Below are 57,671 nucleotides of genomic sequence, written 5' to 3' on the forward strand. Positions count from 1 at the left end.
GCCTGGAAATCGCCGAAATACTTCGTGATCGCCGCCGTCAGCGTCGTCTTGCCATGGTCAACATGCCCAATCGTCCCAATGTTAACGTGCGGCTTGTTGCGCTCAAACTTTTCCTTAGCCATCTGGCCTCTCCTCTTGTCTTTCTAACGGTGCGTGCAAGCACGCACCCTACCGGGGTGTAGGATGCGTGGTCGCCCACGCACCGCGTGCTATGCGTATTTCGCCTGGATCTCGTCGCTGATATTCTGCGGAACCGGGTCATAATGGTCGAACTGCATCGTAAACTGCGCGCGACCAGAGGACATGGAGCGCAGGGTATTGATGTAGCCGAACATATTAGCCAGCGGCACGAAGGCGTCGATCGCGATGGCGTTGCCGCGGGTATCCTGGCCCTGCACCTGCCCACGACGGGAGGTCAGATCACCAATGATGCCACCGGTATACTCGTCAGGCGTCACCACCTCGACCTTCATGATCGGTTCCAGCAGCTTGGCACCAGCTTTCTTCATCGCTTCCCGCATCCAGGCACGTGCGGCAATCTCAAATGCCAGAACGCTCGAGTCCACATCGTGGAACTTGCCATCGATCAGCGCGACCTTGAAGTCGATCACAGGAAAGCCAGCCAGAGGGCCACTATCCATGACCGATTTCACGCCCTTTTCGACACCGGGAATATATTCCTTGGGCACGGCACCACCAACGATGCGGCTCTCGAAGCTGAACCCTTCGCCCGCCTCGGTCGGAGTGATGATCATCTTGACCTCGGCGAACTGACCGGAGCCACCCGACTGCTTCTTGTGCGTGTAGGAATGCTCAGCCTCGCGAGAAATAGTCTCGCGATAGGCCACCTGAGGCGCACCGATGTTTGCCTCAACCTTGAATTCACGCTTCAGACGATCAACCAAGATGTCGAGGTGAAGTTCGCCCATCCCTTTCATGATCGTCTGACCAGACTCCAGATCGGTTTCAACGCGAAAGGACGGATCCTCGGCCGCCAAACGCTGCAGACCGGTGGACATCTTCTCCTGGTCGGCCTTCGTCTTGGGTTCAACCGCAATCTCGATCACCGGATCGGGGAAAGTCATCGTTTCCAGAACGACTGGGTCGTTGACCGCGCACAACGTGTCACCGGTCGTCGTGTCCTTCAGACCCGCAAGTGCGATGATGTCACCAGCAAACGCTTCGGCAATCTCTTCGCGGTTATTCGAGTGCATCATCATCATGCGGCCCACACGCTCTTTCTTCCCCTTGGTAGAGTTGAGCATCGTTTCACCCTTGGTCATGGTACCCGAATAGATCCGGGTAAAGGTCAAGGAGCCTACAAAGGGGTCGTTCATGATTTTGAACGCAAGGCCAGAGAATGCCATGTCGTCGTCCGCACGACGTGGGATGTCACGGGTTTCCGTCTCGTCGCCCGGCTTAAAGCCCATGTAATCCACCACATCCAGCGGGCTGGGCAGGTAGTCGACAACAGCGTTCAGTAGCGGCTGCACACCTTTGTTCTTGAAAGCCGATCCAGCCAGGATGGGAATGAAAGACATCTCAAGTGTACCGGCGCGGATCAAACGGCGTAGGGTCGGCACATCAGGCTCCGTACCTTCGAGATAGGCCTCCATGGCGTCGTCATCCATTTCGACGGCCATTTCGATCATCTCATTGCGCATCTCATTGGCTTTGTCCGATAGTTCGGCACGGACCGGACGCAACTCCCATGAGGCACCCAGATCTTCGCCAGCCCACACCCATTCCTGCATGGTGACGAGGTCGATGATGCCTTCCAGTTCGGTCTCAGCGCCGATCGGCAATTGAACCGGGCACGGACGCGCTCCAGTACGATCCGCGATCATCTCAACACAGTTGAAAAAATCGGCGCCAATCTTGTCCATTTTATTGACAAAGACGATGCGCGGCACTTTGTACCGGTCGGCTTGACGCCACACGGTTTCTGTTTGTGGCTCAACACCAGCATTGGCGTCTAGCACGGCGACCGCGCCATCAAGAACAGCCAGCGAACGCTCCACCTCAATGGTAAAGTCCACGTGGCCCGGCGTATCGATAATATTCAAGCGATGCTTTTCGGTATCCGGTGTCTGGCCATCCTCGGTCCGCTCCCAGAACGTGGTGGTCGCAGCGGATGTGATCGTGATGCCACGCTCCTGTTCCTGCTCCATCCAGTCCATGGTGGCCGCACCGTCATGCACCTCACCGATGTTATGCGACTTCCCTGTGTAGTACAGGATCCGCTCCGAGCAGGTAGTCTTGCCTGCATCGATATGGGCCATGATCCCAAAGTTGCGGTAGCGTTCGAGGGGGTATTCGCGTGCCATTGGCTCGGTCCTCAGGGGGTATGGAGTGGGTTACCAGCGGTAATGACTGAATGCTTTGTTCGCATCGGCCATTTTGTGGGTATCTTCGCGTTTTTTCACAGCTGTACCGCGCGAGTTGACGGCATCGACCAGTTCACCGGCCAGGCGCTCTTCCATCGTGTTCTCGTTGCGCTTGCGAGCGGCGATGATCAACCAGCGGATGGCCAGAGCCTCGCGGCGCTCCGGACGCACATCAACCGGCACCTGATACGTGGCACCACCCACGCGGCGCGAGCGGACCTCGACCGACGGTTTGATATTTTCCAGCGCTTCAGTGAAGACCTCAATAGGCGAGCGCTTTAGTTTCCCTTCAACGCGATCGAACGCGTTGTAAACAATGCGCTCGGCGGCAGATTTCTTACCGTCGACCATCAGGTTGTTCATGAATTTGGTCAAAACCTTATCGCCAAATTTGGCGTCAGGCAGGACTTCGCGTTTCTCGGCGGCGTGACGACGTGACATCCGGCTTTCCTCTTACTTGGGGCGCTTGGCGCCATATTTCGACCGGCGCTGCTTACGATCTTTGACACCTTGGGTATCCAAAACACCGCGCAAAATATGGTAGCGCACACCAGGAAGGTCTTTCACCCGACCACCGCGGATCAACACAACCGAATGTTCCTGCAGGTTGTGGCTTTCACCGGGGATGTAGCTGATCACCTCAAACCCGTTGGTCAAACGCACCTTTGCCACTTTCCGCATGGCCGAGTTCGGCTTTTTCGGTGTGGTTGTGTAGACACGCGTGCAAACACCGCGTTTCTGCGGGCAGGATTCCAAGTGCTGCGACTTGGACCGTTTAATTTTTGGCTGTCGCGGTTTGCGGATCAGCTGTTGGATCGTCGGCATTCAGGTGTCGTCCCCGTTTGGCTCATACATATTTGGCGCACGTACTGCGCCCGGTTCGAGTGTCGATCGCGTGTCGCGCGTCCGCAAAACGCAAAAACCGCGGGCGGCCCCATGATCGCAGGACCGGCGCGGTGGAATTCCAGAGGATCGAGGCGTAGTGCCCGGATCTTGACCACTTTAGTTCTGTAAACTGGCCGCACCCATGAGATACCCCGGGCGGCTAAGTGGGCGTCCTATACGGAGAGTCGCATGGGCTGTCAACAGCACTTAACGGATCCTTCCCCAAAGCATTTGGGCGCAGACACGTCCTGCTATCTTGCGTGCATTTAGCTACGCGCCAAAGTCCTTTCCCTGAAAAAGGCAAAAAGCCCGGTCCCTACGACGATAGACGCCCCGATCAGCGTTAGGGGATCAGGCCAATCACCAAAGACAACAAGGCCAAGACCAAGCGCCCAAACCAACCCGGTATAGCGGAATGGCGCCACAAATCCGATATCACCCACTCTCATGACCATCACGCTAAAGAGATACGCAAAAACCACCGATACCGTTGATCCGGCCAGCAGCCAGCCAGCCTGCATGGTAACCGGTCTCCAAGACTCCGGTGACACCGAGCTGGCCAACGCCGCTGCCACCGTGACCCCGGCCGAACCAACAACAGCCATCGTCAGCGATGGCACCGTCGCTCCAACCTTGCGTGTGGCGATATCGCGGGCCGTGACGCATACAACAGCGATCAATGCATAGATCGCAAAAATATCGAAACCGTCCGTCCCGGGTCGCACGATCAATAGGACGCCGATCAGACCGATCAGAATGGCGCTCAACCGACGCCACCCTATAGCCTCTTTGAAGAACACGGCCCCTGCCAGCGTGATAACCAACGGCGCTGACTGCAGGATGGCCGTCGCATTGGCGAGCGGAACATTGAACAGCGCAGTGAGAAAGAAGTAGGCAGCGGCAACCTCGCTGACCGTCCGGAGGGCGATGAACCGCCAATCCCGCGCGCTCTGTTGCAACGTCAAGCTGCCCAAGGCTATGGCAATGCCGGTCAGACACAGGGTCGACGCGACCCCTCGCAAGGTCAGGATTTGTGACAAAGGCAGCTGTGCTGACAGCACCTTAATAAATGCGTCGTTCAACGTAAAAGCTGCCATCGTTGCGGTCATAAGGACGGCGCCGCGCGTATTGTCTGCCAGTGTTGTCACGCCGAAATACCAGGTTGCCGTCACGGAAACGGAATTTATTTACCATTTGTGCCTTATTGTCACCACATGATCGACGCAACAGCTCGAAAAACATTGAGTGAGTATTTTACGCGATTCCTCGCGTAACAGCGTAGGACGAGTGCATGGTGCAAAGATCCGCCAGCCTTTGGCGTATTTGCCTGCTGTTTATTGCCTAGTCTGAAATCATCACAGCTGTGTTGCTTGCAATGCAGTATCGAAACACGGCCCATGACGCGACAAATTTTGCTTTGCGAGATGTAAGGTCTCAAAAACGCGGCCCGAACCGAAGAGGACCCAAAGAATGAAGCTTGTTGGCACCCGTGAATTCGCTCAAGGATCCATCCCGGTGGAAGTGAAGGGTAGCAGCTACAACTCATCCACGAAAACATGGGTCGTGCGTGACAACGAAGGGTTGTTTAATGCTCTGCGGTATTCCAACGGCGGCGAAGAAATCAAGCTGGCTCAAAGCGATGAACCCTACAAGCTTCATATCGTTAAGAAATTCTTTCCAGACGGCATTGTCACGCTGTCCTCACTCAATTCCAATAAGCCCGCTGTATTTGGCGCAATCCGGCTAGACCAAGTCAACAATTTACATTTTGATAATGTTAAATTTGAGTCGCATCACAATGGAAAGCAAGCCGGGTATCACCAAATTTTCATAAAAGATACCAAGAATGTTGTAATAAAAAATTCCGACTTCGACGGTGCTGCCAAAGGTATTGTAGGCAGTGGTGACCCAAATATCGTTAAGGGCATTCGGCTGGCTGACATTCGTCATTCAGAGGATTTCCAGTTTACCGGGAATACCGTAACGGGATACAATCACGGGCTGTATTTTCGGGACGCAAAAGATGCGATCGTAAAGAATAACGACATCTCGAAATTGCAAGGCGACGGCATTCGGATGGTCGATATCAATAACATGCTGATTGAGGGCAATCACATCCATGACTTTATCGGGTCAACTTACAACGTAACGCATCTGGATATGATCCAATTGTGGTCAACCGGAGCGAAAACCGCCTCCAAAAACATCTTCATCCGGGACAATATCTTGGACTCCGGATCAGGCGCCGGCACCCAGACAATCCATATGCGCAACGAGTCTGTCGATTTGGGGCGAGAAGGTCGTGATTTTTACTACCAGAACATCGTGATCGAGGACAATACGATCAAGAATGGTCATATCCACGGCATCCATATCGGGGAAGTTGACGGTCTTAAGATCAAGAACAACGACTTGAGCGTGAACGCGGACACGCCCGTGATTGGCCGGGCAACGGCAGACGGATATGAATTGGCCAAGATACACACGCCCAAGATCACGATCAGTAAGAAAGCCAAGAACGTTGAACTGGTAAACCAGAGCGACGACATCCGCCGCATTCCTGACAAGGCCAAAGTCACGGAAAACACAAATGATCAAAAGGCCGAATACAATCCGCCCAAGCCTTCCGCAAAGACTGATCCGGACCCAGCGCCCGCGGGCGACAGAAACGACAAGCTGTTTGCTGAGAAAAACGGTAGCCGTTTGGATGGCGGCGGCGGAAATGACCAACTGATCGGATATGGTGGTGATGACTACCTCCGCGGTGGCGATGGTCGCGACAGCATTCGAGGCGGTGGTGGCGATGATACGCTGGTCATCGATACACAGGACCGCTGGCTCCAGGGCGGGCGCGGTAAGGATCAGGCGAAACTGGATGATGAAGGTACCTTCGATCTGAGCAAGGCCTTTTTCCATTCCATTGAACAATTCGATATGCGCAATGGCGAAGACAACGAGCTTGTATTGGATTTCGGCGACCTGCGATCAACGGGCGAATTGTTCGTTGTTGGCGACAAGGGCGACCTCGTCACAATCGATACCAGTTTTGGGAGGGTGCAAAACCACTTCAGGACTGAGGAGGTCGAGATCGGCGGGCAAGACTTCACCCATTACCACGCCAAAAAGGGGACCTGGCTGGATGTGGACCTCTATGTCGCAAGCAATTTAGACGTCGAAATCATCTAAGTCACTGTGAGTTTTTTGCCGCTCGCAGCGGCACAGTAAGCCGCATCTTTAATGAGCACTCACATGCGCGAAGTGAAAGCGCGTCCATTCGCGCTTTCAGCTCAACTCGAGTGATACGTTATCTGAACTCAGGACCTAAGCAACCGCCGCCCCAATCGACGCACATGAACGGCGGGGGCACGGCCCCATACGGGCCCGGCTCCGCCGCCCTGGCCCAACGGATCTGCACAGCGGCTTGCCCGCGTCGGCAAATCGGGCGGGAGCTCCCTTCCCTCGGAAATACATTTCCAGAAACGAAAAAACCCCGGCTTTGACCGGGGTTCTTTGTAACGCAGATCTCGCCAGCTTTATTCGCGGGCCTCCGGCGTATCAACCATCAAGTTGTCAAATGCATCGCCACCGACGACGTCACCTTCCGCAGGCGCCATAAGCGCAGCAGCGGCTTGCGCCTCTTCCTTGCGCTGTTCGATCACCTTGCTGTCCCGCTCGGTTGCGATGCGGCGCACGCGTTGCGTGGCCCCGCCCGTACCCGCTGGAATCAGGCGCCCAACAATCACATTCTCTTTGAGGCCGACCAGTTTGTCGCGCTTGCCCTGGACCGAGGCTTCGGTCAGAACCCGCGTGGTCTCCTGGAACGACGCCGCCGAGATGAACGATCGGGTCTGCAACGATGCTTTGGTGATGCCCAGCAGGATCGGCTCGCCCGAGGCCGGACGGCGACCATCAGCCAGCGCCTTGTCATTGGCCGCGTCGAACTCTGCCTTGTCGACATGTTCCCCCTTCAGCAGCGTGGTCTCACCGCTGTCCAGGATCTCCCACTTCTGCAGCATCTGGCGCACGATCACTTCGATATGCTTATCGTTGATCTTCACGCCCTGCAGCCGGTAGACGTCCTGCACCTCGTTGATCATGTAATCGGCTAGGGCCTCAACCCCCATGATCGACAGGATATCGTGCGGCGCGGGGTTACCATCCATGATGTAATCGCCCTTTTGCACGAAGTCGCCTTCCTGCACCGGGATGTGCTTACCCTTGGGCACCATGTATTCCACCGGTTCCATCGTCTCGTCCGAGGGCTCAATGCTGATCCGGCGCTTGTTCTTGTAGTCGCGTCCGAATTTCACGTAGCCGTCGATCTCGGCGATGATAGCGTGGTCTTTGGGCCGGCGTGCCTCGAAAAGTTCGGCCACACGCGGCAGACCACCGGTGATGTCCTTGGTCTTGGCGCCTTCCCGCGGGATCCGGGCGACAACGTCACCGGCCCGCACATCAACCCCATCCTCAACCGACAGAATGGCATCCACCGACATCGGATAGGTGACCGGATTGCCCTGATCATTTCGTACCGGCTCGCCATCGCGGTCCAGCAGGATAATCTCGGGCTTCAGGTCATTACCCTTGGGGGCCGCTCGCCAATCTGTCACGATCTTCTGTGTCATGCCGGTGGCATCGTCAGTTTCTTCTCGCACAGCGATACCGCTGACCAGATCCACGAACTTCACCATACCCGCCTTCTCCGCGATGATCGGCAGCGTGTAGGGATCCCATTCGAACAACTTATCACCACGGGTAACGGCCTGATTGTCGGTCACAAAGACCTTGGAGCCATAGCTGATCTTGTGGCTGGCCCGCTCCGTCCCGTTCTCATCGATGATTGCGAGTTGCATGTTGCGGCCCATCACGACCTGTTCGCCTGCGGCATTCGCCAACAGGTTCGCATTGCGGAACTCGATCTTACCATCCTGGCTGCTTTCCTGGAACGACTGCTGACCACCCTGGGCCACGCCGCCGATGTGAAATGTCCGCATCGTCAGCTGCGTGCCAGGTTCACCGATGGATTGGGCCGCGATGATACCGACGGCTTCACCGATGTTGACCTGAGTACCACGCGCCAGGTCACGGCCATAGCAGGTGGCACAGATGCCATCGTCAATTTCGCAGGTCAGCGGCGACCGGATCAGCATCGAAGCAACATCTGCTGCCTCGATCATGTCGGCCTTACGCTCATCGATCAGTTCATTGCGGCTGACCAGCACCTCATCAGTGCCCGGACGCAAGACATCCTCTGCCGCAACCCGGCCCAGAATGCGCTCGGACAAGGACGAGACGACTTCACCGTCGCTCACCGCTGCCTCGGCCGTGATCGACTTGTCGGTGCCGCAATCCTGAACACGCACGATGCAATCCTGCGCCACGTCCACCAGACGTCGGGTCAAATAACCCGAATTCGCCGTCTTCAACGCTGTATCCGACAGACCCTTCCGGGCGCCGTGGGTCGAGTTGAAGTATTCAAGGACGGTCAGACCTTCCTTAAAGTTCGAGATGATGGGCGTCTCGATAATCTCACCCGATGGTTTGGCCATCAGGCCGCGCATCCCGCCCAGCTGCTTCATCTGCGTGACAGAACCACGGGCACCGGAATGCGCCATCATGTAGACCGAGTTCGGCTCCATTTCGGCACCGCTCTCGTCCTTCCGCTTGGCCGAGATGGTATCCATCATGGCATCGGTGACCTTGTCGTTACATTTCGACCAGGCATCGACGACCTTGTTGTACTTCTCACCCTGGGTGATCAGGCCATCCATATACTGCTGTTCGAAATCCTTTACCTGGTCGCGGGTTTCATCCACGATGGGCCACTTGGTTTCAGGGATAACCATGTCGTCCTTACCGAACGAGATGCCGGCCTTGAACGCCTCCCGGAACCCGATCGTCATGATCTGATCGCAGAAAATGACGCTCTCTTTCTGGCCACAATAGCGATAGACGGTGTCGATGACGCGCTGGACGTCCTTCTTCCTCAACAGGCTGTTGACCAGATCGAACGGCGCTTTGGCATTGAGCGGCAGCAGCGCCCCAAGACGAGCACGGCCTGGCGTGGTCTCGAACCGCTTGGGATATTCGTTGCCTTCCGCATCGATCTGCGGGATGCGGCATTGAATCTTGGCGTGCAGATGCACTTCGCCAGCATTCAGTGCATGCTCCACCTCTTCGACCGAACCAAAGATCATACCTTCGCCTGGCATGCCGTCCCGTTCCATCGAGATATAGTAGAGGCCCAGGATCATATCCTGCGATGGCACGATGATCGGTGCGCCGTTGGCGGGCGACAGAACGTTGTTCGTCGACATCATCAGGACGCGTGCTTCAAGCTGCGCTTCCAATGACAGCGGCACGTGAACGGCCATCTGATCTCCGTCGAAATCGGCGTTAAAGGCCGAGCAGACCAGCGGGTGAAGCTGGATTGCCTTGCCTTCGATCAGCACGGGCTCAAACGCTTGGATGCCAAGGCGGTGCAAAGTCGGCGCCCGGTTCAGCATCACCGGGTGTTCGCGGATCACCTCGTCAAGGATATCCCAAACTTCGGGACGTTCCTTCTCCACCAGCTTTTTGGCCTGCTTCACGGTCGAAGACAGTCCCTTCGCCTCAAGCCGGGAATAGATGAACGGTTTGAACAGCTCTAGCGCCATCTTCTTGGGCAAACCGCATTGGTGCAGCTTCAGTTCCGGCCCGGTCACGATGACCGAACGGCCCGAGAAGTCGACCCGCTTCCCCAAAAGGTTCTGACGGAAGCGACCCTGCTTACCTTTCAGCATATCGCTGAGCGATTTCAGCGGACGCTTGTTCGCGCCGGTGATGACCCGACCACGCCGACCGTTATCGAACAGTGCATCAACGGATTCCTGCAACATCCGCTTTTCATTGCGGACGATGATATCCGGTGCGCGCAATTCGATCAGGCGCTTCAGACGGTTGTTCCGGTTGATCACCCGGCGATACAGATCGTTCAGATCCGACGTCGCGAAACGACCACCGTCAAGCGGCACCAGCGGGCGCAGTTCTGGCGGGATAACGGGCACGACCGTCATAACCATCCATTCCGGGCGGTTGCCGGACTCCAGGAAGTTTTCGACGATTTTCAGGCGTTTGATGATCTTCTTGGGCTTCAGCTCACCCGTTGCGACCTTCAGCTCTTCGCGCAGGGTTTCGGCCTCGGACTCGAGGTCGATCTGGCTGAGCATTTCGCGGATCGCCTCGGCGCCGATATTCGCGGTGAACGCATCCGTGCCATAGGTGTCCTGGGCATCCATGAACTCTTCTTCGGACATCAGCTGCCCGTAGTTGAGGTCGGTAAGGCCCGGTTCGATCACCACATAGTTTTCGAAATAGAGGATCCGCTCAAGATCGCGCAACGTCATGTCCAGCATCAGGCCGATGCGGCTCGGCAACGACTTGAGGAACCAGATATGCGCCACGGGGGCGGCCAGCTCGATATGGCCCATCCGCTCGCGACGGACCTTTTGCAGCGTGACTTCCACACCACATTTCTCACAGACAACGCCGCGATACTTCATGCGCTTATATTTGCCGCACAGGCATTCATAGTCTTTGATCGGGCCAAAGATCCGCGCGCAGAACAGGCCGTCACGCTCGGGCTTGAACGTGCGGTAGTTAATCGTCTCGGGCTTTTTGATCTCACCGTAAGACCACGACAGGATCCGCTCCGGCGAGGCCAACGAGACCTTGATCTCGTCAAACACCTTGGGCGGCGTGAGCGGGTTAAACGGGTTGTTGGTCAGTTCCTGGTTCATCGGGCGTCCTTTCCAGGCTCTTTGCATTCATAGAAGGTGGCACGGCGATAAGAGCGCCACCTCATGGGAATTTCTGGTGTGCCTTGCAATCTCCAGACTTGCCGGATGTTGCGGTGCTTCGGCGGCGTTGTGGCCTTTCGACCAATGTGCAAACCCGCGGGGCAAATTGGTTCGTTTAAATTTGCCCAAGTTTCTTCTGTAAATACGAAGAAACGTTGGCTTTGTTGATCGTACACAGTGCCTCCAGCGATCTTTTGAAACCCGGCCAAGGATGCCGTGGCTACAAGAGCCACGGCCAACCTCACTCATCCACCTCCGCATCGAGGAGTTCCATGTTGAGGCCGAGGCCGCGCACTTCCTTGACGAGGACGTTGAACGATTCCGGCACGCCGGCCTCGAAATTGTCCTCACCCTTGACGATGCTTTCATAGACCTTGGTGCGGCCCGCAACGTCGTCGGATTTGACCGTCAGCATCTCCTGCAGGGTGTAGGCGGCACCGTAGGCTTCGAGGGCCCAGACCTCCATCTCACCAAAGCGCTGACCACCGAACTGTGCCTTACCGCCAAGCGGCTGCTGAGTAACAAGGCTGTAGGGCCCGGTCGAGCGCGCGTGGATCTTGTCATCCACCAGGTGATGCAGCTTCAGCAGGTACTTGACGCCGACGGTGACCTGACGGGCGAATTTCTCACCCGAACGGCCATCGAACAGATCCGATTGGCCCGACGTGTCAAAGCCCGCACGGGTCAGCGCGTCATTGACATCAACCTCCTTGGCGCCGTCAAAAACCGGCGTTGCGATCGGCACACCGCGCGTGACATTGCCGGCGGCCTCAAGCAACTGATCCTCGGACATGTCGCCGATCGCCTCGTCATAGACGTCGTCGCCATAGGCGATCCGCATCGCATCACGCACCGGGGTCATGTCGCCAGACCGGCGATATTCACCCAACGCATCGTCGATCTTGATCCCCAGACCGCGCGCGGCCCAACCCATATGGGTTTCCAGGATCTGCCCGACATTCATACGTGACGGCACACCTAGCGGGTTCAGCACAAAATCAACGGGCGTCCCGTCCCCGAGGAAAGGCATATCCTCCATCGGCACGACCTTGGAGATGACACCCTTGTTGCCGTGACGACCGGCCATCTTGTCACCGGGCTGCAGCTTACGCTTCACCGCGATGAACACCTTGACCATCTTCATCACACCGGGTGGCAGATCGTCACCACGGCGGACCTTCTCGACCTTATCCTCGAACCGCGCTTCAAGGGCACGTTTCTGCGCCTCATACTGCTCGTTGAGAGCCTCGACGATCTGAGCATCGGATTCTTCAGCAAGCGCCAACTGCCACCATTGCCCTTTGGACAGCGACGCCAGCAGATCTTCGGAAATCTCGGAGCCGGATTTGATACCTTTCGGCCCTTTGACCGCCGTTTTGCCCAAGATCAGAGTCTTGAGACGCGCGTAGATGTTGCGATCCAGAATGCCTAGCTCGTCATCCCGGTCACGGGCGAGGCGCTCGACCTCTTCCCGCTCGATCTGCAAGGCACGTTCATCCTTTTCCACACCATGGCGGTTAAAGACGCGGACCTCAACCACTGTACCAAAATCACCCGGTGGCAGACGCAAGGACGTGTCACGCACATCGCTGGCCTTTTCGCCAAAGATAGCGCGCAGCAGTTTCTCTTCCGGGGTCATGGGGCTTTCGCCTTTGGGGGTGATCTTGCCCACAAGGATGTCTGCCGGGCCGACCTCAGCGCCGATATAGACGATGCCCGCTTCGTCGAGGTTGCGCAAAGCTTCCTCACCGACATTCGGGATATCGCGCGTGATCTCCTCAGGGCCCAGCTTGGTGTCCCGTGCGGCTACTTCGAATTCTTCGATATGAACGCTTGTGAACACGTCATCGCGCGCCACCCGTTCCGAGATCAGGATCGAGTCCTCGTAGTTGTAGCCATTCCACGGCATGAACGCGACAACCACGTTCTTACCCAAGGCTAATTCGCCAAGATCCGTGGAGGGACCGTCCGCGATAACCTCGTTCTTGGTCACCGTGTCGCCCACCTTCACCAGCGGACGCTGGTTGATACAGGTGTTCTGGTTCGATCGCTGGAATTTGCGCAAACGATAGATATCAACGCCGGGATCACCTGGTTCCATATCCGCCGTTGCGCGTACAACGATCCGCTGGGCATCGACCTGGTCGATGATGCCCGCACGTTTGGCCATGATCGCAGCACCACTATCCTGGGCCACAATGCCTTCGATACCGGTGCCCACAAAGGGCGCATCGGCCTGCAAAAGCGGCACAGCCTGACGCTGCATGTTCGAGCCCATCAAGGCGCGGTTGGCGTCATCATTTTCCAGGAACGGGATCAAAGATGCCGCGACCGAGACAAGCTGCTTGGGCGACACGTCGATCAGGTCAACAGTGTCGGGATTTTGCAACATGTATTCGCCCGACTGCCGGGTGGAGACCAGATCGTTGATGAACTTGCCATCATCGTCCAGCTTGGCGTTCGCCTGGGCCACTGTATGCCGCATCTCTTCGGTTGCGGACATGTATTGGACTTCATCCGTCACCTTGCCCTCGATCACCTTGCGGTAAGGCGTTTCGATAAAGCCATATTTGTTTACGCGCGCAAAGGTTGCGAGACTGTTGATCAGACCAATGTTTGGTCCTTCTGGCGTTTCAATCGGGCACATCCGACCATAATGGGTCGGGTGCACGTCGCGTACTTCAAAGCCCGCGCGCTCGCGTGTCAGACCTCCTGGCCCAAGCGCAGAGAGACGGCGTTTGTGGGTCACCTCTGACAATGGGTTGGTCTGGTCCATGAACTGCGACAGCTGCGAAGAGCCGAAGAATTCACGCACAGCCGCGGCAGCAGGTTTGGCGTTGATCAGATCCTGCGGCATCACGGTGTCAATCTCGACACTGCTCATCCGTTCCTTGATCGCACGTTCCATCCGCAACAGGCCGACACGGTACTGGTTCTCCATCAATTCCCCGACCGAGCGAACACGACGATTGCCAAGATGGTCGATATCATCGATGTCGCCGCGGCCGTCACGCAGTTCCACCAACGCCTTGATGCAAGAAATGATGTCTTCCTTACGCAGCGTCCGCTGGGTGTCTTCGGCATCCAGATCCAGACGCATGTTCATCTTGACCCGGCCCACGGCGGACAGATCATAGCGCTCGCCATCGAAGAACAGCGTATTGAACAACGTGCTGGCTGCCTCGACGGTGGGCGGCTCGCCCGGGCGCATGACGCGGTAGATATCCATGAGCGCAGTGTCGCGGTTCATGTTTTTATCGTTCGCCATCGTGTTGCGCATGTATGCGCCGACGGTCACGTTATCGATATCAAGCACCGGAATGTCGGTGATCCCGGCATCCATCAGTTCCTTGAGCGTACCGCCAGAAACTTCACCGTCTTTGTCGGTTTCCCAGGTCAGCTCATCGCCGGCCTCGACAAAGATCGCGCCGGTAGATTCATCGATGATATCCTTCGCTGCGAAACGGCCAACGATCTGGTCGAATGGCAGCAAAAGTTCGGTCACTTCACCTTCATCGATCAACTTTTTGACGGCCCGGGGCGTGACCTTTTTGCTGGCTTCCGCAATCACATCGCCGGTTTTTGCATCGACAAGATCATAGGCGGGGCGGGTGCCACGCACACGCTCGGGAAAGAACTTGGTGACCCAACCCTTGTTCTTTTTGTATTTGAAATCGACCGTGTCGTAATAGGCATCCATGATGCCTTCCTGATCCAGCCCCAATGCATAAAGCAGGGTGGTGACAGGCAGCTTCCGACGGCGGTCGATGCGCGCAAAGACCAGATCCTTGGCATCGAATTCGAAATCCAGCCAGGAACCGCGATAGGGAATGATCCGGCAAGCGAAGAGCAGCTTGCCCGATGCATGGGTCTTGCCCTTGTCATGGTCAAAGAACACACCTGGGGACCGGTGCATCTGGCTGACGATCACCCGCTCGGTCCCGTTCACGATGAACGTCCCGTTCTGTGTCATGAGGGGCATGTCGCCCATGAAGACGTCTTGTTCCTTGATATCCTTAACCGATTTGGCGCCGGTATCTTCGTCGATATCAAAAACGATCAGGCGCAGGGTTACCTTCAGCGGGGCGCTGTAGGTCATGTCGCGCTGCTGGCACTCCTCGACATCGTATTTCGGCTTTTCCAGATCGTATTTCACGAATTCAAGGACAGCTGTCTCGTTGAAATCCTTGATCGGGAAAACCGACTGGAACACGCCCATCAGGCCTTCACCGTCCAAAGGGGTCGGGCCATCGCCGGATTTCAGATACAGATCATAGCTGCTTTTCTGGACCTCGATGAGGTTCGGCATATCCAGCGCTTCGCTGATTTTACCATAATATTTGCGGAGTCGTTTCTGGCCGAGAACGGATTGCGCCATGGGGTCTGTTCACCTTTCGCCTGTTGCCGCATGTGGCCCTTGGGACAGGGGGCCACGCGTGGCTCACGAATAAAGGGGGTCTGGATCTATTCGTGCAACCGTCCCACCGATTGCTCCCGATCCTGTAACCGCGCCTTAGAAAGGGCTTTGTGCAGATGCCTGCAAAGCCCTTTCTAAGACAAGGCTGGCAGGAAACGGACCTTGTCCGCTTCCTGCCAATTTATTCAGCAAGCTGCCGCTTACTTGAGTTCAACCTCGGCGCCAGCTGCTTCCAGCTTGCCTTTGATCTCTTCAGCTTCTTCCTTCGAAGCCTGCTCCTTGACGGCCTTACCACCGGCTTCAACCAGCTCCTTGGCTTCTTTCAGGCCAAGACCGGTGATCGCGCGGACCTCCTTAATGACGTTGATCTTGGAGGCGCCGGGCGACTTCAGGATCACATCAAATTCGGTCTGCTCTTCGGCAGCTGCACCGCCAGCGTCGCCGCCAGCCGGACCAGCCATCATCACCGCGCCACCAGCGGCGGGCTCAATGCCGTATTCGTCTTTAAGGATTGTCTTCAGTTCTTGTGCTTCGAGAAGCGTCAGTCCAACGATCTCTTCCGCCAGTTTTTTCAGATCAGCCATTTGTCTGTTTCCGTTTCCTAAGATGTGTTCCAACGCGTGTGGTACAACCCCACGTCGGCCTCATGATGTCACGCAGCCTCGGCGCGCTCCTCGATGGTGCTGAGAATGCTCGCGATGTTGCTCGCAGGTGCGCCAACGGCCCCGGCAATGTTCGAAGCGGGTGCGCCGATGCAACCGGCGATCGAAGCAATAAGCTCCTCGCGCGACGGCATCTTCGACACGGCTTCCACACCGGCCCGGTCCAACGCGTTCTCACCCATTGCGCCGCCAAGAATTTCAAACTTCTTGTTATCTTTGGCGAAATCCTCGGCCACCTTGGCTGCTGCCACGGGATCCTCGGAATAGGTCAGAACGGTCATACCCGTCAGGAATTCTGCGATAGAGGCGCAAGGTTTTCCATCCAGGGCGATTTTGGCGAGCCTGTTTTTGGCAACACGCACAGATCCCCCAGCATCGCGCGCGCGACCCCTGAGATCCTGCATCTCGGCAACCGTGAGACCTTCGTAATGGGCAACCACAACGACGCCAGAGCTTTCAAAGATCTGGCCGAGCTCGTCGACCAACTTCTCTTTCTGGGCTCTATCCACAGTTTCACTCCAATCAATGGGGAATATCCCCGGCTCGTGTCACCGGGCCACTTACAAAAGGCCCGGCATCGGGTCCTTACGGGTCCGCCACAATCGCCCCCGTAGAACCCTGCGGGCCTCTAGGAAACTGGTTGGTCCCGTCTCGGGCAGGAATTATGGCGAAGCCACCCACCGTCTCGGACGAATCAAATGATGACACCGGAAAACCGGGCCACCATCAGAGAATGGGCGTATACCGGTGCTCGTCATGAATGTGAAGCGTTAACTTGGTTTACGGACCCTCGATCTCCAGACTCCCCTCCATATCAGCCCGGCGTGATCCCAAGCTGCGTCCGAAAGGCCGTTGTCGGATGTGATTGGGACGAAATGCCGACGGCGACGGCAATGTTGGCCAATGTCATGCTGCTGTGCTGGATGACGTGACGATGCGGGGAGTGTCCAGTCGCCCTGCGTAACCCGGACCGATAGGCGAATGATGCCCATATCAAGGATGCGCGCGGCCTCCCGATCATCACGGAACAGCTCAACTGACATGTCTAATTGATTAGGCACGTTTGGTAAAAAAATCATCAAGCTCTTCATTTTCAATATAGAAAGCTGAATTATGGCGAAGAGTTTCGACGGGTTTTGAAAAGGCCCGTCAACTTCAATATACAGCTTACAAAGCCTTCGGCCTGACACCCCCAAGATCAGCAAATGGGGACAGACCATGCAAAATGCATTCTCTGCACGCAGTTGCTGCGCATGACATTCGTCATCTTCTCTGCACCATTCGACTAACAGACGAAACCTTGGAGGCCACCGGAAGCCCCGATGTGATAGGCCGTGCCCGGCGGATCATGCGCGCAGTCGGTCGCGCACGACCCTGTCCAATACCGGGCAAGCCGGGTCGTCGCCCATGGTCCTGGTCCGAAAAATCCTTTGCGACTTTGTCGATCAAATGACGTTGATAAACAGTGTCAGCTTAGTTGTGGATTGCCCTGCCGATTTATGCGGACAGATTGCTGCGAGTGCGACCTTTCGCGCTTTATTCAATCGGACGTCGAATGCACTGGATGCCATCGCCGGAGGCGGTGGATCTAAGGTGACATCGCGGGTCAGGACTTCGGTAACGGGGACGTACCAGTCAAGCGGTTTTGCGCAGAATGATTGATCCGCCAAAGCTGTTGAGCTGTAACTTTACGCGTCCATCCTGCGAGCTGTCGTGACTTTGCGCAGAGATCCTTGGGGTACATGCTTCGGTTCGTGGTCAGCGCCATGGCTGCCAACATGATGCGGATTCGATGTAGTTCCGATGTACCCATCTCATAGGCGTGCTTGACAGATGTCAGCGACTGTCCTGACCAGGGCATCATCGGAACCACGTCCCTGGGAGACCTCGAAAGCCTGCCATCAGACAGGCAATGGATGGATCCGAATGTGGCTAGACAACCATTTGTGCTGCTTTTGACTGGAAGGTTGTGCCATCGACCCAAATCCGATGGAGGATGACAGCAATGCGGCGTGCGAGGGCAACCATCGCGACTTTACGACCACGCTGCTGCGCGAGTTGTGCGCCCCATGTTCTCAGCCAAGTCGAACGGCCACGGTTCATCATGACGGTTGCGGCCTGGCACAAAGCTCGCCTGAGATTGAAATCACCAGCCTTTGTAATGCCTCCAGACACATCTCGTTCGCCCGACTGGTTGCGCGAAGGGGTCAGACCGACCCAAGGACCGATCCTCTTCGAAGACCGAAAGCGCGTCGGATCATCAACGGCGGCGCGGAACGTTAATGCCACGACTGCACCGATCCCCGGCATCGTCATGAGGCGACAGCAAACCGGATCGTCCTGAGCGAGCTGACGCACCTGTTTTTCAAGGCCCGCAAGCTCTTGCCGCAAGGAGGCTCTGGCACGCAGTATTGGTGCTGTAGCGATTTCCAGCATGAGGTTGCCTTCTGCCAACTCCCGGATGCGGGCCTCAAACTTACCGCGAGAGATCGCGCCAACCTTCAAGCCGAAGTTCCGCAGCAGTCCTCGCAACGACATTTCCAAGGCGATCATGTTTTGCTGGATGGCCTTTCGGGCACCGAGCACCGCGCGCGTTTCCTGCGCGGAGACCGACTTGCAGTGAACTGGACGGAACCAACCGAGGTGAAGAAGGCGGGCAATTCCCTCGGCATCTCGTCGATCCGTCTTGATCGGCATCGCCTTCAGAGCGCCCTTCACCTGCCGCGTTTCCATGAGCACCGTCTCCAGGCCAGCCTCGACCAAGCCACGGTGTAGCCATTGCGACAGCGGCCCGGCCCCCAGGCCGATCGCCGCGACATGGCCGTCCAAGTCTTCCAGCCAGCGCGCTAGAGTCTCCGGTTCGCTTTCAGTCTCCGACTCTTTGAAGATCTGACCATGCTCGCTGACCAAGCACACTGCTGTTTTCGCCAGCGACACATCCAATCCTACAAAAAGCTTCATCCCGTCATCCTCCATTTGATTTCAATACGCGAATGGCGACAGCCCGGCGCTGATCTGACCAGTGGTAACGGCGGTGCGTGACGCAGGCCCCGTTACAGCATCTCTGGACACACGTCTTACATTGGCCGTGAAAGATGATGGCCCAAGCATCGAAAACACCATTCATCGGCACCAATGTGCCAATCCGCACGCCCCCAAATCAACCGGGCTAGGTCTGCCAACCGTGCGAACCCTCGCGCGGGATATGGGGATATCTTCGCCATGGCCGAACGGGAGATAAAGGTACGGTATTCGCGGTGGTCCTCCCGCTGAATGGACCGCCCTTGATCGATCCGAACCCTTCGAAAGCGACCATACCTACCGATACGCCATACGGCTGAGGAGCGGTGTATTAGCCAACAATATAATGGCTAACAGAAAAGGGCGGCCCCAAGGACCGCCCTGCCTTGAGATGCAAACAGGATCAGCTTCCGCCGGTTGCGCTATCTACCGCAATCGAAACACCAGGCCCCATGGTTGAGCTGAGCGCCACTTTCTTCATGTAGGAGCCTTTGGCACCCGATGGCTTGGCCCGGGCCACAGCGTCGCAAAAGGCGCGCACATTCTCGACCAGCTTGGCCTCGTCAAAGCTTGCCTTGCCAATACCGGCATGGACCACGCCAGCTTTCTCAGCCTTGAACTGAACTTCACCACCTTTCGCGGCGGTGACGGCAGCGGTCACATCCGGCGTCACAGTACCAACCTTGGGGTTTGGCATCAGATTACGTGGGCCCAAGATCTTACCCAGGCGCCCGACGATGGGCATCATATCGGGTGTTGCGATGCAGCGATCAAACTCGATCGTACCGGCCTGAATGGTCTCCATCAGGTCTTCGGCACCCACGATGTCTGCACCGGCGGCCTTGGCTTCATCAGCCTTGTCGCCACGGGCAAAAACCGCAACCCGCATGGCTTTGCCTGTGCCGTTGGGCAGCGTGACATTACCGCGAACCATCTGGTCCGCATGGCGGGGGTCAACGCCCAGGTTCAACGAAATCTCGACAGTTTCGTCAAATTTCGCCTTGGCGTTACCCTTGACCAAGGCCACAGCCTCTTCGACGGTGACATCCGACTTGCCTTCAAATGCAGCGCGGGCCGCTTTCGTGCGTTTTCCAAGCTTTGCCATGACTTATCCTTTCACCTCGATACCCATCGACCGGGCAGAACCCAGGATGATCTGCATCGCAGCCTCGATGTCATTCGCGCTCAGGTCTTTCATCTTTGCTTCCGCGATCTCACGCACCTGCGCCGCGGTCACGCTACCAGCCACTGCACGGCCTGGTGTGTTTGAACCGGATTTCAACTTCGCCGCCTTTTTGATGAAATAAGACGCAGGTGGCGTTTTGATATCCATAGTGAACGACTTGTCCACGTAGTAGGTGATCACGGTCGGGCATGGCGCACCAGGCTCCATATCCTGAGTCTTGGCGTTAAACGCCTTGCAGAATTCCATGATATTGATCCCGCGCTGACCCAGGGCAGGGCCTACGGGTGGCGACGGGTTGGCTTGCCCGGCGGGCACTTGCAGCTTCATCGAGCCGGCAACTTTCTTGGCCATCTGGCCTCTCCTTCATGTCAATGACCCCAAGGCGCATGGCCTCTCGGTCAAATTGCCGTGGTCTGGGTGACCCCTCCCACGGATTTGCGACAGGCAAAGCCTGCCGTGAGGTAGGTTTTCAACCCACCCCTCGCTCAGGTCTCTTTCGAAACCTGGGTGAATTCCAATTCAACAGGTGTAGCACGGCCAAAGATCGACACGGTGACCTTCAGGCGCTGGTTGTCGTCATCGACGTCTTCAACCATACCGGCGAAACCTTCAAAGGGCCCGTCCGTTACAGTGACCTGCTCGCCCACTTGATAGGTGATCAATGAGCGCGGCGCTTCGGCACCTTCTTCCACCCGGTTCAGGATCTGGTTCACTTCGGCATCGCGCATGGGCATCGGACGACCCTGCGGACCCAAAAACCCCGTTACGCGGTTAATCGAGTTGATAAGGTGGTACCCCTTGTCCGACATCTCCATACGAACCAGCACGTAGCCTGGCATGAACCGTCGCTCAGCCGTTACCTTCTTGCCGCGCCGAACCTCGATCACCTCTTCGGTGGGTACCAGAACCTCTTCGATCTCATCTTCCAGACCGGCAGCGATCACATCCGTGCGGATTTGTTCAGCGATCTTCTTCTCAAAGTTCGAGAGGACGCTAATCGAATACCACCGCTTCGCCATCTTGCCTACAGCCTTCCCAGATCGACGCATCACGCGCCGGGATTTCATCGATATCAGCAGCGCGTGGCCACCCCACCAACAAAAATCGGCGTGCGACTCGGTTCGTTGCACGCCAATATCGTTGAAAGTGCACGGGTATTACTGTCATGACCGTGCGTTGACAAGAGCGGATGCGGCTTTTGCATCGTTACCGCGCCGCCAAGAAAAATGGCAGAAACGTTTTTACAACCGCGTCCGGATTTTCTTCCATGATGAAATGACCGGATTGACATGTGGCCGTAGTAAGGTCATCTGCCCAAGCGCGCCACATCTCGGCAGGATCGCCCGTCCGCATCGGAAACCCATCCTCCGCAGCCAGAAAACAAATCGGCATCGGCAATTTTCGACCCGCTGCCTGATCCTCTTCATCGATCCGCCAGTCGGTGCTCGCCCCAGCCCGGTAATCGGCACACATGGCGTGCAAGCGAGTGGGATCCTCGGCCTGTGCCCGGTAGCTGATCAAAGACGGCTCCGGGAAATCCGATAAAGTTCCGTGTCCTGTCCAACTGGCAAGCGTCCAATCGATGTATCCAGTTGGATCCGCTCCGATCATCCGCTCTGGCAAGGGTGAAGGCTGGGCAAGAAAGGTCCAGTGATACGCCTTCATCGCCAAACTTGCATGCCAATTGGCCCAGTAATCCGCCGTTGTCGCAATTTCAACAATCCCTAGCCGTGACACACGGCTAGGGTGATCCAGAGCCATCCGGTACGCCACCCGTCCACCGCGATCATGTCCGAGCACATGGGCCTGCTCCAGATTCAGCGCATCCATCAAGCCTACAATATCCTGCGCCATGGTCCGCTTGGCATAGACAGTATGATCACTGTCATCCGGGGGCGCATCGCTCTCCCCGTAACCGCGCAAATCCGGAACGATCACGTCGAAACGCTCAGCAAAGTGCGGCGCGACCTTGGCCCAACAGTGATGGTTCTGCGGATATCCGTGCAGCAATATCAATGGAACGCCTGCACCACCCCGATGGACCGATAGGCGGACGGCACCCGTATCAACCATTTGATGATCAAACCCAGACAATGCCATGCGTGCCGCTCCCCTGCTATTGTTCAATCCTGTCAGATTGCGCGGGCAAACGCACATCCCTTTGCGGGATATCCCAAAGAATGGGCCGCTGGCGATAAGGTACGTATAGCGGATGGCGAGGATGGCCATCCTTGGTCAATCCCAGATGATGCAATTCAAAAGTCGACCGCAACAAATCGGCGACCCGGCTGCCCGCCCCCAGATGCACACCATGCACGCCCCATCCACACAGGATCACATCCCCCCAACGGGCGGCTTCCATCAAGACGGCGTCATTATCCGTTCCCACGGGATGTTCCGCGCGGCGCAATGCGGCAGGATCGGTTTCCCGCCATGCAAAAAGGTTGCAGACCCGAAATGCGGCAAAGCCCAAGGCGACGGCCCGCCTCTCGCAGCGCTCGATCGTCGGATCATTGGCCAGTTCCGTCGCCTTGGACGGGTTCAGCATGATATAAGTTAGGCCCGGTCCATCGGACCAACGGCGTGTTAGGTCATAGCGGTATCGCTCGCATTCGGAATACCGCGCGGTTGAGATCTTTCCGCCAGCCTTGTGCCGTCGTTCGATCATGGCCGTTGTAAATTAAAGACCCGTTTGGGGTGCAATTGCCCGGCGCGATAGACCCCCACGGCGACGGGCTGCCCCTCGAAAGAGGCCCAGGCGGTGTCGCCATATTCAACATCGCCAGCGTCAAGCACCATCCCGGGATTGCCGTTGCGCAGCCTCACGGCACCTTCCGCGGTACAACGCAGTTGAGGCATATCGGACAAACCCTCTTCAATCGGGCGAAGCCATGCGTCAATCTCCGGGGTCCGTGCCTGCGCCTCCAACGTGTCAAGATCCAGCGCGTCATCCGCCTCGAATGGGCCGGACCAGATACGGCGTAGGGTTGTTACATGACCCAAAGCCCCCAATGCCTCGCCCAGATCGCGGGCGATCGAACGGACGTAACCGCCCTTGCCGCATTCCATCTCGAACGTCGCGTGATCAGGATCGGGACGTTCGACAAGGTCGAGCCGTTCGACCCAAAGCGGGCGCGCCTCCAACTCGAAAACCTCTTGGTCTCGCGCCAGATCATAGGCCCGGGCACCATCTACCTTCACGGCAGACACTTTGGGCGGAACTTGCATGATCTGGCCGCGAAATTGCGGCAGAGCGCTCAGGATCGCAGTATCATCGGGGCGCGTATCGCTTGAGGCGACAACTTCGCCTTCGGCATCGTCGGTCGATGTCGCCTTCCCAAACCGCATGGTGAAACGATACGCCTTCATGGCATCTGTCACATATGGCACAGCCTTCGTTGCCTCGCCCAAGGCGATGGCCAAAACACCGGTCGCTGCCGGATCAAGCGTCCCGGCATGGCCCGCTTTCTGGGCCTGGAACGCCCATCGAACCTTGCCGACCAGCGCCGTGGACCCGATCCCAGCTGGCTTGTCCAGGATCACCCAACCCGAAATGTCACGTCCCTTGCGCCGCCGTGCCATGGCATCGTTCCCCATTTCATCGAAATCAGGGTGCTACCGGGCCGCGCGGGCCCGGTCAACGGCAGATCAATTGCTGGCCGGAAGCCCCTCGGGTTGGCCGACCACGACAAAATGCAAACCCTCGGGGTCGATCATGCGTTTGATGATGGCGTCGATCTCTTCAATCGTGACCGCATCGACCTTCGCATTGCGGGTGTTGACGTAGTCAAGGCCGAGATCCTCCATCTGCATCCCCACCAGAATACTCGCGATCCGCGCATTTCCGTCAAAACGCAAGGGATAGGCCCCCGTCAGGAACGTCTTCACCCGTTCCAATTCCACCGCGCTCAGCCCGTCATCGGCAAGCTTCTGCCATTCGGTCTTTATGACATCGATGGTTTCGGCCACCCGAGAGTTATCGGTCGACACGCCACCGCGCAGCTGGTTGGCAAAATCTTTGGGCGCCAGATATGCCGCAATGCCATAGGTCAGCCCGCGCTTGACCCGCACCTCTTCCATCAGGCGGGACTTATATCCGCCGCCGCCCAAAACCTGCATGAGCAGATAGGCTTGAAAGAAGTCAGGATCGTCCCGTGCGATGCCGTCCTGACCAAATGTCACGACCGATTGCGGCGTGTCGTATGGCACGACGGTGATACCGCCGGTCAGACCAAAATCAACTGTTTTCGGAAACGGCGCGCCTTCGGCCGGCAACTCACCAAACAACTGGTCTAGCATAGCCCCAAGTTGTTCCGCAGAAATGTCACCGACAGCAGCGACATATATCCGGTCGCGCGCAAGGACCCTGGCATGGGCATCAACCAGGTCGTCCCGGGTCAGAGCATTGACGCTTTCCTTGGTCCCGCTTGGATTGCTGCCATAGGGATGGTCGCCAAAGGCGAGATTGTCGAACGTGTTTGCAGCGATCTCCTCGGGATCCTTTGCATCACTTTCGATACCGGACAGGACCTGGGCCCGCACCCGCTCGATCGACGCGTCATCGAAGGACGGCTCCACCAATGATGCGCGCAATAGTTCCACCGCTTCATCCGACGTATCAGTCAGAAATTTGGCCGAAATGGAGATGGCGTCATCATAGGCCTGGTAGCGAATACTGGCGGCCAACTCCTCTCGTTTGGCGGCGAATTCCCGTGCAGATAGGTCAGCCGCGCCTTCTTCCAGCAGGCCCGCCATCAGATTGACGGCACCGCGTTTGCCTGGCGCATCAAGGGATGTGCCACCGCTGAACCGGATCTCCAGTGCAACGAATGGGATCGATGGTTCATTGACCAACCATGCGGTGATCCCGCCGGGCGACGTAACCTCCTGAATATCCACGGCAGCGCGGGCCGAGGTGGTCGCCCCCAAAACGGCAGCACAGATCAAAAAGATGCGGATCATTGGGTCACCTCCTGAGCGCGCGTGACAAAACCTGTCACTGAGCGATCTCGATCAAACAATTCGGCAGCTGCGGTCATCACATCCTCTGGCGTCACCGCCTGCAGAACGTCCGGCCAAGCCTGTACATCCTCCACGGTCAGACCAGCGGTGAGCCCTTCGCCGTATCGGCTGGCCCGTCCCTGTAAGCTATCGAGCGCGTAAATCTGCCCCGCTTTGATCTGGGTCTGGATCCGTTCAAATTGATCTGTATCAATGCCGTCCGCCATGAACTCTGCCAGCACTTGATCCAGATCCTGCTCCGCCTCTTCGAGCGACCGTCCCGGCACGGGCACGACAACCAGGCCAAAGGCTGTCTCATCCAAGGCAAGGCCATCATAAAACGCTGACGTGTAAACGGCGTTGCGGCTTTCGAATTCCAACTTCTGCCCCATAACGGATGTGGCGGACGAGCCGCCCAACAGATCGGCCAAGTAAACCAAAGCTGCTGCCTTTTCCTGCGCACCGGGGTCACGCTCGGGTGCGAGATAACTCCGTACCAGGTAATCTTGCGATACACGCGGATCGGAATACCGCAACCGACGCTCGGCAAGTTGTGGCGGCTCAGACGGGCGCGCGCGCTCCACAATGGCAGGATTTGCTTCGATCGGGCCATAATGCGTCTCGGCCAGGGCCCGCACCTCATCAGCTGTTATATCGCCCGCAACCACCAGAATGGCGTTGTTTGGCGCATAATGCAGCTCGTAGAAGTCCAACGCGTCTTGCAGACTGAGCGTCTCCATTTCATGACGCCAGCCAATAATCGGCCGACCATAAGGGTGGTTCATGTATTGCGCGGCACGTTGTTGTTCATTGAACAGGGCCCCCGCACTGTTATCCGTCCGCTGGTTGCGCTCTTCCAGTATGACATTCCGCTCCGGCAGCACGACGTCTTCGGTCAGAACCAAATTCTGCATCCGGTCCGCTTCCATCTTCATCATCAGATCCAAACGGTCAGCCGCGACCCGTTGGAAATATCCAGTATAATCCCAGGAGGTAAATGCGTTATCGGACCCGCCGTTTTGTTCGACAATGTCGGAGAATTCGCCTGGAGCCAGGCTTTCGGTGCCCTTAAACAGCAGATGTTCCAGAAAATGGGCGATGCCGGATTGACCGGGTGCCTCATCTGCAGCGCCCACGCGGTACCACACCATATGCACAACAACGGGGGCGCGATCATCCGCGATTACGACCACATCCATCCCGTTTTCGAGAGAAAAGGTTGTCACGCCTTCTTCGGCGGCTTGGGTCAGGTTGGGGGCAACCACCGCAGCGGACAGAATAACCGCACGGAAAAAGGGACCAAACATCACAACTCCTCTGATCAGTTCGGTCTTAAGCTACATCACACGGGCGCGGCTTCAAGAAATCATACAAGGATGTGAGAAGTGTTAGCGTGTGGCGGACTCTTTGGGTGGCGCGCCAACCGTACGGATACCGGCGCGACGGAAACGTTCCAATTCGGTGAATTTATCCAGCGATTGGTCCCGGTAAGCCCTGTAATAGGTCGTAATATTGAACACACGTTCCAACACCCGACCTTGCCGTTTGCGGCGAAATTCCAGATCAGACGCGGCCAGTTCCTGGCGGATCGTCGGGCGTACACCATACCGTGTAGTATGGTTCAACAGCGCCCCGTCTGACCGAGGCACGCCGCCAGCACGGATCCTGGCGGGATTGCCGCCAAGGGCGGCAACGGCATCGGCTTGCGGCGTAGGATCAACACGATTGGCCTGGCCCGGTGTCGGTGGCGGCAGGGTTGTGGCGAGGCTATCGGGGATCTCAAGCGGTTTGGTGGGCAGAATGGCAAATTCATCTGGCGTGTTCTGGCCTCGGCGGATATTGATAAGATCAGGATCCGCTTGCTGGCCGCCACAGGCCGCCACGACCAAAGCAGTGACCAAGGCGATCACAATACGCCCTGTCCGAACTGTCATACCTGCCTCCATTCGTACCACTTCGCCTGTCTTAACCCACATGAGCCCACGCGTCACGCCGCCTTTTTCTCGCCTGTAAACAGCGCAATGCCAATGGCTCCCGCAAAAATAAAGATATCCGCGACATTGAAGATGTAGGGGTTCGAGATCCCGCAGCAGGACATGTTCAGAAAATCCAGCACGCCGGGATGAATCACCCGGTCCAGCGCGTTGCCCAGCGCACCGCCAACGACAAACCCCGCTGCGATAAACTGGATAGGGCGGTCAAAACTGCGCGACGCCCAGAGTACCAAAGCGGCAGAAATCACGACCGCCAGCCCAATCAGCAACCAGCGCGCATCAAAGGGCAGCCCGGACAAGAGGCCAAAGTTGATGCCAGTATTCAGACCTTTGCGAAGGACCAGCAGCGGCGGAAACACATCGACATCACCCTCGGCCAGCGCCAGTCCATATATCGCCCCGTATTTCGTAACCTGATCCAGCACGAAGGCGACAATAGCAGAGATCCCTAAAAGCCGCATCTCAGTGTCGGAAATGCCGCTGACCGGTCAGGACCATCGCCAGACCGGCGTCATCTGCGGCGGCAATCACATCTTCATCACGCATGGATCCGCCCGGCTGAATGACCGCCACTGCGCCCGCTTCTGCCGCAGTCAGCAAACCATCGGCGAACGGGAAAAATGCATCGGATGCAACAACCGAACCCTTGGTCAATGCCGTATTCAGACTCAGCGCATGGGCCATGTCCTGCGCCTTGCGCGCGGCGATGCGCGAACTATCAACGCGGCTCATCTGCCCTGCCCCGATACCAACGGTGGCACCATCCTTGGCATAGACGATGGCGTTTGATTTCACATGTTTCGCGACGGTCCATGCAAATAGCAAATCGGCCATCTGCGCGTCATCCGGCGCTTTTCGCGTCACCACGTTCAGGTCACCCAAATGGCGATGGCCGACATCTTTATCCTGAACCAGATAACCTCCAGCAACCTGCTTAATCGCAATCGACGACTGTCGCGGGTCTGGCAAAGCATCAATCGTCAACAGGCGCAGGTTTTTCTTCTTTGCAAATATATCGCGTGCCTCCCGATCAGCCCCGGGTGCCACAACCACCTCTGTCAGAATACCGGTAATCGCCGCTGCAGTTGCACCGTCCAGCGGCTGGTTCAAGGCGATGATACCGCCAAAGGCGCTGGTCCGATCGCAGTCAAACGCCCGCCGATACGCCTCTGACAGCGTCGTGCCAAGGGCGACCCCACAGGGATTGGCATGCTTGATGATCGCACAGGCCGGGCCATCCACAGGGTCGAACTCTGCCACCAACTCAATCGCGGCGTCGGTGTCGTTGATATTGTTATAGCTCAGCGCCTTGCCCTGGTGCTGTACAGCCGTGGCGACCCCGGCCCGGGCCGAACCATCGGTGTAGAATGCAGCGCCCTGGTGGGGGTTCTCACCATATCGCATTTCCTGGCGCAGAACGCCTGCAAAGGCCCGCCTGCGTGGCTTCGCCTCCTCCAGCGCGCCAGCCATCCAGTTGGACACTGCCGCATCATAGGCAGCTGTTCGGCCATAGGCGATCTGCGCCATCTTCTGGCGAAATGGCAAGGTTGTGCCACCCGCAGCCACCTCAGCCAGTACCGCTTCATAATCCTCCAAATCCACCACGACGCAAACGTCGCCATGGTTCTTGGCCGCCGCACGGATCATCGCGGGCCCACCGATATCTATGTTTTCAACGCAAGTGTCGTAATCACTGCCTTTGGCGACGGCATCTTCGAACGGATAAAGGTTCACCACCAGCAAATCGATGGGCTGAATCCCGTGGGCCTCCATCGCGGCGACATGATCGGCATCACCGCGCTGCGCCAGCAAACCGCCATGGACATTGGGGTGCAACGTCTTGACCCGGCCATCCATCATCTCCGGAAATCCGGTCACCTCGGCGACGTCGCGCACGGTCAAACCCGCGTCACGCAGCATGGCGGCCGACCCCCCTGTCGACAACAATTCGACCCCCGCATCCGCCAGACCCCGTGCCAATTGCACAAGCCCGGTCTTGTCGGACACGGATAGCAGCGCGCGGCGAAGGGGTGTTCGGGTCATAAACAGGCTCCGATCAAGTCAATCAAACGTGGCCGCTGTTATCGACACTTCCTCATCGACAACATCGCGGATCGCCTGCGGGGTATCCTGTGCCTTGGCCAAGGTCCAGCCGATCTGCCGACCAAAATCCATAACCCGCCCCGACAGGACGATCTGGCGTGTGGCCCGCGGTTTCAGCCTGTGCTGCTCTAAGTAAACCGACGGTTCCAGCGTCAGCTCCGCTGCGCCGTCATGGCGAAACACCCAGATCTCGCCGCTTTTGAGCGCGAGGGACACCGCGGTGCCGCCCATATCCTCTTTGGGATCCACGTCCGGATGCAAATGAAACCGGACAGAAAACGCCACACCTTTGAGCTGAACTTCGGTCATGACCGCCTGAAATCTGTTGCGGTCCTCCTCGTTCAGCGCACCCAACGTGTCTTCTCCCGCAAGGCTGCGCCCGTCATCCGACAACAGCAGATTGCGCACATGGGACAACCCGTGGGAGGGCACATAACCATCATGGCTCAGCAGAACCTGGGTACCATCGGCCACCCGGCGGGTCTGCATAGATACCTTGGCGGGTACATCCAGCAGAACCTCTCCGCCGTCATTTTCAGGGTTCAATCGGCTGGACGATATCCCCTCGATCCCCAGCGTTGTATGGGTCGGGGTCGCACGCCCGGCACGGCGCCATGTTTCGCCAAACGTAGCCCCAGAGCCGCAATTCACGATCAACGGACGCCGCCCCGATGTCAGCTCAAATGCCAGGGTCGAGGCATGGGCATTGATGCTGGCGGGCCCCGAGGGTGGCACCGCTGCATCAATAATCACACTGGTGCGTCCGGCCGTCATGCGCGCAAAGCCCATGGCCAACTGATCCTTTGGCACCACAGATTTGACGCCCACACTGACCAAGGCCGCATCCAAACGGCCATCCAGAGCCCGCCCGCCGCCATGGTAGCGCGCCAAACCGCCATCCGTGTGCCGGAGCGCGCGCAGGGTCGGAGCGATCCGCTCCAACGCCGTTTTCAGCGCCGGATCCGGTTGTCGTTCGACATCGCGCAGCGCCTGTGCCGCCCAAGACAATAGCGTGAAAACCTCCAACAGGTCTTCGGGATTTCGGGACGGAATGCCACCCTGACCGCTTATCTGGCTCTCGCATTCCCGGTTTAGGGCACGCAAGGCGGGAACCACCCGTCGCTCCATCCCGGTGAGCGCGAGCCCGGCATAGATCAGGCCTACCAGCGCCTCGAACCGTTGCAATCCCGGTGTCGTCGCCTGCCATCTGCGGCTCAAAAATATCGTCTGCTGACCCAGCGATGTAAAGAAGGCCCGCGACTGTTCAGGCGACCGTCCGCGCAGCAAAAGGACGGCATGGTTGATCAATCGGATCAGACGTCGCCCCGTCAGGTCCGGCGTCCAGCCGGGTCCGGTCCCATTGCCAAACCGGTCGATCCAGTCCCATGTCCAGTCCTGGGCGGCAAACCGCGCGCGACCATCTCCGAGCGCCGCCAAATCATCCAGCCAGCCAAAGCTGTTCAGCGCGATCTCAAAGCTTTCACCTGGCATGGGCAGGTCCCAGATCGGCGTATGGGGTGCCTCGACCAGAAATCCCGCAAACAGGTAATTGCCCGCCATCAACTGCCGCCCCCGCGCAATCGATCCGATGGTCCGCGGTTCGGGTGTTGAGACAAATCCTGTCGCCGGTCGCGCCCGGGCCGCACGCCATGCCTGAAACCGGTTCATCCGGCGCCTGCGCTTTTCCGCGCGACTAAGAAGAGGGGGCGGGCTGCCTGCCATTTGGCGTTGTCTCTTGGTGGACGTCTTGAGCGCAAATCATAGCCTTGCACCACAGCGGTGTCACCGCTTTAAATCATGATGTTGTGGTCTCGCGCCGCAAAACCGCAATGAAAAATCCGTCCAGACCGCCAAGATCGGGCCAAAGGTCTGGTGTCAGGCGCAAACCGCCATCTTTAGCGCGCCACTGCTCCGGCAAATCGGCCATGGCCAATTCATCGATCCGCAGGCCTGCATGCCGGTCAAGCGCGGCCGCCAGTTGCACCTCGCCTTCTTGCGGCAACAGGCTGCAGGTACAGAAAACCAGACGTCCGCCGGGGGCCAGCCAGGCCACAGCCCGATCAATCAACTGCGCCTGTAATTCAAATAGCGATTTAAAGGCCGTGGCATCTTTTGCAAACGGCAGATCCGGATGTCGGCGTAAGGTACCCGTGGCCGAACAGGGCGCATCCAGCAGAATGGCGTCAAACGGCAGCTCCGGTTCCCAATGCAGCGCGTCGGCAGTTATGACATCCGCCGATAATCCCACGCGGTCGAGGTTCTGCTGAACCCGTTCCAGTCGCGGGCCGGACATATCCAGCGCCGTGACTTTGGCACCGGCAGCGGAAAGTTGCATCGTCTTGCCGCCAGGCGCGGCACAAAGGTCCAGCACCCGCTCACCCGCGCCCGCGGCCAATAACGTGGCTGGCACGGCGGCAGCGGCATCCTGAACCCACCACGCCCCGGTTTCAAATCCAGGCAAGGCCGAAACCTGGACCGACCGTGCGATCCGCAAGCTGCCCGTCGGTAATATCTCTGCCTCCAGCGCCTCGGCCAACGCCGCCCGCTGCGCCGGATCCCTTACGGTCAGGTCAAGCGGCGCGCCTGCTTCATGGGCTGTCTCCATCCGGGCGACATGGGCATTGCCATAGGCCGCCGATAAACGCCCCCGCAGCCAGTTGGGCAATCGTGGTGCAGCCGCAGCCGCCCAAGGCGCCCGATCCGCCTCTGCGACCTTGCGCAACACCGCATTGACGAATGCCGCCGCGCCCGGTCGGCGTTGCCGGGCCAAGGCGACCGCAGCATTCACCACACCATGGGGGGCTTCATCCGCTCCGATCATCTCTGTCACGCCCAGCTGCAGGATCAGCCTCGCCAAGGCAGCCGGTGGGCGCTGGAGGTAGGGTTTCAACATGGCATCGGCGCGCGCGCGCTGTCGTAATGTCTGCACCGCCAACCGTTGTGCCGCGGCTTTCACCGCAGGCGGATGATGGGCAAAGACCGGATCCGCCACCAGGTCAGACAGCATCCGCCTTTCTTCGATCACCCCTTGCAGCAGATCCAACGCCGCAGCCCGGGGGGCGAGGCCGATCTGCTTGTCATTCTGGGCCATCTTGACACCTCCCGTTGCACCTCCACCCGCGCGGCGTATATCACACCCACCAAACCCTCAAGGAGAGACCATGGATCCGAATGAGACCGCCCGCCGTGCCCAACTGCCCAAAGCGGCCCAGCGCGCCTTGGCAGAGGCCGATGCCAGAAAAAAGGAGAAGCCGGCCGAAGATCGACCGGTTGAACTGGGGGGCCGGGACGGATTGGACCCTGCCCGTTATGGCGATTGGGAAAAAAAGGGCATCGCGATCGATTTCTGACGGCGATGAACGGTCTATGCGTCAGCGCAATCTAAGATCCGCCGACCGTCCGGCTCCCCGATCGGATGTGAAGCGCAAGGTCGAGCCGTTGACCTGAACCTGCTGGCAATTGAAGCCCAGATCCCGCTTGCCCCAGAACAGGTCGCGGCAGAAATAGCCACCCTTCCAGCTCCAGTCGCCGCTGACATCGCGGCCAAATCCACGGCCCGCAATCGCGCCGCCGGGGCTCACGGCGAGCTTGATCCCTTGGCGCGTCAGGTGACGACCCGAAATCAAAGAAACAAAATCGTTTTTGTTGGTCACAGTCGTGAATTGGTCTGCCCAAGCGGCAGATGACAAGGGCAGCACAGACAAGGCGGCGCAAAGGGCAATAATGCGGAGCATGGCAACAGTCCCGGTGGTTGACATCACAGCAAATACGCGGCGCCGCTTTGGTCGGATCATGTTGCCCGGTTTGTTTCAATCATTCGTGATCAAATGCTACAACCCGAGTACATCCAGCATTGAATAATGCCCGGGTTCCTGCTGAAGCCCCCAAGAAGCGGCCTTCAGCGCCCCTTTTGCGAACAAAGCACGGTCACTGGCGCGGTGGCTCAGCACGATGCGTTCCCCGGGACCGGCAAAAATCACGTCATGTTCACCAATAATATCCCCCCCCCGGATAGCGGAAAATCCGATATGCCCGGTTGATCTGGCCCCGGTGATCCCGTCCCGCGCAGCATCATAGACGTCGCGTAGATCAATCTGCCGTCCGTCAGCGGCAGCTTCTCCCAGCATCAATGCGGTGCCTGATGGGGCATCAACCTTGTGGCGGTGATGGGCCTCGACCACTTCGATATCGAAATCATCGTCCAGCGCCGCCGCCACCTTGCGGGTCAGTTGCACCAAAAGGTTTACGCCAAGGCTCATATTGCCGGCCCGCACGATAACGGCGTGGCGCGCAGCGGCATCGACCTTGGTCAGATCGTCCTCTGTCATCCCCGTCGTGCCAATAATGTGAACGGCGCGCGCCTGCGCGGCCAGCGCAGCAGTGGCCACGGTCACGTCCGGCGCCGTGAAATCGATGATGATCCGCGCCTTTGTCAGCGGATCCAGCAGATCATCGGTCACCGCAACACCCAAGGCTGTGCCCCCCATGGCGACGCCGACATCTTCCCCAAGCCAATCATGACCCGCGCGCTCAATCGCGCCAACCAGCCTCAGCTTGTCGCCTTCGGTGATCGACTGGATCAGCATCCGCCCCATGCGGCCAGACGCTCCCATCACCGCGACACCGGGTTGTTCCGCCATGCTCTCCCCCATCCTTGGATCAACGCTCCCTTATCGCGCCGTCCCGTCAAAGGTAAAGGTCCGCTTGCACGCTCCCCGGGCAAGGCTTAATTGAACAATCATGGTTCGCAACAAATTCCATACCGGCTCTGGCCCCTCGCAACGGCAATTGCGGGTTGGGGAGTTGATCCGGCGCACCCTGTCCGATGTTCTGATGCGCGGCGACATCCATGACCCCGACCTGAACCGCATGTCAATCACTGTGGGAGAGGTCACGACCTCTCCCGACCTGCGTATCGCAACCGCCTATGTTCTGCCTCTTGGCGGAGACGGCGCCGACGAAGCTCTCGACGCGCTGCGCCGCAACCGCCACGAATTGCGCCGGGCGGTGTCCAAGAACCTGACACTGAAATTTTCACCCGAACTGCGCTTTGCTACGGACGAAACGTTTGACCGTATGGATGATACCCGCCGCATGTTTGCGGATCCCGACGTGGCACGCGATCTGCACCCGTCCGGCGACCAAGATCCTGACGACAGTGTGGCCTAAATTATACGCCGTCCTGGCCGCGCTCGCATGGCCACAACTGGCACTTGCCAACTGCTCACCCATTGCGTTTGACGGCGTGCCGTTCACGATCTGCTCCTACCCAACCAAGAACGTCGATCTGCGACTGTTTCACCGCGGCAGCAATGGCAATGCCTTCGGCTCATTCCGGGCCATTGACCGGATTCTGAATGCTGATGGCAAGGCGCTCATCTTTGCGATGAATGCCGGCATGTTCCATGATGACCTCAGCGCAGTGGGCCTTTACATTGAGGAGGCCCAGCAATCGGCTCCCCTTGTCAAACGCGCAGGGCCAGGCAATTTCGGCCTTCTGCCAAACGGCGTCTTCTGCATTGGCAAAAATGGCACAGCGACGGTGATCGAGACACTGACCTATGCAAAAGACACGCCAAGCTGCCGCTTTGCCACCCAATCTGGCCCCATGTTGGTGATCGACGGAAAACTGCATCCCCGGTTCATACCGGACAGCGACAGCGTGAATATCCGCAACGGCGTGGGCGTCAGCGCGGACGGGGCCCTTGTGCATTTCGCCATTTCTGATGCTCGCGTGAACTTTCACCATTTCGGCCGCTTGTTCCGCGATATGCTGGATACGCCCAATGCGCTTTACCTGGACGGCAAGGTTTCTCGATTGCATGCACCTGATTTGCGCCGATCCGACCCCGGCTTTCCCATGGGTCCCATCGTCGGAATCGTTGACACCGCCCCCTGAGGTTTACCGCGGCTGTCAACCTGCGGCGCAGCCCGCGATATCCACTGCTTGACTGGTGCCGATCACCGTAAATCTTAGGCGGTCGCGGTTCAGGGCAAGCGCCTCACCGGCGGGTGGTACCAATTCTGTTTCGGTGTATAAAACGTCACCCTTGCGGCGCGCCTTGGGCTCGGCCACCCAAATGCGTGGATCATGGGTTTCAACCAGCACAACCTCCGATGGGCTGATCTGCGGCATCGTGATCTGGGCCGACAGCTTGATACCATCGCGCGTTGGGCTGATGGCACAGACCACGCGCGATACACCCGCCCGGTCCGCGGGAACCGGCAAGGTCGCCAGCGCCTGATGGATATTCAGATCTGACTGCCCCTTCCCGTCCAGCTGCGTATCAAGTTTCAGGGTCATCGGCACGCACACAACTTCGCACACGCCCACATCTATCCGACCCTTCAACCGCACCGGCTGCGATGGGTCTCTCGGTACCACGGTCAGCGGCAAAACGACATTGCGGCTATAACCGACCGTACGCATTCCGTTTGTGTTGTAAACCGAGGGCGAGGGCCAATGCACCTTGACACCTTTCAAGTTCTTGGACCCGCGCCACGAAAACTGTGGCGGGATCCCCGCATCCCCCGGTGATCGCCAATAGGTCTTCCACCCCGGCGCTAGGCTCAGATGCAGCCCCGACATGCGGTTGCCCGTCTTGGTCTGCCAGCCAGGTAACACCCGGACGGAGATCAGGTCGTCCGGCAACCCACCTCCGGCCTTGGCCATAACAGGCGACAAAGCGGCGATAACAGCAACAACAGGACAGGCGAAAGATATGAGGCGACGAAAAGACATGACCGCTGTCGTACCTGCCCCACTGCTCTGGGGGAAATCACATTCAGGCGACACCATGTTACCGGATCTGCCCTTGAAAAGCCGCATAGCTGTCAACGCGCCACGGCTCTACCTGCCCGGCCCCAACGGTGTTAGTCAACGCCCATGCTGAATTTGCCGGATCGCTCCACCGCATATGTCACCTGCTACACTCTTTTGGCGGGTCTGTGCGGTGCCGCCTTGGGCAAGGCGCTATCCCTGCCGCTCTATCCCCTGATGGGGCCGGCTATCCTGATCAGCCTCCTGGCCCTTACGCAAATCCGGTTTGTGATTTGGACCCCCATTCGTGATTCGGCCTTTCTGCTGATCGGCATCACCATCGGAGCGGGGTTTGACGGGCAGGCAACGGGGGCCATGCTGCGATGGCCGCTGGCCTTTGCGGCCCTGGCTGGGTCATTGCTGTTATCCCTCGCCCTATGCAGTGCGGCCCTCATCCGGATCTTTCGCTTTGATCCGCGCAGCGCGGTGCTGGCCGCGACACCGGGCCATATCAGCTACGTCTTGGGACTGGGCGCCGCACTGGACCTGAACACCACGCGGATTGCCCTGGTGCAATCCATGCGACTGCTGGTTCTCACCCTTTCCGTTCCATTCATCGGCCTGGCGCTGGGGTTTGAACTGGATCCGACTGTTCTGGGCGGTGACACGACGATGCCACTGGCACAGGTCGGCGCCCTCTTTCTGGTGGCGATCGTTGCGGGGCTGACCTTGACCCGGCTCAAGGTTCCGGCCCCCTTCTTGATCTCCGGCATGGGGGTCACTGCCCTATCCCAACTGTCGGACTTCACCGCAGGCAGCGTCTCCCCCGCAATCAGCATTCCATGCCTCGCTGTCATGGGAACATTGATCGGGACCCGGTTCACCGGCGTAACGCTCGCGCAGCTTAAATCGACCCTTGCTGCCGGGCTGGCCGTCACCCTTGTCACGGTCCTCGTTGCCGCGCTGGCAGCCATTCCGGTGGCCTATGTGATCGGAATGCCGCCCGCCCATGTGGTGGTGGCGTTTTCCCCGGGCGGGCTGGAAACGATGGTCGCCATGGGGGCTGTTCTGGGCGCAAATCCGGGCTTTGTCGCCGCATGCCATGTCGGGCGCTTGTTCTTACTGGCCTTTCTGGTGCCGCTGATCACAGCCCGACAGGCTGCTGCGCTACCGTAAGAAAGACACATCTCCGGCAACGGTGTGGCCTTTCATCCCAGCGATGCAGATCTTACTTGAGGTAGATGCTGCAACACAGCAATTTGGATCCCATGGAGTTGACAGGACAATTCTTGGTGGCGATGCCCGGCATGGGTGATGCGCGGTTTGAAAAATCCGTCATCCTTTTGTGTGCCCATTCGCGTGACAGCACGCTGGGCCTGGTGATCAACCAACCTGCCGTCGATCTCTCCTTTGACGATCTGCTGCAACAGATTGAAATCACGTCAGTAAAAGAACGCCCCGGCGATCTGGCCAAAACACCCATCCATATCGGCGGACCTGTGGAACATGGTCGCGGCTTTGTTCTGCATTCCAGCGATTACACTCAAAATGAATCTACTCTGACCGTCGGCAAGGATTTCGGCATGACCGCCACGCGCGACGTGCTGGAGGACATCGCCAATGGCCGCGGGCCCAAAAAGCGGATCCTGTGCCTGGGATATGCCGGATGGGGCGCGGGTCAGTTGGAGGATGAAATTGGCCGGAATGGCTGGCTCACCACCGAGGCAAACCCAGATATTGTGTTCGAAGCCCCTAACAACACGAAATGGGAGGCTGCGTTGGCGACACTGGGCGTTGATCCTCTGACCCTGTCCGCAGCCGCAGGTCGGGCCTGATTTCCAACAATTTTTCCTGTAATCTAGCCGTGTCACCATCTGGTTCGGCGCGCGCGGATCGTATGGATTTTTGAACCGCTAAAATTCGTCAGGTCATTTTTGTGCGTCATCCTGTCCCAGATTGAATTTTTGTTGCGCTGCACCTGCAAACGCCCTATCTCCACCCCAACACATAGTGAAGGAATGAATCATGCCCCATGATGGACAGGACCTGACCCAAACCAACATGTCCAACCCCATCCTTGATGATCTGTTGGGCCTGACTGGTGCGGCGCTCGCCCCCTTGTCTGAACTGGTCGCAACCGCCAAGGCGCGGATTGGCGAATGGGCGATGCAGGACGGTCGCGTTTCGGGCGCCGCCTTGGAAGAAAACCAAACCGCGGCCCATGGTCTGGCTTGGCTCGCCACTTATTCCGAAAGCCTGCACCAGATGCAGGTCTGGGCGGAAAGGCTGGCAGCCGAGGATAAATTTGGCGAAGTCGAACAGCTGATCCACCAGATCGCCTTTGGCGAATACCTTTGGCAGGTCTATGGCGGCCTCCCCATAAGCCAGACCGAAATCCTGCGCCCCCAGGACATGGGCCTGACCCAGGATGACCAACGTGCATTGATGGCGCCCGCGGTCATGACCCTGACGCAGGCGGGAAATACACAGGCGGCGCGGACCCGCCTTGTCGAATTGATGCAAGACCAGGTCGCAAACGCCACGGTCGGCGCCTCGGGCCTTGACGATGAGCTTGAGATGATACGGGAGCAATTCCGCCGCTACGCCATCGACAAGATCGCGCCCAACGCCCATGACTGGCACCTCAAAGACGAACTCATCCCGTTGGAGGTGATCAACGAACTGGCCGAAATGGGCGTGTTCGGTCTGACCATCCCCGAAGAATTCGGCGGCCTTGGCATGTCCAAAACCTCCATGTGCGTGGTGTCTGAGGAATTGTCCCGCGGTTACATCGGCGTGGGCTCCCTGGGCACACGCAGCGAGATTGCAGCCGAATTGATCCTGTGCGGCGGCACCGATGCACAGAAACAGCACTGGCTGCCCGGCCTCGCTTCGGCTGAGATCCTACCGACAGCGGTGTTTACCGAACCCAATACGGGGTCAGATCTGGGCGCGCTGCGCACCCGCGCGGTCAAGGAAGGCGAAAGCTACACGGTCACGGGCAACAAAACCTGGATCACCCATGCCACCCGCACCCATGTCATGACATTGCTCGCCCGGACCGACCCTGACACGACCGACTATAAAGGCTTGTCGATGTTCCTGGCCGAAAAAACGCCAGGTGACGAGGCCACCCCCTTCCCGACCCCCGGCATGACCGGTGGCGAGATCGAGGTGCTGGGATACCGCGGCATGAAGGAATACGAACTGGCATTCGACGGCTTTCATGTTGATGGCAAGAATCTTCTGGGCGGCGAAGAAGGCAAGGGCTTCAAGCAATTGATGGAGACATTCGAAAGCGCCCGCATCCAAACAGCGGCCCGTGCCATCGGTGTGGCACAGAATGCGCTGGACTTGTCGATGCAATACGCCCTCGACCGCAAGGCATTCGGCAAACAGCTGATCCATTTCCCCCGCGTCTCGGGCAAGCTCGCCATGATGGCGGTGGAGATCATGGTGGCCCGCCAGCTCACCTATTTCTCTGCCAACGAAAAGGATGAAGGCCGCCGCTGCGATCTTGAGGCCGGTATGGCCAAGCTGCTGGGCGCCCGCGTCGCCTGGAGTGCGGCCGACAACGGCTTGCAAATCCACGGCGGCAACGGGTTTGCCTTGGAATACGAGATCAGCCGCGTTCTGTGCGATGCACGGATCCTCAACATCTTCGAAGGCGCGGCCGAAATTCAGGCCCAAGTGATCGCACGCCGGTTGCTCGCTTAACAGATCATATTGATCGCGTTGGGCCCGGTGCCCACCGCGATCCCATTACACCGTCGCAAACCGATTTTTATGCCGCCAAATGTGATCGCAAACCCAAACGGCTTGAGCCATCAATAGCTCGAAGCATCGTCCAAATCACTGAGGTCTCAGCGGCTGATCCACACAACGTTACAGGGCGCCGGGGGCAGGTCCTTGGTCCCGCGTTTGGCATAGCGCTCGCACAGATACAGCGCTTCGCGTTCGGCGCTCTTGCGGGTCGGCATGTTGTACACATATCCGTAGGCACCACCACCGCTCGCAGCCATGGCACGTTTGCCACTGTAACGGCGACTGCTGCGCAGCTTGGCCAGGTCGGTCGCGGCCTTGTGGCGCAGGGTGCCTTGCGCAGGGCCCGCAAAACCCTCGGGCACGACTGTGGCAATCACGACGCACCGGGGGACCGGGCCATCAGCGCGGCTGGTCTCGCAATAATTCAACGCAAAATCCTGCGCCGTCGCCAGATCGTTGGCATTGTAGAACCAACCATAGGCTCCATCGCGGGAGGCTGCGAAAGCGCCGAAATAGGCGGGCGGGCTGACGAATTCATCGAACGCGTTCTGCTGTTCCGGGCTCAAATCAAAGGGCATGTCAGGCCGCACTTCCGCCGTCTCAGGATACAGTTCGGGAACAGCCTGTTGGGCGGCAGCAGGTACGGCAACCAGCAACAGGGCCAAGGCAGCGGATCTCCACATGGTCAGGCTCCTTCACATTAAATCGGAAATATCGGCGAAACATTGCCGATGACATGGTTTCGATTTAGTTAATGCGAAAGTGAGGCAAATGTTAGGCAACCGTGCGATGCGTATGTATGGTTTGTGCATCGAATGTGCATGGCCTGTGCACCCAGGTTTTGCGCCTCAGCGTGGTGCGGCGGCTCGGCGCAATCGGTCATTGATGGCTTGGCCCAAACCATGATTCGGGATGGGCGAGACGGCAATGGGGCACCCCATGTCGTCCATGCGGTGTAGATAACCAAAAAGGTTCGCAGCCGCCTCAACCAAGTCGCCTTTTGTTGACAAATTTACCGTGGCATCCGGGAGGTTTGGGCCAAAACCCAGCAGGACCTCTTCTGCATAAAGCGCCGTTGCATTCAGGCGCAACGCGGCCCGCGGCGCATAATGCGAGGCAAGCTGCCCGGGCGCTGTAATGGTCACGGTGTCAGGCGTTGGAACCGCCAGTTTCACATGTTTTTCAATGTTTTCCGCCGACAACCCACCAGGTCGCAGCAACTGTGCCGCGCGACCATCGAAGCCGATAATGGTCGATTCCAGCCCGACAGAGCACGGCCCGCCATCCACGATGGCATCGATCTGACCCTCAAGTCCCGCCATCACATGGTCCGCATGCGTTGGGCTGATCCGACCGGAAGGGTTGGCCGACGGCGCCGCGATGGGGCCGTCAAACCTACTGAGGAGATCCTGCGCGACCTTCCCCGCAGGAACGCGGATCGCAACCGTGTGCAGGCCAGCCGTGACAAGATCGGCAATGCCACCATTCGACCGCAGCGCCACGACCAAGGTCAGGGGACCGGGCCAGAAAGCCTTTGCCAATTCAAGGGCTTGCCCCTTAACAACAGCAATGTCGCAGGCCGATGCCAGATCAGCGACATGGACAATCAAGGGATTGAATTGCGGCCGCCCCTTCGCCGCATATATGCCCGCAACGGCCTTTGCGTTTCGGGCATCCGCGCCCAGCCCGTAGACCGTCTCTGTCGGGAAAGCGACCAGTCCCCCGCCGCGCAGCATATCCACCGCATCGGTCAAGCCAGTGCGATCCGGTCGCAGAAGACGGGTCTGTTTGGGCATGGTAACTTGTGACGCTGCGTAGGACTTTTCGCGTGGCAGGGCGCGGTTTAGGGTCAAAATCAAGGTGGTATTTGATAAGCCGCCCTGCGACTTCTGCCAAGTTCCGATTTTCAAGGAGGTTTCCGTGCCGTACCGCGCCCCTGTATCCGAGTTTCGTTTCCTGTTTGACCATGTTGTGGGCCTGTCGCAAGTACATGCGACCCAATTGTTTTCAGACGTTTCGGATGATGTAACGGATGCGATCCTGACAGAGGCCGGCAAGCTGTGCGAAGACATTCTGGCCCCCTTGCAGCGTCCCGGCGATGTGCATCCAGCGCGGCTGGAAAATGGGGTGGTGCGAACGTCCCCCGGCTATGCGGCCGGCTACAAAGCCATTGCCGACGGCGGCTGGGTCGGTATTTCGGCCCGCCCCGACAATGGTGGAATGGGCCTGCCCATGACGGTTACAACGGCCGTGAACGAGATGATGAGCTCCGCCTGTCTGTCCTTGCAGCTCAACCCCCTGATGAGCCAAGGGCAGATAGAGGCTTTGGAAGCCCATGCCAGTGATGAACTGAAGGCGTTGTACCTGCCCCGACTGATCTCGGGCGAATGGACAGGGACCATGAACCTGACCGAACCACAGGCGGGCAGTGACGTCGGCGCCCTGCGCACCAAGGCCGAGCCGAAAGGTGACGGAACCTACGCGATCAGCGGCCAAAAGATCTATATCTCGTGGGGGGACCACGATATGGCCGACAACATTTGCCATCTGGTGCTGGCTCGTTTGCCTGACGGCGTGCCGGGCACCAAGGGGATCAGCCTGTTTATGGTGCCCAAGAAGCTGCCGGACGAGAACGGCAGTCCAGGCATCGCCAACAGCCTGAAAGTGGTCAGCCTTGAGCACAAGATGGGCCTTCATGGCTCGCCCACCGCCGTAATGCAATATGACGCGGCCACCGGTTGGCTCGTTGGTGAACCCCATGCCGGGATGGCCGCAATGTTCACGATGATGAACAATGCGCGACTGGGTGTCGGTGTGCAGGGGATCGGTGTCGCAGAAGGGGCTTATCAGCACGCGCTGGCCTATGCCGCCGACCGCAAGCAAGGCAAGGCGAGCGGATCGGGCGCGATAATCGAACATGCCGATGTGCGCCGGATGTTGACCACCATGAAGGCGGAAACCTATGCCGCGCGTGCCATCGCGTTGACCAATGCTGTCGCCATAGACATGTCCCACGCAACGGGTCAGGCGGACTGGAAATCCCGGGCCGCCTTACTGACCCCGATCACCAAAGCCTACGGGACCGAAGTCGGCATGGAAGTTGCCAATATGGGCATCCAGGTCCATGGCGGCATGGGTTTCGTTGAAGAAACCGGGGCCGCGCAATATGCTCGCGATGTTCGTGTGACGGCCATTTATGAGGGGACGAACGGAATCCAATCGATGGATCTGGTCGCCCGAAAGATGATGGATGGTGGAGAGGCCGCCTTTGCGCTGATCGGCGAGGTGCAGGATGCGGCCGAAGGGGCGCGGGCCAGGATGCCAGCCTTGGCCAAACCCGTGTGGCAAGCGGCAGAGAACCTACGGGAAACCACCGAATGGCTGGTCGCACAGGACATGCAGGACCGGTTTGCGGGCGCAGTGCCGTATCTTGATGCCTTTGCCCGTGTGCTGGGATCGCATTTTCACCTTCTTGCCGCTGGGACGGAAGCCGAAGGCGGGCCGCGCACGGCACTTGCCACTTTTTACATCAAGCGGCTGTTGCCCGAGCATAAGGGTTTGCTGGCCCATGTGCGCGAAGGGGCGGATGGCCTTTATGTGCTGTCGGCCGAAGATCTGGCCGCGTGATGGATGGCACAGCGTCGACCCTGCGCTATCCATGGGAGACGCCGCCAGCAGAGGGGGAAGCGATGGCAATCGCGGACGGCATCTTGTGGATGCGCCTTCCCCTTCCAATGGCGCTGAACCACGTCAATATCTACGCGCTGGATGACGGCGATGGCTGGACCATCGTCGATACCGGCTTCAACTCGACCCGAACGCGGGCGTTATGGACTGATCTGATGGCCGGGCCATTGGGCGGCAAGCCGGTCCACCGGGTGATCCTGACCCACCATCACCCCGACCATGTGGGCCTTGTCGGCTGGTTTCAGTCCAAACATGGGGCAGAATTGGTGACAACGCGCACGGCATGGCTCTTCGCCCGGATGCTGACGCTGGATGTGCAGGAAACGCCTACGGCAGAAAGCCTGAGCTTTTGGCGAAGTGCCGGGATGGCAGAGGAGCTATATGACCAGCGCGCCAGCGAACGCCCGTTCAATTTTGGCGATGTGGTCTGGCCGATGCCACTGGGTTTTACCCGGATCGCCGAAGGCGCCACGCTGCAAGCCGCCGGACGCACCTGGGACATCCGCATCGGCAATGGCCATGCCCCTGAACATGCGACGCTGTGGAGCCGGGATGGCGATCTTGTTTTGGGCGGCGACCAGCTTTTGCCGTCGATCTCGCCCAATATCGGGGTTTATGCCACCGAGCCCGAGGCAGACCCGCTGAGCGATTGGTTGGAAGCCTGTGAGCGGCTGGCGACTTATGCCACGGATGCGCAACTGGTTTTGCCCGGTCACAAATTGCCCTTCACGGGCCTGCCGGCGCGGATGCGGCAATTGATCGACAACCACCATGGCGCACTGAAACGGCTGCTGAACCACCTCAAGACACCAAAAACGGCGCATGATTGCTTTTTGCCACTGTTCAAGCGCGAGATTACAGGCAGCGCCTATGGGTTGGCGCTGGTGGAATCTGTCGCCCACTTGAATCACCTGCACCGGTTGGGCAAGGTTCGTCGAACGCGCCGGGATGACGGCGCCTGGCTGTGGGAGGCGATCTGAGCCATGCAGAACTCGATAGAGACCAGTGCCGAGATGGCGGAAGCAGAAGCGATGCCCAGCGCACATGTGGTTCATACCGACCCGGACGCGCCTGAAACGCCAGAGCAGAAACCTTTGCCAGACGGCATGATGAAGGAGGGAAAGAAACCCTCCAGCCCTGCCGCCTGGGCCTATCAGCGCTTGATCCTTTATGTGAAAAATTTCGAGGAAACGCTGGATGCTGATCACGAGGTCGCCATGGGATTTACCGGGGGTGATGTCGGTGTCATGCGGATCGAGGGGATCGGCTTTTTCGATCCCGATATCCTGACATTTTACGGCAGTGATACATCCGGCGCGCGGACCCAATTGATACAGCATGTCAGCCAGTTGAACGTCATGTTGCGCGCCCTGCCCAAAGAGGTCGACCAGCCCAAAGCCCGCCGTATCGGGTTCAGGCTGGCCGCCGAATTGGACGAAAGCACAAGCTGACTGCGCGCTTTTGCACCCCGTCGCCCGCTTGAGCACCCAGGGCTCCATGCGCTAAGCACCACTGCGATATGTTTTATCAGGGATCCGACCATGGCTGACGACAAACACGAAATTGGCTCGATGAATATCGAAGATCAGGAAAAAACATTTGCCACATTTGTGAAGATCACGGCGTACGGCGTGGTTGCAATTTTTCTGATTTTGATCCTCCTTTACGGGATCAACGGCTGAGGCCTGCCCAGGCCCGGCAGACAAGACTAAGGGGCAGACAGTGAAGCGATTTCTAGTGGCAGTGTTCTCACTGTTAGTGTTGGGTGCGTGTACGGCAGAGCCAACCTGGGCCCCCGAAGAACAGGTGCAGCGCGCGCTTTACAGCCATGCCGGGCCGTCAACGATCACCCTGTTCACGATGGTCAATAATCGCAGCGGATCGGGCGCCCATTCCGGCCTGATGGTGAATGGTGCGCATCGTGTGATATTCGACCCGGCCGGTACGTTTTATCACCCCACCATCCCGGAGCGAAACGACGTGCATTTCGGGATCAAGCCGAATGTGCTGCGGTTTTACCTGGATTATCACGCGCGGGAGACGTTCCACGTGGTCGTCCAGGAAGTTGAGGTTCCCCTCGTAGTGGCGGACCGCGCCTTGCAACTGGTGCAGGAATATGGAGCGGTGCCCAAGGCGATGTGCACCGCTTCCATCACATCCATTCTGCGGCAATTGCCTGGGTTCGAAAGCACACGGTCCACATGGTTTCCAGGCAATGCCATGAAACAATTCGCAAAAGTGCCTGGTGTGAAGACCCGTCAGATCTTCGACGACTCGCCCGACTTCAACAAGGATTTGCCGGGTCAGACCAAACTGAACTGACGCTCGCGGGATGGAGTTACTGTTTTTTCGGCGGCCAACAAACAGGTCCGGGATATGGTTGGAACCTGCGCGTCATGCGACCGAGCTGCGGTCAAAATACCGATAGTCCCACGAGCAAGGCGGCCGCACCGGCGGCAATGGCACCCAGCACATTTTTCGTCACATATCCGACCAGGATCACAACGGCGGCCGCAATCAGCCGTGCCAGATCTGGCGTCCCACCGGTTGCAGGCGGCCACAATACCATGGGAGCGATCAGGGCGGGGATCACAGCCACGGGGGTGTAGCGTAGATATCGCAGCGCCCATTCCGGCAGTTTGCGATCACCGAACAGGCCCAGAAACGAAAACCGGATCGCGAATGTTCCGACCCCCAGGGCCGCGATGATGAACCAGATTGTGGCGTCGGACTGGTTCATGAGAAATAACGGCGCTCAATCTCCGCCCCCGTGACCATGGCCGCAATCGCGGCGATCAGCAGCCCGAAATTGTAAGGCAGGCCCGCGAAAGCCAGCGCCAAAACCACAGCCACCAAGGCAGCGGCGACATGGGCAACCGTTCGCAAGGCGGGTGCAACAAGGGCAAGAAAGGCAATGGGTATGGCAAAGTCGATCCCATATCCGTCCGGCACCGCTTGCCCCGCAAGTGCACCAATGAACGTGCAGATGTACCAAAACGGAACAATCAGCGCCACGACGCCAAAGAAATAGGCCACGCGCGCTGACACGGTCATCTCTGGCTCTTTCTCGAATTTCAGGATCGAGATCGTGTAAGACTGATCAACCAGCATGTAAGCCAGCAAAGGACGGGCCCAGACCGACGCCTGCCCCAAATACGGCTGGAGCGAGGCGGAATACATCGCCATCCGCAGATTCACCGCGAGCGACGTCAGCAGAATGACAAACGTCGGTGCTTCATCCGCCAAAAGCTGCACCGCCGTGAACTGCGCCGCTCCGGCAATGACAAGCACCGAAAACCCCATCACTTGGGCGATGGACAACCCGGCCTCGCTCCCGACCGCACCAAACACCAAAGCGAAGGGCACAACGATCAGAACGAACGGGCCACCATCCAGAAAGCCGCGCCTGAATGCTGATTTGGGTGTGGTCACGGAAGAGGCCTCCGGGTAGGCTCGTACTCCGACGTGCTACGCCTTTGAAGGGGAAGATACAATTGGCCCAAGCCCGCGATCTTTCTGGTTACATCATTGCCCCTGATTTACAGCAAGATGGGTTAACCCGCGGTTTGCGCGGGACAGATCAGGATGGGACAGAGGTCGATCTGAACGTGGTCGAGGAGCGCCCGCTTACCATCTACCTGAATCGTCAGGAAATTGTGACGGCCATGACCATCGGCGATCACCCGGAATACTTGGCGTTGGGTTTCCTGCGCAACCAGGGGATGCTGCGCGATGCCGATGACGTGACCCGCGTGGACTACGATGAGGAGGTCGAGACGGTCGTTGTTCGCACCGCGACCGAGACGGATTTCGAAGACAAGCTGGCGCGCAAAACTCGGACCTCCGGCTGCGCTGTGGGCACGGTCTTTGGTGACATGATGGCCGGGCTTGAGGGGCTGACACTGCCGCGGGCGCAGCTGCGAAGTTCTGACCTTTATGCCCTGGCGCATCACATCAATCGCACACCCAGCCTGTATCTGGAGGCCGGCGCGATCCACGGCACCGTCCTGTGCCGGGGTGCGCAGCCACTGGTCTATATGGAAGATGTCGGGCGCCACAACGCTGTCGACAAGATCGCGGGTTGGATGCTGTCTGAACAGGTCAACGCGGAGGACAAGCTGCTTTACACAACCGGGCGGTTGACATCGGAAATGGTGATCAAAGCGGCCTTGATGGGGATACCGGTTCTGGCATCGCGATCAGGCTTCACAGCCTGGGGAGTGGAGATCGCCCGCCAGGTCGGCTTGACCCTGATCGGACGGATGCGCGGGAAACGGTTTGTCTGCCTTTCGGGCGAAGACAGGTTGATCCGCGATGCAGATCTGTCCCTTGTGGAGGACGAAGATCGCGCCAGTCGCCGGAAAAGCGTGCGATGACGGGCGCATTGGGCGTCATCCTGGCCGGTGGACAGGCCACCCGCATGGGCGGAGGTGATAAAGGGCTGCTGATGCTCGACGGTCAGACAATGCTGACCCGCGTGATGGATCGTTTGGCCCCCCAAGTGGACCGTATGGTGCTGAATGCCAATGGGGAGGCCGGGCGATTTTCCGATTACAGCCTCCCCGTCATTCCGGATAGTATTGCCGGTTTTCCGGGCCCATTGGCGGGCGTTCTGGCCGGTATGGACCATGCCGCCGAAAACGGGATGGCGCAGATCCTGACCGTTGCCGCGGATACGCCGTTCTTTCCCATAGATCTTTATGATCGTTTACATGCGGATGACGCGCCTATCCGTCTGGCTGCAACGCACGAACACGGCCGCACATATCGCCATCCAACCTTTGGCCTGTGGCCCGTCGCCTTGCGCCATGACCTGCGGGAGGCGCTGAATAATGGCTTGCGCAAGGTCGTTCTATGGACCGACCGACATGGCACCGGAGAGGTTTTGTTCGCCGCAGAGGCATTCTTTAACGTCAACACACCGGAGGATCTCACCGAGGCCCGTGCAAGGCTGGCCACGGCATGAGGATTTACGGTGTCACTGGCTGGAAAAACAACGGCAAGACCGGCCTGATGGAACGGCTCGTCGCCGAAATCACCGGGCGCGGTTTCAAAGTCTCAACCCTGAAACACGCCCATCACACCTTTGACGTCGACCATCCGGGCAAGGACAGCCACCGTCACCGGACCGCTGGCGCGACCGAGGTTTTGCTTGCGTCCGGCAATCGCTGGGCCTTGATGCATGAATTGCGCGAGGCCGAAGAACCACCGCTGGAAGAGTTGCTTGCCCGCCTCTCCCCCGTCGATCTTGTTCTGATCGAAGGTTACAAGACCGGCCCGCATCCAAAGGTCGAAGCGCATAGGGGCGAGACAGGCTCGGCCTTGATCGCACTAGGGGATCCGCTGATCCGTGCCGTGGCCAGCGACGTACCGGTGGACGCAACCGTTCCGGTTTTTGATCTCAATGACACCCGCGCCATCGCCGATTTCATTCTGTCCGAGGTTGGTTTGTGACCAAGTTCGACAAGTTCATCATGGTGGATTGGTCCGCGCGCTCCAAACCTTCCGCCCAGCGGCCCGAGGCGGATGCAATATGGATCGCGGTCGATGACGATGTGACCTATCACCGGACTCGGGCCGCCGCCGAAGCTGCATTGATCGATCTTCTGGACCAGGCAGCGGCCGATGGGGACTGCATCTTGGTCGGTTTTGACTTCGCCTTCGGTTACCCGGCAGGCTTTGCCAAAGGGCTGATCGGCCGGGATGACGCAAAGGGCGTTTGGGCGTGGTTGGCAGATGCGATCACCGACAGCCCGGACAATGCCAACAACCGGTTCGAAACAGCAGATAGGATAAATGCCTCATTCCCGGGCACCGGACCGTTCTGGGGGCGGGTCAAAACCCGCGGCGATCTTCCAGCCCTGCCCTGGGGCAAGGATGGGCGCGGCGGGTTCGGCCTTGCCGAACACCGCATGACCGAGGAACAGGCCAAGGGCGCAAAAACGGTTTGGCAATTGATGGGCAATGGTGCTGTCGGCTCTCAAGTATTGCTGGGCCTGCCATTGCTCCATCGCCTTTCCCAAAGGTTTGGCGCGTGTCTGGCTGTTTGGCCATTCGAGCAGGCAGATAATCAGCAGATTGTTGTGGCAGAGATCTACCCATCTCTTATCAACACAATGGTCACGGAGGCAGGCGGGATCAAGGATGCCGCACAAGTCCGTCTTCTGGCCGCGGCTTTTGCAGAGATGCAGACGCGCGGCACCTTGGGTGAGGCCTTTGCCGCGGCACCGGATAGGCCGCAAACCCACCAAGAGGGTTGGATCCTTGGGGCAGGCGTTACCCACGCCTTGCGATCAGCCGCACAAGCCGCCGCGCATCCTGATCTGCACCCCCCGACTTTGAGCGATAATTGTTTTGCTCTGCCCCCCGGCGTTGCCTGGATCCCGGTAGATACCGCGCTAACCCGATTGCGCACGGCATTAACACCGGTTGTCGGCACCGAAAACATACCTTTGGATCAGGCAACCACCCGCATCGCCGCCTGCACGCATCTGGCGCAGCGCGCCAATCCGCCCGCGCCCAACACGGCGGTGGATGGCTATGGCTTTGCCTATCAAAGCGCCAGTGACGCGGGCCGCCATGTGCTGCCCCTGGTGGCCGGGCAAGCCGCGGCGGGGCAACCCTGGCCCGGAACCGTGCCGGACGGGCACGCCATTCGAATCCTCACCGGTGCCGTTTTACCGTCCGGTGTCGATACCGTGATCCTGCAAGAGGATGTGACATGTACCGACACCCATATCGTCTTTGAGGGCCCCGTAAAGGCCGGTGCAAATACGCGCAAAGCGGGCGAGGATTTCTTTGACCAGACCCCCCTGCTGACAGCAGGCCAACGGTTGCGCCCCCCGGACATCGCCCTCCTCGCCGCTGCGGGATGTGCCCAGGTCGAGGTGTTTCAGTCGCTCCGCGTCGGCATTCTGTCAACGGGGGACGAGATCGTACAACCCGGCCATGCGACGCGGCCGGAACACACCCATGATGCCAACCGTCCCATGTTGCTGGGGCTGATCCGCAGCTTTGGGCACCAAGCCGTTGACCTGGGCCATGTCGCCGATGATCGGGATGTCTTGCGCGATATGTTTGACAGGGCGATGGCCGATGTGGATGCCATCATGACATCCGGCGGCGCCTCTGCCGGGGACGAAGACCACGTTTCAGCCCTGTTACAAGCCGAAGGGCATCTGACTGCCTGGCGGATTGCCTTGAAACCGGGCCGCCCACTGGCGTTGGCACAATGGCAAGGAAAGCCGGTATTCGGCTTGCCCGGCAATCCTGTGGCTGCACTGGTCTGCACATTGATTTTCGCGCGCCCGGCTTTGTCGACTTTGTCGGGCGGGCCGTGGCTGACCCCACAGGCCTTCCACGTACCCGCTGCCTTTGACAAAAGAAAGAAACCGGGACGGCGCGAATATTTGCGCGCCCGGCTGAATACGGACGGGGAAGCCGAAATCTTCACCTCGGAGGGATCAGGGCGTATCTCGGGCCTCAGTTGGGCCGATGGTCTGGTCGAACTGTCGGATGGTGAATTACACATCACACCCGGTATGCCGGTCCGGTACCTGCCTTACACGGGGTTCGGACTGTAGCCCGCAGACTTCCCTGTCCTATGTCCAGCAATGTCCCAGTGAGCGACCTCAATCAAAGGTGCCCGACACCCGCCCCAACAGCATGAAAGCCCGCGCAGTTCGCGTCTCCGCCAAGGCCGCCATGTCGCTATCGCTGGCAACCTCGGCAAATTCGGACAGTGTCTTGTCGAACTTGCGCAGGAAATGGTGTACCGCGTCGCGAAAGATCGGATCCTGCTTCATCCGACCCGCCGCCAGGGCAAGCGAGGATCGGTCGCGCACTCCGCCCAGATCCGCCACCACGCCCCCACGCTCGCCCTTGGCAAATCTGCGCCAGATCTCAGGGCGGGCTCGATCGGGGATCAGATCATCCATGTAGATGCCGTCTTCGCTGAGCAAGGTAAGCACGTCTTGGGCTGATCGCACCAGTCCGGCAACACCGGGGTCCCGCAACGCGACACGCAAGGCATTGAAACCGAGCTGATCATCTTCGCTTTCGGGAAAATGAATTGCTCGAATGAAATCTTCGACAGAGATCGGCTGCTCCAGCGCCTCAGCCGGTGTTCCAAGCGCAAGCGAGGGCTGGCCATCGGGGACGACCTGTCCACGCGGTAAGGCCGATTTCAAATTGGCAGGCAATTCCGGTGCAAACCCGGAAGACGCGCGTAAAGCCTCCAGTGCAGTCTCCGTCTGGCGTTGCGCATTTGCGATCTCATCCAGCTTTTTTTCAACGGCAACATTGCTCACGTTGGTGATTGTCTGTTGCCCCTGCACATAGGCCGACCGCATCGCATCGACCGAGGATTGCAGGCGCGACGTCTCCGCCCGGATGATCCGTGTGCTCTTGGCAGCCGACGCACCGACCCAGATCAAGGCGACCGGCATAAAAACCGCCGTCAGGATCATGACGAACGTGAATGGATCAAAGCCACCAGACCCTTCCTCTGTCGGGATGACAAGGAAGAACACCGCCACAAACACGATCCACACGGCTGACAAGGCCGAAGCAATCAGTTCAGGCGAGCCGAACCGGCGTTCCTCGGCCTCGGAATATTCATGGTCCAGCGCCGTTTCCATGCGCTCCTGTCCCAGCATCGCTTTTTCATCATTGGCCATAAAGGCGACACCTCCCAGCGGTGGCCTTAGATATAGCGGATCGACAATATCTCGTAGCTCTTTTCGCCGCCCGGGGTCCGCACTTCGACACTATCGCCCTCTTCCTTGCCGATCAGGGCACGGGCAATCGGCGATTTGATGTTCAGAAGGGCACGTTCCAGATCTGCCTCTGGTTCTCCGACGATCTGATAAGTCTTCTCTTCGTCCGTGTCTTCATCAACGATGGTGACCGTCGCCCCAAACTTGATGGCGCCGGACAGGCTGGTGGGGTCAATCACCTCAGCCAAGCTCAGCAGCCCTTCCAGCTCTTTGATCCGTCCTTCGATAAAGCTCTGCTTTTCGCGGGCGGAATGATACTCCGCATTCTCCGACAGATCCCCATGCTCCCGCGCCTCGGCGATGGCCTTGATGATTGCCGGACGTTCCACCGATTTCAGCGTCTTTAGTTCTTCATCAATCGCGGTGTGACCCGCGCGGGTCATCGGGATCTTTTCCATGGAACGGCCTTATCTGATCGCGGGATGGTCGGTTAAGACCCACCGTTTAACTCAAGCCATCACGCGAAAGTCAAGGGTGCAGCAACAGGGGTTTTTCGCCTGGCATGCCTTCCGACTGAAAGCTGATTGTCGGCGGGAGGCGGTGTTTCGTCTCAATTCATGAGTGGCTCATCGACGAATGGCAGATCCCAGTGCCATCGCACCTGAAAAAGGCAGCCAGAAATATAACATTTGGAAAGATTGTGGGGCCATTACGAGGGAATTGAGTGCTTGAAATCAGGTTTTGACGATGTCGCAGCGTTATGTTGCCGCGTCTTGATTGACGTGACGCAAAACGCTCCGATATCTACACGCAACACGGAGGTCCATGGGCGGGCCGCCCGCAATGGGATAAGGGTTAAAGATGGCTGAGATTGAGCGTGAGGCGATGGATTATGACGTCGTGATCGTGGGTGCAGGGCCAGCGGGTCTGTCGGCGGCAATCCGCTTGAAACAGCTGGACACTGATCTGAATGTGGTTGTGCTTGAAAAAGGGTCTGAGGTCGGTGCGCATATCCTTTCGGGTGCCGTTCTTGATCCCGCTGGCCTGAATGCCTTGATCCCCGACTGGAAGAAGAAGGGCGCGCCCATCACGGTAGACGTAACGGATGACAACTTCTTTCTGCTGGGAGAGGCGGGCCAGATCCGGATCCCCAATTTTGTCATGCCCCCCCTGATGTCAAACCATGGCAATTACATCGTCTCCATGGGTAATGTGTGCCGCTGGATGGCAGAGCAGGCCGAGGAACTGGGTGTCGAGATTTTCCCCGGCATGGCGTGTTCCGAAATGATCTATGGCGAGGGTGGCGAGTTGAAAGGAGTTGTCGCAGGTGAATTCGGCAAAAATTCCGACGGTACGCCCGGGGACGGTTATGAGCCTGGGATGGTTCTGAACGGGAAATATGTGTTCCTGAGCGAAGGCGTGCGCGGGTCCCTATCGAAAGAAGCGATTGCCAAGTACAATCTGGATGCCAAATGCGACGTCCCGAAATTTGGCCTTGGTATGAAAGAGATCTGGGAGATCGACCCCGAAAAGCACCGCGAAGGCAGTGTGACCCATACGATGGGCTGGCCCCTGGGTGACAATGCTGGCGGCGGATCCTTTATTTACCACCTCGACAATAACCAGGTTTATGTCGGCTTCGTCGTGCATCTGAACTACGAAAATCCCTATCTGTTCCCCTACATGGAATTCCAGCGGTTCAAGCACCATCCGATGGTGGCCGAACTGCTGAAAGGCGGAAAGCGTGTAGCCTATGGCGCGCGCGCGATCAGTGAAGGTGGCTATCAGTCGATCCCGCAGGTCGCGTTCCCCGGCGGCGCATTACTGGGCTGTTCTGCCGGTCTGGTGAATGTTCCCCGGATCAAGGGCAATCACAACGCGATGTTGTCGGGCAAGGCTGCAGCCGAAGCCGCGCATGAGGCGATCAAAGCTGGCCGCGCCGGTGACATCCTTGACACGTATGAGACCGAACTGCGTACCGGCCCCGTCGGCAAGGACTTGAAAGCCGTACGCAATGTGAAACCCCTCTGGTCGAACTATGGCCTTGGCACGTCGCTGACCGTTGGCGGCTTCGATATGTGGACGAATAACCTATTCGGTTTCTCTGTCCTCGGTACTTTGCGGCATGGCAAGAATGACGCAGAAGCCACGCAAAAACACTATGCCTATCAGCCGATTGACTATCCCAAACCCGATGGCACGCTTAGCTTTGATCGTCTGACCAATGTCAGCTTCTCCATGACCAATCATGAAGAGCACCAACCAGCACATTTGAAACTTGGCGATGCCACCATTCCGGTTGACATCAACTTACGCGAATATGCCGGCCCGTCCGCCCGCTATTGTCCCGCTGGCGTCTACGAGTTTGTCGAGGAGGAAGGCAAGGACACGCGGTTCGTGATCAATTTCCAGAACTGCGTTCACTGCAAGACCTGCGATATCAAGGATCCAAGCCAGAACATTACCTGGACCGTGCCACAAGGTGGTGATGGGCCTAACTATCCAAACATGTAAGTGCCGGTTTCGTGTGCAATGTTGCTAAAAACCCGCAATTTGTGACCTAACCCTGCGTTCCGGGTACGCCTGTTCCATTGTTTTGCCATGTTGTGATCGCTAGGGTTGCGTGATCGTAACCTTATGAGGTCTGTCTTGCGCCAACTGGTCCGTAACGTATCCGTCGCTCTTGCTGTGTCTCTTAGCACGTCAGTTGCCCTTCCGGCACTGGCCCAAGATCAAGGGTTGGCAGGCGCCTATCTTGCCGCGCGTCATGCGAGTTTCTTTAGCGACCATCGTGCCGCTGCGGAATACTACATCAAGGCGCTGGCCCGCGACCGCACCAACCCGATGCTGCTGGAAAACGCCGTCCTTGCCTATACCGGGCTGGGGCAAGTCGAACGGGCCGTTCCGATCGCGCGGCAGATGCAGATTAGCGGGATCGACAGCCAAGTCGGTCATATGATCGTCCTGGCTGGGCAACTGAATGACGAAAATTACCGGCAAGCGTTGGATGATCTTGAAGCCGGACGGTCCATTGGCCCCCTTGTGGACGGCTTGGTGAAGGCCTGGGGCCATGTTGCCTTGGGTGATGCGGCCGCGGCCGCGGCTGCCTTTGACGAAGCAGCCAGTGCAACCGGTCTGAAAGCCTTTGGCCTGTATCACAAAGCACTGGCCATGGCTGCGATGGGCAAGTTCGAAGAGGCCGACGCGATTTTCGCCGGTGACGAAGGCGGCCCGCTGCGGCTGACCCGCCGCGGCACCATGGCCTATGCCCAAGTTCTAAGCCAGCTGGACCGAAACCAAGACGCGCTCGACATCATCACACGCGCCTACGGCACTGATCTGGACCCCGGTTTGAGCCAGTTGGTGGAAAGTCTGGGCGCTGGGGAAAAGCTGCCTTTCACCCAGATCAGCAGCGGCAATGACGGACTGGCGGAGGTCTTTTATACCGTGGCCGGCGCCCTGCGTGGCGAAGCCGCTGACAGCTATACCCTGCTTTATTCGCGCATCGCGGAATATCTGCGCCCCAACCATACCGATGCGATCCTGCTGACCGCCGGGTTGTTGGAGTCCCAAAAGCAATATGACCTCGCGACGGAAACCTATGATCGCGTTCAACGCGATCACCCCGCCTACCACGCTGCGGAACTGGGCCGGGCGGAGGCATTGCGCCGCTCGGGCAAACCTGACGCCGCGACCGAGGTGCTGAAACAACTGACTGAAACCCATGCCAGTCTGCCCGCTGTCCATATCACGTTGGGTGACGTGCTTCGCCAGCAGGAACGCTATGGGGAAGCCTCCGTCGCCTATGATGCTGCCATCGAACTGATCGACGATCCGCGGGAAAACCATTGGATCGTGTTCTATGCCCGCGGGATTGCCCATGAGCGCACGGATCAGTGGAACGAAGCCGAGCCGGATTTCCGCAAGGCGCTGGAATTGCGCCCTGATCAGCCGCAAGTTTTGAATTATCTCGGCTATTCCATGGTCGAGATGCAGACGGATCTTGAAGAGGCGCTGGAGATGATTCAACGCGCCGTCGCAGCCCGACCCGATAGCGGCTACATCACTGACAGTCTGGGTTGGGTCCTGTATCGGATGGGCCGGTACGAGGAAGCCGTGACCCATTTGGAACGTGCGACCGAATTGATGCCAGTCGACCCGATCGTCAATGATCACCTAGGCGACGCTTACTGGGCTGTGGGTCGCAAGATCGAAGCCGCATTCCAGTGGAATCGCGCCATGTCTTTTGATCCTGAACCCGAAGAAGCCGAGCGTATTCGTCGCAAGCTTGAGGTCGGTCTGGACGAGGTTTTGGCCGAAGAAGGTGAACCACCGCTACGTGTTGCCGCTGACGAAGGTTAACCCACCCGGATCGGGCACCGTCCCGTGACCGTTATCCGCGCCTTTGCACCGGCCAAGATCAACCTGACCCTCCATGTGACGGGTCAGCGCGACGACGGGTATCATCTGCTCGACAGTCTTGTCGCCTTTGCCGATATCGGCGATCAGATCACGGCCCGCGCAGCACCTGGTCTGTCGCTTGCGGTGGATGGCCCGTTTCGCGACGGGATCCCCATTGATGGCGGCAATCTTGTCTTGCGGGCAGCGATGACCATGGGGGATGGGCCCGGTGCGATGCTGACCCTTGACAAGCATCTACCTGCAGCCGCTGGAGTTGGAGGCGGATCCTCAGACGCCGCCGCAACACTCCGCGCCCTGTCGCGCCTTTGGGACAAGCCACTCCCGCCACCGGATCAAATAATGGCGCTCGGTGCGGATGTGCCCGTCTGCCTCAACCCGTGTGTCACCAGAATGCAAGGCATTGGAGAGGTCTTGTTCGACGCGCCCACCCTACCTCCGGTCTGGGCAGTCCTCGTGAACCCTCGGATCGAAGTGCAGACCCCAGCCGTCTTTGCAGCGCTGACCTCCAAGCAGAACGCGCCCATGCCAACCGATCTGCCAAACTGGGAAACGGCTACGGATCTTGCGGCCTGGCTGGACACCCAACGCAATGACCTGGAGCCGCCCGCCAGAACCATTCAGCCGGTTATCGGCGATGTTCTGGCAGCGCTTCGATTGCAGCCCGGCTGCCTGACCGCCCGCATGTCCGGTTCTGGCGCCACCTGCTTTGGTCTATTTACGGATGAAGTCGCGGCAAAAGTTGCGCAGATAGGTCTCTGCGCAAACCAACGTCAGTGGTGGGCGCAGGCGGCCAAACTATCGTAGCTCTCTCGGCCTGGTCATGCCG

General features: G+C 58.5%; 52 protein-coding genes. 19 read left to right on the top strand and 33 right to left on the bottom strand.

Going from position 1 to position 57,671, the window contains the following annotated elements; translation table 11 throughout:
• From IU397_RS12930 to IU397_RS12950, 5 genes are all read right to left on the bottom strand, one after another.
• A partial coding sequence (locus IU397_RS12930; RefSeq protein WP_239479786.1) for a GTP-binding protein occupies positions 1-122 on the bottom strand: 122 nt, incomplete at its 3' end.
• An 87-nt stretch (positions 123-209) separates the two neighbouring features.
• Positions 210-2,327: an elongation factor G gene (gene fusA, locus IU397_RS12935; RefSeq protein WP_204414167.1), complete on the bottom strand. Its 2,118-nt coding sequence runs from the start codon at positions 2,325-2,327 to the stop codon at positions 210-212.
• A 30-nt stretch (positions 2,328-2,357) separates the two neighbouring features.
• The gene (rpsG, locus tag IU397_RS12940) at positions 2,358-2,828 is read right to left on the bottom strand and encodes a 30S ribosomal protein S7 (RefSeq protein ID WP_204414170.1); all 471 of its coding nucleotides are present in this window, start codon (positions 2,826-2,828) and stop codon (positions 2,358-2,360) included.
• A 12-nt stretch (positions 2,829-2,840) separates the two neighbouring features.
• On the bottom strand, positions 2,841-3,212 hold the full coding sequence (rpsL, locus tag IU397_RS12945) for a 30S ribosomal protein S12 (RefSeq protein ID WP_204414172.1): 372 nt from the start codon (positions 3,210-3,212) through the stop codon (positions 2,841-2,843).
• A 326-nt stretch (positions 3,213-3,538) separates the two neighbouring features.
• The gene (locus IU397_RS12950) at positions 3,539-4,444 is read right to left on the bottom strand and encodes a DMT family transporter (protein ID WP_370541679.1); all 906 of its coding nucleotides are present in this window, start codon (positions 4,442-4,444) and stop codon (positions 3,539-3,541) included.
• 298 nt (positions 4,445-4,742) lie between these two features.
• Here IU397_RS12950 and IU397_RS23715 point away from each other — a divergent pair, with 298 nt between their 5' ends.
• Positions 4,743-6,458, top strand: a complete 1,716-nt coding sequence (locus IU397_RS23715; RefSeq protein ID WP_204414174.1) for a right-handed parallel beta-helix repeat-containing protein — start codon at positions 4,743-4,745, stop codon at positions 6,456-6,458.
• A gap of 347 nt (positions 6,459-6,805) precedes the next feature.
• Here IU397_RS23715 and rpoC read toward each other — a convergent pair whose 3' ends face one another.
• The 19 genes from rpoC to IU397_RS13050 all read right to left on the bottom strand — a co-directional run bounded on the left by rpoC (position 6,806) and on the right by IU397_RS13050 (position 32,585).
• The gene (gene rpoC / locus IU397_RS12960; RefSeq protein ID WP_204414176.1) at positions 6,806-11,050 is read right to left on the bottom strand and encodes a DNA-directed RNA polymerase subunit beta'; all 4,245 of its coding nucleotides are present in this window, start codon (positions 11,048-11,050) and stop codon (positions 6,806-6,808) included.
• A 301-nt stretch (positions 11,051-11,351) separates the two neighbouring features.
• Positions 11,352-15,488 (bottom strand): DNA-directed RNA polymerase subunit beta, encoded by a 4,137-nt coding sequence (gene rpoB / locus IU397_RS12965; protein WP_204414178.1) that lies wholly within the window; start codon positions 15,486-15,488, stop codon positions 11,352-11,354.
• A gap of 239 nt (positions 15,489-15,727) precedes the next feature.
• The gene (gene rplL / locus IU397_RS12970; protein WP_204414180.1) at positions 15,728-16,111 is read right to left on the bottom strand and encodes a 50S ribosomal protein L7/L12; all 384 of its coding nucleotides are present in this window, start codon (positions 16,109-16,111) and stop codon (positions 15,728-15,730) included.
• A gap of 68 nt (positions 16,112-16,179) precedes the next feature.
• On the bottom strand, positions 16,180-16,698 hold the full coding sequence (rplJ, locus tag IU397_RS12975) for a 50S ribosomal protein L10 (protein ID WP_204414182.1): 519 nt from the start codon (positions 16,696-16,698) through the stop codon (positions 16,180-16,182).
• Positions 16,699-17,003: 305 nt separating this feature from the next.
• A complete protein-coding gene (locus IU397_RS23910; protein ID WP_370541680.1) occupies positions 17,004-17,210 on the bottom strand; it encodes an AraC family transcriptional regulator in 207 nt (68 codons plus the stop codon).
• Between the two features lie 911 nt (positions 17,211-18,121).
• On the bottom strand, positions 18,122-19,150 hold the full coding sequence (locus IU397_RS12985) for an IS110 family transposase (protein ID WP_204414186.1): 1,029 nt from the start codon (positions 19,148-19,150) through the stop codon (positions 18,122-18,124).
• 463 nt (positions 19,151-19,613) lie between these two features.
• Entirely contained in the window at positions 19,614-20,315 is a 702-nt protein-coding gene (gene rplA / locus IU397_RS12990; protein ID WP_204414188.1) for a 50S ribosomal protein L1, read from the bottom strand.
• Positions 20,316-20,318: 3 nt separating this feature from the next.
• Entirely contained in the window at positions 20,319-20,747 is a 429-nt protein-coding gene (gene rplK / locus IU397_RS12995) for a 50S ribosomal protein L11 (RefSeq protein ID WP_204414190.1), read from the bottom strand.
• Between the two features lie 134 nt (positions 20,748-20,881).
• Positions 20,882-21,415: a transcription termination/antitermination protein NusG gene (gene nusG / locus IU397_RS13000; protein WP_204414192.1), complete on the bottom strand. Its 534-nt coding sequence runs from the start codon at positions 21,413-21,415 to the stop codon at positions 20,882-20,884.
• A gap of 187 nt (positions 21,416-21,602) precedes the next feature.
• On the bottom strand, positions 21,603-22,496 hold the full coding sequence (locus IU397_RS13005; RefSeq protein WP_204414194.1) for an alpha/beta fold hydrolase: 894 nt from the start codon (positions 22,494-22,496) through the stop codon (positions 21,603-21,605).
• A 16-nt stretch (positions 22,497-22,512) separates the two neighbouring features.
• Positions 22,513-23,064: a DUF1643 domain-containing protein gene (locus IU397_RS13010; RefSeq protein ID WP_204414196.1), complete on the bottom strand. Its 552-nt coding sequence runs from the start codon at positions 23,062-23,064 to the stop codon at positions 22,513-22,515.
• Positions 23,061-23,978 (bottom strand): tRNA pseudouridine(55) synthase TruB, encoded by a 918-nt coding sequence (gene truB / locus IU397_RS13015; RefSeq protein WP_204414198.1) that lies wholly within the window; start codon positions 23,976-23,978, stop codon positions 23,061-23,063. Before truB ends, IU397_RS13010 begins: the two co-directional genes overlap by 4 nt.
• Positions 23,979-24,044: 66 nt before the next feature.
• Positions 24,045-25,358 (bottom strand): pitrilysin family protein, encoded by a 1,314-nt coding sequence (locus tag IU397_RS13020; RefSeq protein ID WP_204414200.1) that lies wholly within the window; start codon positions 25,356-25,358, stop codon positions 24,045-24,047.
• The gene (locus tag IU397_RS13025) at positions 25,355-26,704 is read right to left on the bottom strand and encodes a pitrilysin family protein (protein ID WP_204414202.1); all 1,350 of its coding nucleotides are present in this window, start codon (positions 26,702-26,704) and stop codon (positions 25,355-25,357) included. The genes IU397_RS13020 and IU397_RS13025 overlap by 4 nt, the downstream gene beginning before the upstream one ends.
• An 81-nt stretch (positions 26,705-26,785) precedes the next feature.
• A complete protein-coding gene (locus IU397_RS13030) occupies positions 26,786-27,331 on the bottom strand; it encodes a DUF3035 domain-containing protein (RefSeq protein ID WP_204414204.1) in 546 nt (181 codons plus the stop codon).
• Between the two features lie 53 nt (positions 27,332-27,384).
• On the bottom strand, positions 27,385-27,852 hold the full coding sequence (gene lspA / locus IU397_RS13035; protein ID WP_204414206.1) for a signal peptidase II: 468 nt from the start codon (positions 27,850-27,852) through the stop codon (positions 27,385-27,387).
• 1 nt (position 27,853) lies between these two features.
• Entirely contained in the window at positions 27,854-29,434 is a 1,581-nt protein-coding gene (purH, locus tag IU397_RS13040; RefSeq protein ID WP_204414208.1) for a bifunctional phosphoribosylaminoimidazolecarboxamide formyltransferase/IMP cyclohydrolase, read from the bottom strand.
• Between the two features lie 18 nt (positions 29,435-29,452).
• Entirely contained in the window at positions 29,453-31,162 is a 1,710-nt protein-coding gene (locus IU397_RS13045) for a heparinase II/III family protein (RefSeq protein WP_204414218.1), read from the bottom strand.
• A 127-nt stretch (positions 31,163-31,289) separates the two neighbouring features.
• A complete protein-coding gene (locus tag IU397_RS13050; protein ID WP_204414220.1) occupies positions 31,290-32,585 on the bottom strand; it encodes an RsmB/NOP family class I SAM-dependent RNA methyltransferase in 1,296 nt (431 codons plus the stop codon).
• A gap of 70 nt (positions 32,586-32,655) precedes the next feature.
• Here IU397_RS13050 and IU397_RS13055 point away from each other — a divergent pair, with 70 nt between their 5' ends.
• Complete coding sequence (locus tag IU397_RS13055; RefSeq protein ID WP_204414222.1) at positions 32,656-32,844, top strand: DUF1674 domain-containing protein; 189 nt, start codon at positions 32,656-32,658, stop codon at positions 32,842-32,844.
• A gap of 21 nt (positions 32,845-32,865) precedes the next feature.
• Here IU397_RS13055 and IU397_RS13060 read toward each other — a convergent pair whose 3' ends face one another.
• Together IU397_RS13060 and dapB are read right to left on the bottom strand one after the other, a co-directional pair.
• Positions 32,866-33,228 (bottom strand): dihydrodipicolinate reductase, encoded by a 363-nt coding sequence (locus IU397_RS13060; protein WP_204414224.1) that lies wholly within the window; start codon positions 33,226-33,228, stop codon positions 32,866-32,868.
• Positions 33,229-33,324: 96 nt separating this feature from the next.
• Positions 33,325-34,134: a 4-hydroxy-tetrahydrodipicolinate reductase gene (dapB, locus tag IU397_RS13065; RefSeq protein WP_204414226.1), complete on the bottom strand. Its 810-nt coding sequence runs from the start codon at positions 34,132-34,134 to the stop codon at positions 33,325-33,327.
• Positions 34,135-34,234: 100 nt separating this feature from the next.
• On the opposite strand from dapB, the gene rbfA reads away from it, so the two are divergent.
• Together rbfA and IU397_RS13075 are read left to right on the top strand one after the other, a co-directional pair.
• Positions 34,235-34,663: a 30S ribosome-binding factor RbfA gene (rbfA, locus tag IU397_RS13070; protein ID WP_204414228.1), complete on the top strand. Its 429-nt coding sequence runs from the start codon at positions 34,235-34,237 to the stop codon at positions 34,661-34,663.
• Positions 34,653-35,393 (top strand): phosphodiester glycosidase family protein, encoded by a 741-nt coding sequence (locus tag IU397_RS13075; protein WP_370541681.1) that lies wholly within the window; start codon positions 34,653-34,655, stop codon positions 35,391-35,393. Before rbfA ends, IU397_RS13075 begins: the two co-directional genes overlap by 11 nt.
• Before the next feature lie 15 nt (positions 35,394-35,408).
• Here the strand turns inward: IU397_RS13075 and IU397_RS13080 are convergent, their stop codons facing one another.
• Positions 35,409-36,167 (bottom strand): protein-disulfide reductase DsbD domain-containing protein, encoded by a 759-nt coding sequence (locus IU397_RS13080; RefSeq protein ID WP_204414239.1) that lies wholly within the window; start codon positions 36,165-36,167, stop codon positions 35,409-35,411.
• A 213-nt stretch (positions 36,168-36,380) separates the two neighbouring features.
• Here IU397_RS13080 and IU397_RS13085 point away from each other — a divergent pair, with 213 nt between their 5' ends.
• From IU397_RS13085 to IU397_RS13095, 3 genes are all read left to right on the top strand, one after another.
• On the top strand, positions 36,381-37,430 hold the full coding sequence (locus IU397_RS13085; RefSeq protein WP_204414242.1) for an AbrB family transcriptional regulator: 1,050 nt from the start codon (positions 36,381-36,383) through the stop codon (positions 37,428-37,430).
• Between the two features lie 92 nt (positions 37,431-37,522).
• Positions 37,523-38,089, top strand: coding sequence for a YqgE/AlgH family protein (locus tag IU397_RS13090; protein ID WP_204414583.1), 567 nt, complete (start codon positions 37,523-37,525; stop codon positions 38,087-38,089).
• Positions 38,090-38,279: 190 nt separating this feature from the next.
• Entirely contained in the window at positions 38,280-39,971 is a 1,692-nt protein-coding gene (locus IU397_RS13095; protein WP_204414244.1) for an acyl-CoA dehydrogenase family protein, read from the top strand.
• Between the two features lie 146 nt (positions 39,972-40,117).
• Here the strand turns inward: IU397_RS13095 and IU397_RS13100 are convergent, their stop codons facing one another.
• A complete protein-coding gene (locus tag IU397_RS13100) occupies positions 40,118-40,702 on the bottom strand; it encodes a hypothetical protein (RefSeq protein ID WP_204414245.1) in 585 nt (194 codons plus the stop codon).
• A gap of 165 nt (positions 40,703-40,867) precedes the next feature.
• Positions 40,868-41,815 (bottom strand): L-threonylcarbamoyladenylate synthase, encoded by a 948-nt coding sequence (locus IU397_RS13105; RefSeq protein WP_204414247.1) that lies wholly within the window; start codon positions 41,813-41,815, stop codon positions 40,868-40,870.
• A 124-nt stretch (positions 41,816-41,939) separates the two neighbouring features.
• Here IU397_RS13105 and IU397_RS13110 point away from each other — a divergent pair, with 124 nt between their 5' ends.
• From IU397_RS13110 to IU397_RS13130, 5 genes are all read left to right on the top strand, one after another.
• Positions 41,940-43,646, top strand: a complete 1,707-nt coding sequence (locus IU397_RS13110) for an acyl-CoA dehydrogenase (protein ID WP_204414249.1) — start codon at positions 41,940-41,942, stop codon at positions 43,644-43,646.
• Positions 43,646-44,686, top strand: coding sequence for an MBL fold metallo-hydrolase (locus IU397_RS13115; protein WP_204414250.1), 1,041 nt, complete (start codon positions 43,646-43,648; stop codon positions 44,684-44,686). Before IU397_RS13110 ends, IU397_RS13115 begins: the two co-directional genes overlap by 1 nt.
• Before the next feature lie 3 nt (positions 44,687-44,689).
• Positions 44,690-45,157: a DUF6173 family protein gene (locus IU397_RS13120; protein WP_204414251.1), complete on the top strand. Its 468-nt coding sequence runs from the start codon at positions 44,690-44,692 to the stop codon at positions 45,155-45,157.
• Between the two features lie 90 nt (positions 45,158-45,247).
• Positions 45,248-45,388, top strand: a complete 141-nt coding sequence (locus IU397_RS13125; RefSeq protein ID WP_204414252.1) for an aa3-type cytochrome c oxidase subunit IV — start codon at positions 45,248-45,250, stop codon at positions 45,386-45,388.
• 40 nt (positions 45,389-45,428) lie between these two features.
• The gene (locus IU397_RS13130) at positions 45,429-46,028 is read left to right on the top strand and encodes a hypothetical protein (protein WP_204414253.1); all 600 of its coding nucleotides are present in this window, start codon (positions 45,429-45,431) and stop codon (positions 46,026-46,028) included.
• A 91-nt stretch (positions 46,029-46,119) separates the two neighbouring features.
• Here IU397_RS13130 and IU397_RS13135 read toward each other — a convergent pair whose 3' ends face one another.
• Positions 46,120-46,446: an AzlD domain-containing protein gene (locus IU397_RS13135; protein ID WP_204414255.1), complete on the bottom strand. Its 327-nt coding sequence runs from the start codon at positions 46,444-46,446 to the stop codon at positions 46,120-46,122.
• On the bottom strand, positions 46,443-47,138 hold the full coding sequence (locus IU397_RS13140) for an AzlC family ABC transporter permease (protein WP_204414257.1): 696 nt from the start codon (positions 47,136-47,138) through the stop codon (positions 46,443-46,445). The genes IU397_RS13135 and IU397_RS13140 overlap by 4 nt, the downstream gene beginning before the upstream one ends.
• Before the next feature lie 62 nt (positions 47,139-47,200).
• Between IU397_RS13140 and IU397_RS13145 the strand changes: the two genes are divergently transcribed.
• The 4 genes from IU397_RS13145 to IU397_RS13160 are packed head-to-tail and all read left to right on the top strand — an operon-like array spanning position 47,201 to position 51,289.
• Positions 47,201-48,082 (top strand): formate dehydrogenase accessory sulfurtransferase FdhD, encoded by an 882-nt coding sequence (locus IU397_RS13145; RefSeq protein ID WP_204414259.1) that lies wholly within the window; start codon positions 47,201-47,203, stop codon positions 48,080-48,082.
• Positions 48,079-48,672 (top strand): molybdenum cofactor guanylyltransferase MobA, encoded by a 594-nt coding sequence (gene mobA, locus IU397_RS13150; protein WP_204414261.1) that lies wholly within the window; start codon positions 48,079-48,081, stop codon positions 48,670-48,672. The genes IU397_RS13145 and mobA overlap by 4 nt, the downstream gene beginning before the upstream one ends.
• The gene (mobB, locus tag IU397_RS13155) at positions 48,669-49,160 is read left to right on the top strand and encodes a molybdopterin-guanine dinucleotide biosynthesis protein B (protein ID WP_204414263.1); all 492 of its coding nucleotides are present in this window, start codon (positions 48,669-48,671) and stop codon (positions 49,158-49,160) included. Before mobA ends, mobB begins: the two co-directional genes overlap by 4 nt.
• Entirely contained in the window at positions 49,157-51,289 is a 2,133-nt protein-coding gene (locus IU397_RS13160) for a molybdopterin-binding protein (RefSeq protein ID WP_370541682.1), read from the top strand. The genes mobB and IU397_RS13160 overlap by 4 nt, the downstream gene beginning before the upstream one ends.
• 48 nt (positions 51,290-51,337) lie before the next feature.
• Here IU397_RS13160 and IU397_RS13165 read toward each other — a convergent pair whose 3' ends face one another.
• Together IU397_RS13165 and greA are read right to left on the bottom strand one after the other, a co-directional pair.
• Positions 51,338-52,384: a hypothetical protein gene (locus tag IU397_RS13165; protein WP_204414265.1), complete on the bottom strand. Its 1,047-nt coding sequence runs from the start codon at positions 52,382-52,384 to the stop codon at positions 51,338-51,340.
• A gap of 26 nt (positions 52,385-52,410) precedes the next feature.
• Positions 52,411-52,881 (bottom strand): transcription elongation factor GreA, encoded by a 471-nt coding sequence (greA, locus tag IU397_RS13170; RefSeq protein ID WP_204414266.1) that lies wholly within the window; start codon positions 52,879-52,881, stop codon positions 52,411-52,413.
• A gap of 403 nt (positions 52,882-53,284) precedes the next feature.
• Between greA and IU397_RS13175 the strand changes: the two genes are divergently transcribed.
• The 3 genes from IU397_RS13175 to IU397_RS13185 all read left to right on the top strand — a co-directional run bounded on the left by IU397_RS13175 (position 53,285) and on the right by IU397_RS13185 (position 57,649).
• Positions 53,285-54,937, top strand: coding sequence for an electron transfer flavoprotein-ubiquinone oxidoreductase (locus tag IU397_RS13175; RefSeq protein ID WP_204414267.1), 1,653 nt, complete (start codon positions 53,285-53,287; stop codon positions 54,935-54,937).
• A 135-nt stretch (positions 54,938-55,072) separates the two neighbouring features.
• Positions 55,073-56,785, top strand: coding sequence for a tetratricopeptide repeat protein (locus IU397_RS13180; protein WP_370541683.1), 1,713 nt, complete (start codon positions 55,073-55,075; stop codon positions 56,783-56,785).
• A 33-nt stretch (positions 56,786-56,818) separates the two neighbouring features.
• Positions 56,819-57,649, top strand: coding sequence for a 4-(cytidine 5'-diphospho)-2-C-methyl-D-erythritol kinase (locus tag IU397_RS13185; RefSeq protein WP_370541691.1), 831 nt, complete (start codon positions 56,819-56,821; stop codon positions 57,647-57,649).
• Positions 57,650-57,671 lie beyond the last annotated feature (22 nt).

Origin of the sequence: Actibacterium sp. 188UL27-1 (assembly GCF_016901225.1) — a bacterium.
Classification (GTDB): Bacteria; Pseudomonadota; Alphaproteobacteria; order Rhodobacterales; family Rhodobacteraceae; genus 188UL27-1.

Excerpts from the sequence above, each read along its gene's own strand:
- mobA (WP_204414261.1), top strand. The coding sequence starts at position 48,079 with ATGACGGGCGCATTGGGCGTCATCCTGGCCGGTGGACAGGCCACCCGC.
- greA (WP_204414266.1), bottom strand. The coding sequence starts at position 52,881 with ATGGAAAAGATCCCGATGACCCGCGCGGGTCACACCGCGATTGATGAA.
- IU397_RS13095 (WP_204414244.1), top strand. The coding sequence starts at position 38,280 with ATGCCCCATGATGGACAGGACCTGACCCAAACCAACATGTCCAACCCC.
- rpoC (WP_204414176.1), bottom strand. The coding sequence starts at position 11,050 with ATGAACCAGGAACTGACCAACAACCCGTTTAACCCGCTCACGCCGCCC.
- truB (WP_204414198.1), bottom strand. The coding sequence starts at position 23,978 with ATGGCACGGCGGCGCAAGGGACGTGACATTTCGGGTTGGGTGATCCTG.
- IU397_RS13025 (WP_204414202.1), bottom strand. The coding sequence starts at position 26,704 with ATGTTTGGTCCCTTTTTCCGTGCGGTTATTCTGTCCGCTGCGGTGGTT.
- rplL (WP_204414180.1), bottom strand. The coding sequence starts at position 16,111 with ATGGCTGATCTGAAAAAACTGGCGGAAGAGATCGTTGGACTGACGCTT.
- IU397_RS13060 (WP_204414224.1), bottom strand. The coding sequence starts at position 33,228 with ATGCTCCGCATTATTGCCCTTTGCGCCGCCTTGTCTGTGCTGCCCTTG.
- rpsL (WP_204414172.1), bottom strand. The coding sequence starts at position 3,212 with ATGCCGACGATCCAACAGCTGATCCGCAAACCGCGACAGCCAAAAATT.
- rplK (WP_204414190.1), bottom strand. The coding sequence starts at position 20,747 with ATGGCCAAGAAAGTTGCCGGCTCGATGAAGCTGCAAGTGCCCGCCGGG.
- rplA (WP_204414188.1), bottom strand. The coding sequence starts at position 20,315 with ATGGCAAAGCTTGGAAAACGCACGAAAGCGGCCCGCGCTGCATTTGAA.
- IU397_RS13165 (WP_204414265.1), bottom strand. The coding sequence starts at position 52,384 with ATGGCCAATGATGAAAAAGCGATGCTGGGACAGGAGCGCATGGAAACG.
- IU397_RS23910 (WP_370541680.1), bottom strand. The coding sequence starts at position 17,210 with ATGATCGGGAGGCCGCGCGCATCCTTGATATGGGCATCATTCGCCTAT.
- IU397_RS12985 (WP_204414186.1), bottom strand. The coding sequence starts at position 19,150 with ATGAAGCTTTTTGTAGGATTGGATGTGTCGCTGGCGAAAACAGCAGTG.
- rbfA (WP_204414228.1), top strand. The coding sequence starts at position 34,235 with ATGGTTCGCAACAAATTCCATACCGGCTCTGGCCCCTCGCAACGGCAA.
- fusA (WP_204414167.1), bottom strand. The coding sequence starts at position 2,327 with ATGGCACGCGAATACCCCCTCGAACGCTACCGCAACTTTGGGATCATG.
- purH (WP_204414208.1), bottom strand. The coding sequence starts at position 29,434 with ATGACCCGAACACCCCTTCGCCGCGCGCTGCTATCCGTGTCCGACAAG.
- IU397_RS13135 (WP_204414255.1), bottom strand. The coding sequence starts at position 46,446 with ATGAACCAGTCCGACGCCACAATCTGGTTCATCATCGCGGCCCTGGGG.
- IU397_RS13115 (WP_204414250.1), top strand. The coding sequence starts at position 43,646 with ATGGATGGCACAGCGTCGACCCTGCGCTATCCATGGGAGACGCCGCCA.
- IU397_RS13030 (WP_204414204.1), bottom strand. The coding sequence starts at position 27,331 with ATGACAGTTCGGACAGGGCGTATTGTGATCGCCTTGGTCACTGCTTTG.
- IU397_RS13100 (WP_204414245.1), bottom strand. The coding sequence starts at position 40,702 with ATGTGGAGATCCGCTGCCTTGGCCCTGTTGCTGGTTGCCGTACCTGCT.
- rpoB (WP_204414178.1), bottom strand. The coding sequence starts at position 15,488 with ATGGCGCAATCCGTTCTCGGCCAGAAACGACTCCGCAAATATTATGGT.
- IU397_RS13105 (WP_204414247.1), bottom strand. The coding sequence starts at position 41,815 with ATGCCCAAACAGACCCGTCTTCTGCGACCGGATCGCACTGGCTTGACC.
- IU397_RS13175 (WP_204414267.1), top strand. The coding sequence starts at position 53,285 with ATGGCTGAGATTGAGCGTGAGGCGATGGATTATGACGTCGTGATCGTG.
- IU397_RS13090 (WP_204414583.1), top strand. The coding sequence starts at position 37,523 with ATGGAGTTGACAGGACAATTCTTGGTGGCGATGCCCGGCATGGGTGAT.
- nusG (WP_204414192.1), bottom strand. The coding sequence starts at position 21,415 with ATGGCGAAGCGGTGGTATTCGATTAGCGTCCTCTCGAACTTTGAGAAG.
- IU397_RS13120 (WP_204414251.1), top strand. The coding sequence starts at position 44,690 with ATGCAGAACTCGATAGAGACCAGTGCCGAGATGGCGGAAGCAGAAGCG.
- lspA (WP_204414206.1), bottom strand. The coding sequence starts at position 27,852 with ATGCGGCTTTTAGGGATCTCTGCTATTGTCGCCTTCGTGCTGGATCAG.
- rpsG (WP_204414170.1), bottom strand. The coding sequence starts at position 2,828 with ATGTCACGTCGTCACGCCGCCGAGAAACGCGAAGTCCTGCCTGACGCC.
- IU397_RS13020 (WP_204414200.1), bottom strand. The coding sequence starts at position 25,358 with ATGATCCGCATCTTTTTGATCTGTGCTGCCGTTTTGGGGGCGACCACC.
- dapB (WP_204414226.1), bottom strand. The coding sequence starts at position 34,134 with ATGGCGGAACAACCCGGTGTCGCGGTGATGGGAGCGTCTGGCCGCATG.
- IU397_RS13085 (WP_204414242.1), top strand. The coding sequence starts at position 36,381 with ATGCTGAATTTGCCGGATCGCTCCACCGCATATGTCACCTGCTACACT.
- mobB (WP_204414263.1), top strand. The coding sequence starts at position 48,669 with ATGAGGATTTACGGTGTCACTGGCTGGAAAAACAACGGCAAGACCGGC.
- IU397_RS13005 (WP_204414194.1), bottom strand. The coding sequence starts at position 22,496 with ATGGCATTGTCTGGGTTTGATCATCAAATGGTTGATACGGGTGCCGTC.
- IU397_RS13125 (WP_204414252.1), top strand. The coding sequence starts at position 45,248 with ATGGCTGACGACAAACACGAAATTGGCTCGATGAATATCGAAGATCAG.
- IU397_RS23715 (WP_204414174.1), top strand. The coding sequence starts at position 4,743 with ATGAAGCTTGTTGGCACCCGTGAATTCGCTCAAGGATCCATCCCGGTG.
- IU397_RS13010 (WP_204414196.1), bottom strand. The coding sequence starts at position 23,064 with ATGATCGAACGACGGCACAAGGCTGGCGGAAAGATCTCAACCGCGCGG.
- IU397_RS13050 (WP_204414220.1), bottom strand. The coding sequence starts at position 32,585 with ATGGCCCAGAATGACAAGCAGATCGGCCTCGCCCCCCGGGCTGCGGCG.
- IU397_RS13055 (WP_204414222.1), top strand. The coding sequence starts at position 32,656 with ATGGATCCGAATGAGACCGCCCGCCGTGCCCAACTGCCCAAAGCGGCC.
- IU397_RS13080 (WP_204414239.1), bottom strand. The coding sequence starts at position 36,167 with ATGGCCAAGGCCGGAGGTGGGTTGCCGGACGACCTGATCTCCGTCCGG.
- IU397_RS13045 (WP_204414218.1), bottom strand. The coding sequence starts at position 31,162 with ATGAACCGGTTTCAGGCATGGCGTGCGGCCCGGGCGCGACCGGCGACA.